Here is a 57,671-nt window from a genome sequence, read left to right as displayed (position 1 = left end):
ACTGCACAAACCGGTTGCGGAGCAATCCCGCCACTCCCGGCGTTGTTGATGCCATAGCTATATCATCCTTTCATTATGCTGACTTCAATATTGAATCTCATGATACTGCTTCCGCACGCACTCAACTACTGCACTTACCTATTTAGTTACGGATTCGAACCGGCGCACCAGATGCCGCGGAGCGGGTAGCCGCGTATGCGACCTCCTGCGTTTTCACTGAATCTGCATAAGGCGATAATATGCCTGAGCCGTCTCCTGTTCTAACAGCATGTAGAAATGCTTCGTGCTCACGAACATACGGATTATTAACATTTTTGTGCTCAATTACGAAGGATTTACCTAGTTCCCTTATGCTATCCCTGGTAATTTCCAGCAAACCTTGATCTGTATATATTTGAAGCCCTACCGGTCCATCCCCTGGCAGAATGCAAGTATTCGATATCGTTGCAACAGCCCCGCTAGCCAGCTTAACCGTAACTGTACCTACATCGGGAACCGTCACTCCATCCTCCACCTCATGCATTACACGATTCGCATAAGCTGCATATACTTCCTCAACATCGCCCATTAAGTAACGCATCAGATCAATAATATGGGAAGTCTGTTCGATGAATTGTCCGCCAGAACCATCCTGCTTCCGCCACCAGCCTACCTTAGGCATACTGCCCATCCAATGTCCAAGCGCCATACCTGTTTTTCTTTGCTCCAGAAGCTCTACTGCGCGTTTGGTGGAATCCATATAACGGAAATGATAACCGACGGATGTAATCAGCTTTTGTGCGTTTATCCTGTGCAAAATCTCCGTAGGAAGCTCGATATCAAGACCCAGCGGTTTTTCAACAAAAAAAGGAATTCCACGCTCGATCAAAGCAAATTCGGTTGCTCCATGAGCCATAGGCGGAACACAAATGTATACAGCATCCAAGGCTTGCGCGTCCAGCATGGTTGCGAGTGAATCGTAGCCTTTGGCCCCATTCCATGACGATGCAGCTTTCTCCGCCTTATCCAAGCTTGTTCCACAAAATGCTGTCACTTCGACATCTTCCATCTTCGAAAGCAGATTACAGTGAAAACGAGTAAATGAGCCGGTACCAACAAAACCAATTTTTAAAGACATCGCATATCTCTCCCTTAATACGAGTTTATAATAGCTTGCTGGCTTTAAAGCTGATAATTACTCCCCGCTTACGGTATACATCCGGCATGTTGCTGTCCATACTGCACCTGGCACGAGCAATTGAAATCCTGTGGCTTCATCCGATTGCAGCACATTAGGTGCATTGATAGCCCATGTTTGCGGCTCAGGGCAAATAAATCGGCTTTGTCCATCATCATTCCATATCGTCCAATGCTTAAACTCTTGGTCCACCTCATACACAAGGCTTATATTCCGTTCAGTATCCATGAGTTCCGCACCATGGAAGCTTTTTCCGTTGCGCTCTACAGCTTTGCTGGTCAAATGCTTCGCATAAGGCTTACCTGTTGGCTGAATGCCATCCAGAAGCAGCTGCTGATCCTGTTCATCAAGCGGCAGCAGAGCTCCTGTGGGTACAAACAACGGCGTAAGCTCCCACTCCTCGCCCACCGACACCTTTAATCGATAATCCTTCTCTTGTCCCTCCGCATGGAAAGGCACCCGAAAAGCGGTATGAAAGCCTACTCCAAGCGGCATGGGCTCCTCACCGTAGTTTTCAATGCGAACCTGCTGCTCCAGCCCTCTTTCGGACAAAATATAAGTTAGCTCGTAGGAAAATTCATGAGGAAAATAAGCATACATTTCTCCATGTTTACCCATATCCATAAAGAGAACAATCCGGGCTGCTCCATCATCGCGAACGCCATATTCTTTGACTTCCCAAGCCCTTTTATGAAGAATGCCATGCATAAAATGCTTTCCATCCGAACTGTTCAATGGGAGCACGTAATCGCGCAAAGGAGTTGAGAATTTTCCTCCCTCTATTCGGTTAGGCGGAAATAAAGGCGGAATCCCATACCGCTGTCCTGCTGTGCGCAGCTGCTCTGAGCTCTCCGGTGTACGTAAAAAGCTTAAGTTCTCTTCCGGTCGGCTCAATTCCACCATATTGCTCCCAATTTCAGGAACGATAACTGCTCGATAGCCTCCAGAGATTAATTCGATCGCAGGTACATCGTAAAAAGATATTTCTTTGGCTGAAGCTTGTTCCATTATTATCCCTCCAACAGGTTATTTGCAGAAACTTATTAGGCAATTGCCAATCCAACCCTTTCCATTATCCAACAAATCAGACTCAAGCGCAAAACCTAGTTCCGTTTATACTAATAGTTTGATAGAACTAAAAACATAGTAAGCCCACCATCTTAGAAAATGGCAGAAATCGCTTTATGGTATGCCAGGTAAACCTATACGACCTGATCCATAGTCAAATGTGCTTCGCATGGAGTTCGACCGACCGCCATGCAACGCCGCAACGCACGCCCGGGATTCGTGCGCGTTGCGGCGTTGCATGGCGGGAGATCGGATTACATTAAACCTACATCTTGGTATACCGTGGATCTCCGTATCGGCATCCTGTAGTTTGCTTGAGAAGTGCGTCATTCGGCTATATGAATTGCACTCTTTAATGCTTCACTCGACTTGTCCGTACACAGTAAAATTCATCATATTCGAATATACCAGTCCGCATTGTAGAAAAAAAACCATCTAAATAGGCTCAACTTCAAAATCAGTGCACCACCTCCACCGACAGCTCGAACAAAATCATGCAAAAATACAGTTATTTTCTATTGAAATTAGCTATCGAGGGAATACCTGCAAAAATACAGCAACTTTCATAGAAAACGGCCGGGTTCAGCCAAGAATGATAAAAAAGATGTACTTTTTACATGAATTCAAGAATACTACCGATAAAAGACCAAAAAGGCTGTATAAACGCAGTTTTTTGGACAGGAATAACTTATTTCGAATTATGTCTTAAGCGCTGACAGTAGTCGTTGTTCTTAAGGTTTTGTCTAGGGCTGAGCTGGATATAGAGCAGGATATAGATCTGAAATCTAATAACTCCGTCAAGCGCTGATTTTAGGTTTTGAGCCTGCAAAAATAACGTTTTTTCTCTTTCTCCATACTTTTCTCAAGAACAAATTGTTACTTTTATATTTCCAGCAATTTAGTAAATGTCTTATTCCGAAATAAAGATGAAATTTTGCGAATATTTAACAAGTCAATACCTAATGGTAAAACCCTACCAAGCATGCTATCATCTTATTATCTTCGACAATTTTCGCTAAAATCATTGCCGTGCCATACAGCTTAGGGGAGTGTCATCTTGTGTCTATCAAAACGAAACTATCTTTGTGGATCTCCTTCATCGTAGCTATTATATTATCTTTAAATATATCTATTTATTACTACTCCTCCCGCACTGAGCTGCAAGCCAATGCAGAGCGTCAAATGGCCGCCATTGCCAAGCAAATTGGAGCCAAAATAGAGGTTTCTCAGAAAGGGAAGCAACTTCTTGAAGATATGGTCGGAGATAAACTTCGGATGGCAGCGATTGCGGCGCAGAACAAATTAGACCCGGATATTAACAAGGTGACCAACGACCAGCTGGTTCAACTTAGCCAAGCCTTGGGGATCGATCATATTACTCTCTGGAAGCAGCTTGACAACGATATACTGGCTCTTAAATCATCCAATCCAAAGGAAGTCAACATCAGCTCCAAAACCTGGGATTACTGGTATACAGCTTTTGGGCAGCTCTTTACTGAAGGGAACGTCTCAATTCCTTATGGTCAAAAACTGCCACATTACTGGTCAGGCCCCATTAACTTTGCTACTACCGATCCTTCCGTTATAAATAAGTGGGGCTACTATTACGATGGAACTACGAATTATATGATTAATCCCTATTTAAATGCTCAAATGCTCCTGCAATTCGAGAAGAGCTTTGGGACAGATGCTTTTTTGCATACCATGCTTCAGGATAACAGCAATATTCTGGAGATTACCGGGTTCGATCCGCAATTTTTTGGCCAAAAACCTATTATTAAAATTAAAAACGGTATCCCTGTCTACAATCTGGATGTTCGCGATGTTATATTCGGACAATACACCTTCCAACATGAAAATGATCTCAATCAAATCAAGCAAGCTACGCAATCCGGCAGCATATTTACAATCAATGAGACTATTAACAACAGACAGGTTATCAAAAGCTTTATTCCTATAAACGGAATCAAGCCCTACGTTATTGGAATCACATTTGACCAAGGGGCTATCACCCATGTACTGGATAAACAACTGCTGCTGCATATCAGTATTTCTGTGGGGCTTATTCTAATTACTATGGTAGCAAGTTACTTCATAGCAGGCTTTATGCTGCGGTCCTTAAATCAAATCATCCGCAAGGTGACGGAAGTGTCCTCAGGTAATTTCGGTACCCAAATGACGGTTCACAGCGATGATGAGCTAGGTCAGCTGGCTTCAAAGATTAACACGATGTCCACTAATTTAAGCACGTATACCCAACAGTTAAAGGATACAGCCATAGAGCTGCAGGAGACCAAAGAGTATCTGGAATCGTTCGTCAACCACACCTCAGATGCCATTCACGTGATGGATTTACAAGGGAATGTGCTACTAACTAACAAAGCGTTCGAGACGATATTCGGTTGGAGCGAGGAGGACACCGTTGGCAAACAAATCGAGCATATCCCCCCAAGCTATGAACATGAGTTCGAACGCATACGTCAATCCATCCTGCTAGGTGAACCCATCGCGGATTACGAAACGGTTCGCAGCACGAAAGACGGAAGATATATCGATGTCAGCACCACCATATCTCCGATCCGTAATGGACAAGGGGACATTGTTGCCATTGCTTCGATCTCAAGAAACATTACTTTGCGTAAACAAACAGAAGAGCTGCTGCGCAAATCAGAAAAGCTTTCCGTTGTCGGCCAGCTCGCGGCCGGTGTTGCCCACGAGATTCGCAACCCGTTAACGACGATAAGAGGTTTCGTCCAGCTGCAAAAAAACAGAGGGCCGCTCGCGACCAGCCATCTCGATATTATGCTGTCGGAGCTGGATCGAATTAATTTTATTGTCAGCGAGTTTTTAGTTTTGTCCAAGCCTCAAGCCAGCTTGTTTGAGCTGGGCGATGTTCAGGCTATCTTACGAGATATTGTTCTTTTGCTGGATTCACAAGCCAATATGAATAATGTACAAATCGAAATGCAAGTAGAGGAGGACATTCCCAATATCTTCTGTGAGCCCAATCAGTTAAAGCAAGTTTTTGTGAATGTGCTTAAGAATGGTATGGAAGCCATGCCGGATGGTGGAAAACTCCTCATTCATATCGAATACAACCCTGAGGGCAGCATTATTGTCCGTATCATCGATCAAGGCCACGGCATCTCAGAGGAAGATCTTCCACGGCTGGGCGAGCCCTTCTTTACAAATAAAGAATCCGGCAATGGCCTGGGACTCATGGTTAGTCAACGTATTATTGCCAATCATAAGGGGAGTCTCCTGATTCAAAGCGAGCTTGGGAAGGGAACCTGCGTGGAGATTCGCTTGCCGCTGTAATGCTGAAGGGGAGCACAATAGAAAAAAGAGGGACAGGTTTCTTGCCTGCTCCTCTTTCTGGATCGATTGGAAGTATTATAAGAAAAGCTTTTATTCGAAGCTCTCTTGAAGAAGATACATTCGTGTCTTATCGGTTGCTTTTCTTGCAATATTAGAAAGGTGAACCTCCGGTTCAAACTTATACTTTAATATTATAAAAAAGTCATTTTATCACGATGAGGTGTTCTGGCAGTGGCTGCTGCTTCATCAGCCGGATAGCCGATAAACAGAGTACCCACTACCTGCTTATTTTCAGGCGAGCCGATAAACTGATGCATACGTTCATCATGAACAAGACCTATTCCACGGGTTCTCCATACGAGCCCAAGCCCCAGCTCTCCTGCAGCGAGCCACATCGAATGAATCGCACAAGCTGTGGCATACTCATTATCCTTGGATGAGGCACTGTCATTCGGAATAACATCCGAGGTAACCACAATAACCAAAGGCGTAGCCGTTAACACCTTCAACGATTCCTTCACCAGATTCGGTTTTGTAGGGAAACGTTCCTCCAAATATTGTAATGCCAGAGCTTCGTAACGAAGCTTCGAATCTCCACGGATGATATAAAAATGCCAAGGCTCACGAAGTCGATCGTTCGGCGCAAGTGTAGCCGCTTCAAGAAGAGCATGAATTTTCTCCTCTTCTACTTCAACCGGCTGAACATTTCTGACAGCTCTGCGCTGCTGCAAAATTTTTATAACAGACATGGGCTATAACTCCTTTTTGTATAAAAGATTTAACGATTCGCTTTGTAGTCCAGACATTTAGTAACCCATCGCTGCACCAGCTCAGGCTCCGAGGCAAAATGAATATGCGTATAGCCCGCTATAAGATTGCCTTGTTCATTGCGGTAGCCTTCCTGCTTAGCTCCACGCATTCCCTTAGTCTCATAGGCATATGGATTCTCGGTATTTGGCAGCGGATGATAAGTGGAGTAGTGAAACTCATGCCCTTTTGCTTTATCTGCTGGCCCCAGCAGGAAGTTTCCTTCCGTGCCGGTGATATCACGATATCCAAGTGCCGCTAATTTGGACTGCATTCGCACAAAGCCAGGGACAATTCCCAGCATGGGGAAGCTCTGACCCTTGGTGTCCTCGATAGCTTCCGTGAGGTACATGAAGCCGCCGCATTCGGCTAGTGTTGGAAGCCCTCGCTGGATTGCGCTGCGGATCGACTCCTTGACGGTTTCATCTGCTGTTAAACGATCAGCAAATTCCTCAGGAAAGCCGCCGCCTAAGTATAGGCCATGAACGCCTTCGGGCAGTGATTCTCCGGCTAATGGAGAGAAAAAGACACATTCAGCGCCGTACGCTTCCAACAATTCAATATTTTCTTGATAATAGAAATTGAAAGCTGAATCTTTCGCTATGGCAATCTTGATTGCCTGACTGCCCCGATGACGGAACAAGCTGGAGCTGCCTGCATCTACATCAGGCAGACTAACGGCTGGGGATTCCGCCAGCTCCCAGATTCGCTGCACATCGATAGTAGCGGTGATAAGCGCAGACAGCCGATCAAAGAACGGCTGCAGCTCTCCGCGTTCCACCGATGGGACAAGACCCAGATGCCGCTCGGGCATCTGGATGTCGTCATTGCGCAGCAGGAATCCCACTACAGGGATTCCACATTCCTGCTCTATGGCGTCGCGGACGATGCGGAAGTGGCTTTCACTTCCGCATCGGTTGGCTATGACGCCAACGATACGTGCGCGGGGTTCCAGTACCTGGAACCCTTTGACAATAGCAGCGGCGCTCCGCGCCATGCTCTGGCAGTTGACCACCAGCAGCACAGGAGCCTCCAGCTGCATGCTGATTTCCGCCGTACTGCCTTCATTGGTTTTCGGATTTTTACCATCATAGAAGCCCATAACGCCTTCAATTATCGAAATATCTGCATCAAGGCTGGCTCTCGTGTACAGCTCTTTTACTATATCGTGAGACAGCATATAGCTGTCGAGATTGCGTGAGATGCGGCCGGTAACCGCAGTATGGTAAGTCGGGTCGATATAATCGGGCCCGCATTTGAAGCCCTGCACCTGATGACCCATACTGCGAAGCGCTGCCATCAGCCCGATGGTCAGCGTAGTTTTACCAACACCGCTGCCTGTTCCGGCGATTACCATTTTTCTTACAGTCATTGGATTCTCCTTATAAGAGCTTAATTAAAGATATATCCTTTACCCTTTATTCAATAAATCGGCTTCTTATTCCCTTAAGTAAACGGAATGACAGCAACGGAAACCGTGACATTGCCGGATTTTTTCTTAACAAGCGCAAGCGTTGAAACACCGGAGTAAAGCTTTGCAGCGGGCTCACTTACCGCGTACGCACCGGTGAATTTATACACGGTTTCTGATGGGTCATCGATAGGCACCTCGTTCAGCTGCTCCGGCGTATAAGTTTCGAACACCCAGCCATACTTTTGTACGACCGCGAGCAGACCCTCCTCGTCCTTTTTCAGGTCGATTGTGCAGAGCGCCTTCACGCTGCTCAGCGAAAACTTCAGCTCCGCCAGCGTTTCCGTAATCACAGCTTCGATCTCCTCGGCGGATGTACCGCGGTTGCAGCCTACGCCAAGGGCAAGCACCTTCGGCCGATACAGCACACCGTTGGCGAGGATCGCTTCCTCATCAGGGGTCAGCACCCGATGTGTGACCACTAGCGCTGCCTTCGGCTGTGAGGCAATCGCCTCGGCTACCGATGCGTAGACATGGATATTCGCAGGCAGCGGCGTATTATAAAGCCACCAGCCGGTTTCGCCTGACTCCTGCACGACGGCAACCTGCTCCTCGTTGACGACGGATGCGCTAACCGGAGTCAGCTTATCCGCCGATTCCCACACCCAGCCGAAGCGGCGTCCGAACAAATCAACGGCAATGGTCCCTTGCACATCAGAAGCCGTTGTAATGACCGCTCGGGCATCAAGGGCAGCTGCCACCTCACGTGTCAGCTCATTGGCACCGCCCAAATGTCCGGACAACACGCTGATTACATGCTCTCCTTTATCGTCGATGACTACGATGCCGGGATCTTTCTTTTTATCCTCCAGTAAAGGAGCAATCATACGGATAACCGCACCCAATGAAATAATGATAATAAGACCTTTATAAGATGGAAATAACGCAGGAAATAACATTCGCACGCTTCCCTCGAACATTTGAATGCCGCGAGCCGCTTCATCTCCACGCTCGAATTTAGACATATAATATAAATCCGAATGAGAGAAGGAGCTTTGCAGCTTTCTTGCCATCTCGACACCGTGCTTGGTAATAGCAATAATCGCATAATCGCCGCGTTGTTCAATAGATGGCATGACGCCTTCGCTCAGCGTAATCATGGTTTCACCCCTCTGCGGAAGCGGTGAGTAAATTCCTTATCATACAGCTTGGAGCGGTATTCCTCGTTGCTGTGAATTTCAGGATCAAGCGCCCAGCCTGCCAAAATCATAGCATGAGAGCGAATGCCGTTCTCCTTCATATCTTTCTCGAGATTTGCAAGCGTTGTACGTATAATAAGCTGATCCGGCCAAGTCGCCCGCTGTACGACAGCAACCGGCGTATTCTCGCTCCATCCAGCATCTGTCAGCTCGGTAACAACCTTCCTCGTCAAGGTTGCACTTAGAAATAACGCAATTGTGCAGTGATGCGCAGCCAGGTCCTTCAGCTTCTCTAGCTCAGGTACCGGTGTCCGGCCTTCCGCACGGGTTAGAATCAGCGTCTGGGTTAATTCCGGAATAGTCAGCTCCGCACCAACAGCCGCTGCCGAGGCGAATACCGAGCTCACACCTGGAATGATTTCGTAGCCGATGCCTTCCTTTTTCAAAAGAGCAATCTGCTCCATGATCGCCCCGAACACAGCAGGATCCCCCGTGTGAACTCTCGCCACCATTTTGCCTTCCTTGACGCGATCCACCATCACCCGGACCATTTCCTCCAGATCCATCCCTGCGCTTTTCAAAATTTCAGCCTCAGGTTTAGCCTTGGCGATCAGCTCCTCATTCACCAACGAATCCGTATACAACACAACGTCAGCCTCCTGCAAAATACGAAGACCTTTTACCGTAATCAAATCAGGATCCCCCGGACCCGCACCTATAATATAAATTTTCATTATTTTCTCACCACCATTAACGTAAGATATTCCAGCTCACGACCCTTAAGCTCCATAATATTGCGCCAAATCTCTTCCTCCGAGGAGGTAACCTTCGTCAGCACCGCTGCTTTGTCCACCAAACCAAGATCACTTAGCACCCGTATCATCAGATCGATTACCTTGGCTACCTTGATGAAAACAATACAATCATGAGACTCAATCGCATGCCGCATCGTGTCATAATCATCCGTTGCAGGGACAATGGCAATCTGCTCATCGCCATCAGCCATCGGGATGCCCAAACGGGATGCAGACGCATTGATCGAGGAGATACCCGGTATGGAAATTATATCCACCTCCGGATGACGCTCCTTCATAAGCCGCATCAAATGAATAAATGTGCTGTATATCATCGGATCGCCTTCGGTTACAAAAGCAACGTTCTTCCCCTGCCGAATATGCTCCCAGACGGAATCCACTGTCTTATTCCACTGCATCTCCAAGGCTTCGCGATCTCTGGTCATCGGGAAGGTCAGTCCGATCATTGTCTTTTCTTCCGTATTTACATAAAGCTCCGTAATAGCGAGCGCGTAGCTCTTGGCTCCCTTTTTTTTGCGAGGGTAGGCAATCACTGGCGATTCCTTCAAAATTCTAAAAGCTTTGACAGTAATCAATTCCGGGTCGCCTGGACCAACGCCCAAACCATATAAAACACCTAAATTACTCACCTGCTTTAGTCTCCTTTTCCCCAGTCGTACTGCTGTCGGGCTTTTTATGCTGTGCCGTTATAATATAAATAGGATTCAAGCCTTCGAATCGGGTCATATCCAAAATAGGTTTGCTGCGCGATATTTGCGCCAAAGTAATGCTTGTAGCAAAGCCTTCCTCAGCGAACGTCCGGTTTGCTTCATATAAATTTTCTATAGTTGCCGCATTCAGCACAATTCTGCCGCCAGGCTGCAATCGACTGCAGCATACGTGAAGCAGCTCTTTCATTTCCCCTCCGCTGCCGCCAATGAACACGGCATTCGGGTCTGGAAAAGCTTCCAGCCCTTGAGGTGCACGCCCCTGAACAGCTGTGATATCCGTACGAAAACGATGCATATTTTCCAAGCAATTTTGTAGGTCGCCTTCATTTTTCTCAATGGCATACACTTCACCCTGACGCGCAATTCTCGCTGCCTCAATAGCAACCGAGCCTGTGCAGGTGCCGATGTCCCATACGATACTATTCGGCCGAAGCCCCAGCTGCGCAATACTCAGCACACGGATTTCTTTTTTCGTGATTAAGCCTTTATCCGGCTTGCGCTGCGCAAACAGCTCGTCATCAATCCCAAGCGGCCAATCTGGCAGCGTGGAGGCTGCATCGGCTTTATGTTTAAGAATGACCACATTTAATGAGGAGAAGGCCCCCGCTGCCATGGCTGCCAGCTCCTGCAATCCGTACCAGCCGGTGCGTTCTTCAGAACCATCCAAATTTTCTGCAACAAAAACCTCATATTCCGTCATCCCAAAAGAAAGCAAATAAGCTGCAATAGCCGCAGGATTATTAGTGTCGTCGGTTAATAAAGCTACCTTCCGTTTCCCATCTATACGCTGAGCCAGCCCCTTGATGCTTCGCCCATGAACACTGATGAGCTCAGCATCCTGCCAGCTTTCACCCATACGTGCAAAAGCCAATTGAATCGAGCTCAAATTAGGGTACACTTCAACCTCAAGCTTGGAGCTCAAATACCCGCCTATTCCATAAAATAACGGATCACCTGAAGCTAACACAACCGTTCTTCGCCCCTGCTCCGCTCCTGCCTTTAGTTGGGATGCGAGCTCTTTCAAGCCGCCCTTCAGCACTACCTTCTCTCCCTGATACTCAGGAAAAAATTCGAGCTGACGCTCCCCGCCTACAAGCACCTCGCTTTGTGCTATCCAATCGAGATACAGCGGCAGCAAGCTGTCTCGGCCGTTATCTCCGATGCCTATGACCTTTGGCTTACTGTTACTTGCCTTGCCACCACCCGGCACGTACTGTTGATTCATCCTGTCCATTCCCCCCAATCCACTACAAACACTTTATCGCTTTATGACCGATCCCGGACACCGATCTCAGACAAATTAACAGGAAAACATGCAGCTATTTCAGCTGTTTTACGCTTCATTATCTGTTTAGCTGGAAAAGCTCCCTCTAATTGCATCAATTTCAGTCATTTCTCTATAAAAGTAGAAAATTACCAGGACGTTTTCCAGCTAATCTTCTATCTATGGGAAATCTATCTGAAATAGCAGGAGGTTTTCCTGTTACTTTTTTTTCTGTTACTTTTATTCCTGTTACTTTTCCGATTCCGAGCAGCACCCAAAAATTCCCATCATAAATCACCTCGCCGACTGTTCCAATCCCTCACCAGCTCAAGCAGGTCTCTTATAACCAGCCCAGGAGTATTTTCCAACGCGCGAGAATCCCAGGTGCGCATTGCGGCATTGCATGGCGGTCAGTCGAACCCCATTCACTTGCAATATTTCGTTGGTCAGGCTTCAATTCGTGCGCTTCCCAACAAGTTGGCCTTCATGGAAATAATTACGGTTTCGATTTCCATGCCGCCTCCGACTTCCCGCAGGCCAGCGTCACAGCAATAGGTACACAGGAGCTCAAAAAAGTCGCTGTAGCCCCATTCCTGCATCCAATCGCCAACCAATGCGGCAGTATTGGCGCCCAGAATGGCGTCTGCTTGCTCTTGGGATGCCCCTGCTTCTGTTGCAACCTGCGCCAGGAAACCGAAGTCTATGGGCGCGCTTTTACTATGCACCATCATAACGCCCTGTGCTACCTTCGAGAATTTCCCCATCATTCCAACCAGAGTAACTTTTCGGATTCCTTGTCTTCTCGCTTGCTGAAGAGCAAAACCAATAAAATCCCCCATCTCGACAAACGCTTCCTCTGATAAATCCGGGTACATGTCCATCCCATACTTCTCAGTACGACCACCTGTAGACAGCACCAAATGACTGCATCCGCAAGTAACCGCGACACGAATAGCTTGGGCGACGCTTGCTTTATAGGCAGAAGTGGAAAAAGGCACCACAGTGCCTCTTGTACCAAGGATCGAAATCCCACCAAGAATTCCAAGTCTTCCATTCAATGTCTTTTTGGCAATTTCCTCACCATCCGGCACGGAAATAACAACCCGAACTCCCCTGTCTAACCCATACTGGTTAAGTACAGCTTCTGTAGCTTGCCGAATCATTTTACGCGGTACAGGGTTAATGGCAGCTTCACCGACTGGCACGGGTAACCCCGGCTTCGTAACTCGGCCTACACCGATTCCCCCATCAAGCTCGATGCCTGGCTCAGAACGCCAGCTGACCTCGGAAATAATTCTCGCTTTATGTGTTGCATCCGGGTCATCGCCGCCATCCTTGATAATTTCTGCTTCTGCGCGCTCCGCTTCATACTCACAGCGAACAATTTCGAAAGTCACAATCTCACCAATCGGTATTCGAATTGTCGCATGCAGCTGGCTCTCCTGCAGGATTAATGCTGTTAGTGCCGCTTGCGTCGCCGCCGTCGCGCAGGAGCCTGTTGTATAACCATGCCGTAACGGCTTCTCTTCTTTGGCTGCGCTATCTTCTGCTTGGTTTGATTTTCTTGGGTTTACAGCCTTATCAGACTTTTTTGATTCGCTTGGTTCGCTTGCATCGTCTAACTTTTTTGATTCGCTTGCATTATCTGACTTACTTGGTTTGCTTACCTCATTTGAAGACTTGTCTGACTCCATTGCTAAGTCCATATTCCCAGCTTTATCCGGATTGTCTGCCTTGCCCGTTTTATCAGCTGTCATAGCAGTTTACCCTAACCGTTCCGCCATTAAGGAAATCGCATTGACCGTTGCAACGGCAACCGGACTGCCACCTTTACGTCCGATATTCGTAATAAACGGAATGTCCAGCTTAGCCAGTTCTTCCTTCGACTCCGCTGCAGATACGAATCCAACGGGAACGCCGATCACCAGGCCAGGCTTAGCAGCGCCTACCTTAACTAAGCGGATTAACTCCAGCAGCGCTGTCGGTGCGTTGCCGATTGCATAAATAGCGCCGTCGGATTCAAGAATCGCTTTGCGTATCGAAATGATAGCTCGCGTCGTATTCAGGCGTTTAGCTTCTTCCATTACATCAGGGTCAGATATATACACCTTAACGTCCCCGCCAAACTTGGCTAAACGCGGCTTGCTAATACCTACCTGTACCATTTGTACGTCTGCTACAATGGGTTTTCCAGCTCGAACCGCTTGAATCCCCGCTTGAATAGCATCTCTATGGAAAACGAGACTGCGCCCCAGATCAAAATCTGCGGATGCATGAATAACCCGCTGAACGACAGGGTACTGCTCCTCTGTGAAAGGATGCTCGCCCAATTCGTCCGTAATCATACGGAAGCTTTCCTCCTCAATCTCTTGCGGTTGAACCGTCAATGGCTTAAACTCCGTACCAAAATCCATATATTACGCCTCCTGTAGAAGTTCGTTTAATTTATTTACTACACTGTCGAAATCGCCAAAGTGCAAACCGTACTCCACTGACGGGCGCCCAATAATGATAGATTCAATCCCCAGCTCAAGTGCCGACTCCAGCTTTTCATCCACCGCGCCGACCTTTCCGCTTTCCTTTGTTATCATCAATGTCACATTGTAATGTGAGTAAAGCGCCTTATTCAGCTCCTTGGAAAAAGGCCCCTGCATTGCTACTATATTTTTTTGCTCAAGTCCGAGCTCTTCACATTTCTCCATATTATCCCTGCGCGGAAGCATCCGCGCAACCAACGTCGTGTCCGGCAGACCGAGCAGTCGCTTGGCAAAAATATGCAGCGTCTTGCTACCCGTTGTCAGCATAACAACGCCTTTACGCGCTGCTGCCTGCTCTGCCGCTTGCTCATAATCATCTACGAATGTAATGAGCGGATGCCCTTCAATCGTCAAACGGTCGCGCTCATAGCGGATGTACGGCACTCCTGCTTCTTGAGCTGCGGCTATTGCATTTTTGGACGCTTCTTCGGCAAATGGATGCGTTGCGTCAACGATGGTACGGATTCCCTTCTCCCGTACCAATGCAGCAATAGCTTCGGCAGCCAGACGTCCGATGAGAACCGGCAAGCCTGCTTCCTCCATCGATTTGGCAGCACTGTCAGTTACTACAGTAGTCAGCAAAGTATAGCCTGCCTGATGAATGCGCAACGCCAACTCGCGGGCATCACTAGTTCCGGCCATAACCAGTATCATGAAAGTCCCTCCTTGCGATTATTTAAGTACAGATGCAGTTTTATCGCTTTTAAACAGCGTATTATTACTTTGATTTATTATTACTGGAGTCATGTGCGTGAACATGCTCATGTTTGTGATCATGATCGTGGTTGTGGTTGTGCTCGTGACTGTGATTATGACCATGCTCGTGACTGTGCTCGTGATCATGACCGTGCTCGTGACTGTGCTCGTGATCATGACCGTGCTCGTGACTATGATCATGCTTGTGATCATGACCGTGCTCGTGCTTGTGGTCGTGATCATGACTGTGGTCGTGATCGTGATCATGACTGTGCTCGTGACTGTGCTCGTGACCGTGGTGGTCGTGACTGTGATCATGACTGTGGTCGTGACTATGATCATGACCATGATCGTGGTGATGGTCATCGTCATGATGATGGTGATGATCGATATGCTCCATCGCTGCCAATCGATATTGGCACATGTCACAGTTCATTTTGGACTCACCCTGGACAGCTTCAAGCGCTCTCTCCTGCAAAATATTTTTCAATGTCGGATGAAAGCCGAAATAATCAGCCAGTGCAAATTCGAGCTCAGGATAACGCTCCGAGTACTGCTCTAACATGTTCTCCATCCTTTTAATTAATACACCTGTGAATAAGAAATAAGGTAAAATAATAACTCTGCGCGCCCCCAGCTTCAAGCATCGCTCTACACCTTCATCCATTAAAGGAGCCGTTACCCCGATAAATGCCGTTTCAACCCATTTTACCTTTAATTTTTCCCAAAATAGTCGGGAGATTTTAAACAAATCACTGTTTGCATCAGCGTCACTGCTGCCCCGGCCAACTACAAGTACAGCTGTTTCCTCAAGACCTTGCTCCTGATTAAGCCCAAGTTCGTTCAAAGGACCTACAGATTCAAGTCTGGAAGTGAGGATATCTAGCACCTGCTGATGGACTCCAATGGGTCTGCCATATGTAAATTCAATAGCCGGGTAACGCAATTTAGCATCGTCTATCGCCGCAGGAATATGGATTTTGGCATGCCCCGCAGAAAATAATGTGATAGGGACAACCGCTATCCTTGACGCTCCTTGTCTGACGCATTTATCTATTCCTTGCATAATAGTTGGAGATTCAAACTCCAGGAAACAAGTCTCCACCATCAAATTCTCAAGTCCTTCAGCCACTGATCTTACAAAAACACGGATTTCCTCGTTCCCCTCCGCATCCTTGCTTCCATGTCCCACAAATAATACCGCGTTCATCCGCAAACTCCTCCCGTGTTACTGCATGCTAGCTTTAATCCCCACAAATCGCATTTTCTATTGTAAAAGCAGGCATATCCTGATGACGGTAGCCTTCAAGTTCCTTCGCTCGTTTAAAAAATTTATGGAATCGTTCGTTGGGATGTCCTTCTTTAATAAACCGATGTACAATACGCTCAATTGTCTCCACCAAACGGTCAGGATCAATTCCTTCCGCTACAGGTTGCGCAGGATGTACATTACGGCCTACGGTTTTGCCCCCCAGGAACAAGTCGAACTTCCCTTTGCGATATACGATGCCGATATCTTCATTCACAGCCCCATAGCACGCCATTCCGCAGCCATTCAACCCGATCCGCAGCTCCTTGGGCACTTTCATGCCACCGAGCTTTTGCTGCAGTGATTCTGCATATGGTATAGCCTCGCCCTTCTCTCCATTGCAAAAATCACAAGCTTTAATTTGCGCCACATCTCCGATTGGAGCCAAGAGAAACCCTTCGCCGCGCAGTCTTGCCGTAATTTCCTCAGGATTTTCCGTAGGTATACGCAAAATCATTTGATGATGCGGGGTATATTCCATCGACCCCTTCTCACCTACAACATCAGCCAATGTAATCATCTGCTTGGCTGTAAACTTCTTGTCGGCTACGCCCGGGCTAACCGCCAGCTCAAAAATCGACTGCTGCCGGAATAATCCGGCCAACGCAGCAGCTCCCCCAGCCGCAGCTTCAACGCTGCTGTCCACGGCTTCGCCCTTGCCGCGCGCCGCAAGTTGCAGCGCCTCCAGCGCCAGCAGCAGCGGCGTTGCAGCTGCTGAACCGCTTCCGCGTCCAGGCACCGCCTCGCGCTCTGCCCCTACCGCTAGCGTACCGCCTGCGCTACCGAGCGTGGCCTCACGCTCCGCAGCAGCCACCGCTACCGCACCGCTTCCGCGTCCAGGCGCTGCCTCGGGCTCAGCGCTTACCGCTAGCGTACCGCCCCCGCCACCAGGCGTGACCTCACGCCCCGCAGCAGCAGCCGCTACCGTACCGCTTCCGCGCTCCGGCGCTTTAACGACCGCCTCTGCCTCATCGGCATCGTCGTCCTCCTCAAAGGCCCAGTCCTCATCGCCGTCATCGACTGGCTCCGAATCCCACTGCTTCAGCGCCCAAGGCTCCGCCTCCTGCTGCAGCCGTTGATGCGGACGGAGCGGCTGTACATCCGCTCCCAAAGTATACTTGCGCTGGTATCCGCGCGGTGTAATCATCAATCCATCATACACTGTGGTAGAAGAGTTCCCGATGATAACCGTAGTGAGCATGCCGATATCATGATCAAGCATATCGCGCAAATTCGTCACCACTACATGCTCCCGCTCCCGGTAGGCGCTTTTCACAATCCCTACAGGTGTTTCCGGCGAACGGTACTTCAGCAAAATTCGCTGCGTCTCTACAATTTGCCGGGTACGCCTGCCGCTGCGCGGATTATACAAAGCAATTACGAAATCGGCCTGACCTGCGGCATCGACGCGTTTCGCAATAAGCTCCCATGGTGTCAAGTGATCGCTCAGACTAATGGTGCAGGCATCGTGCATGACAGGTGCTCCGAGCAATGAAGCAGAGGAGTTGATTGCTGAGATACCCGGAATAATCTCAACTTCAACGCCGCCCTCTCTACGCCAGCCTTGTTCCATCAACACCTCATACACAAGTCCGGCCATCCCGTACACACCTGCGTCACCACTGGAGATTACAGCAACCTTTTTCCCCGCTTCCGCCTGTCTTACCGCCTCTTGAGCACGGCTAACCTCTTCAGTCATCCCTGTACGGACAATCGCCTGATCGGTCAACAGCCCGCGAATCAGGTCCACATAGGTGTTATAGCCAATAATTACCTCGCTCTCCTGGAGCGCTTCACGAGCCCGTTTGGTAATATGCTCAAAGCTTCCCGGCCCGAAGCCGATAATAAGCAATTTTCCCGCCATCCAACACACATCCTTTCCTTAATTATATAATCATCTGGAACTGACAAGTCTTTTAAATTCACACCGGCAGCAAATCTTTATTTCTTTTAGAGGCGGTTCAATAAGTCCCCTTTTCTTCACGAAGTATCTCAGAAAGCTTGCATTCACCTTCGAAGTCCGGTGCTCATGTAGATACTGCCCAAACTCCGCTCTCCTTCTTCAGGTTCTTGCAAATTTCTTAATTTTAGATAAGCCCTCGGCACCTACGGACATCAGCTTGTAACGTTTTCAGAAACGACAAAAAAAGCATTTCCAACATATGTGTTAGAAATGCTTGGGCATCGCAGACCATAAAAAACACCAGACGATAACAGTGCCTTATTTACAAAAGGTAAGCGGATTTCTAACACCTCCCCAAATCCTCGTAGGTCAACAGTGTTTTCAAAGCAGGCAGGTCTCCTGACTTAGAACAGCATCCTCCGACTACCTTCCCGGATTATTGGCCCGATGGGCTCCAGTGGCAACATTATCGGAACATGTACCGACTCATCCGAATCGGTGTTCTTACAGTGGCGGGTCCGTGCCGGATTCTCACCGGCTTCCCTATTAAGCTGTAGAAGAAAAAACTGTCTACATACAGCACCTCTTTTAATAAAATATTGAGTTGTCCAGTGCAATCATATCATTCAAGACAAAGCTTTGTCTATAACACTATGAAGCTATGAGAGGACAACTCGCATTATGTATATTATTTGGCATGATGCAGCTGCTGGCAGCTCAGGCTTTCTGCCGGCGAAGCGAAGGCTCTGTTGAATTCCAGGCATCAGGGTATTGTAGTGAGAGCGGCTCTGTCTTGCTAGTATGATCCATGCGATTCCACTGCTCATATTTTTCAATTGGAATATTAAGCTGCTTCAGAATTAAGCGGATATCTAGACTCGTCTTTGTTCGTTCCATTGGCTTCTCCACTCTCCATCTTTGAATTACTTAATGATAAGAATCTTTTAGACACTATTATAACGAACGCACATAAAAAAAAGTGTCACTTGATGGGATTGGTTTAAACTTAATTGCTATTATTTTTGTCGAAACTATAACCTTTCACAAATACATATTTGTCCATCTCATCAGGAAAAAATCAGCCTAAATCATCATTTTTCCTTATGTACAGCCACTTCTTGCAGTTTGCTCAACAGTTCTATATAGAGTATTATTTTCCAAATCAAGTACCCATATCTCTCAAACATTCGGACCCTTCCGTAGTTTCGTCAAGCTTCCACAGAAGGGATAGTTAATATATCGACATAATTCCCCCATTACGTTTCCATGTTTATTGATTAGAATGCAAAAAGTAATGTATAATTAGTGATAAGATTACCTTATAGGTTAGGAGGTACAACGTGAACTTCGGTAATCGAATCGTCGAGCTTCGTAATGAAAAAAAGCTGACTCAGGAAGAACTAGCGCGCAAATTAGAAATTACCCGTGCCTCTCTTTCCCATTATGAAAATAACCGCAGAGAGCCCGACCATGAAACAACGCAAAAGCTGGCCAACTTCTTCAACGTATCTGTTGATTATTTATTGAGTCGAACCAAGGATCCCAAAGCGTCTGTGTACCTCGAAACCAGTGCTTTCACTGACAGTCTGGAGTTATCCGATCAGGAAATTTTGAAAAGATTCAATTTAACTATTGACGGTAAAGCATTAACTATAGAAGAAGCGCGACGTTTCATTGCATTTATTCGTGCGGAACGATCCATGGGTTAACTATCTTTTTACAAAACCAAACAAGAGGCTGTTCCTGCTAAAGGGATCAGCTTTTTTTCATTTGTCAGTTGCCTAACTTTTTTGAAAAATGATTGAAATTCAAGTCATTTCATGCGAGAATATATTGATACAAAAAGTATCATTATTCGTAAAAAACTAAGATTGTGCGCTCTAGAGATACATAAGGTATCATAATAAACCAATCAGATATTGCTCAAATGGGGGTCATATCAAGCGATGAAAAGGATCGGAAAGAGGGGGATTTTCATTCTCAGTAATAAAGATATCCAAACCTTTGTGAAACGGTTGGCATTTTCGGATGATCACCTATTAGAAGAGTTTACTCTCACACTGGATGGTCGCGAGCTAAGCCATGAGGATGCCAGAAAGTTCATAGCTTTTATTCGTGCAGAACGTTCTTCAAACAGAACCTGATTATTTCCTCATATTTCTGCATTCGCCGCTTATGTTATACGGTATAATGGTGAAGAAACTATCACCCGCCGGAGGAATGTACGAATGAGGAAAATCTCGCTGCTAGTTGCCTCTTTGTTTGCTGCTTATATTGTGTACATTGTACAGTCCCATCTAAATAAAGATTCGGTTCCATTGATTAGTCCACTGATTGAAGCCGAACCCATTGCGGTTAGTGCAGCTACCCAAACGTTAGCTTGGTGGGATCAACAACTGGCGGATACGGTGAGTAAAAACGAATGGCGTGCAGCGGCCGATTTGGTCAGCCGCAAAGCCGCTTATCATAGAAGCGTAAATGAGCTGGAGCAAGCCATTGCTGCTGATCAGCTAAGCAATCAATACTTGGCTCGCGATTCCTCCTCAGCAGCGTCGACTGCTTTCGAGCCAACTGCGGCTGAACTGCAGGCGGTTACGCTAGAGCCTTACGTTAGCGTCCCATCAGCAGCGTCCCCTACGCCTGCCAAATTCGAACCACAATCCGGTGTTTACTTAGGTATGCTCGGGGCAGATAAACGCGTTGCGTTTAATATGAACAACATTGAATCCGTCTATGGGCGCAAGCACGCGATTTACTTATCCTATGTTGGATGGAGGAAGGTTCAAACCAACCCTACCTCCTATTTCCCGGTAAAAACAGCTGAAACGGTAAAAGCATTGGGCGGCGCCTTACAAATAGGTTGGGAGCCTCGATATGGACTGGACGATGTGCAAGACGATGAATATGTGAGAACCTTCGCTCGAGAAGCCAAGGCATCCGGTATTCCAGTATTTCTTCGCTACGCTTCGGAAATGAATGGAGCTTGGGTGCCATGGCACGGTAATCCAAAGAAATACATTGAGAAATTCCGCCTCATCCATAAAATTATGAAAGAAGAAGCGCCGAATGTCGTTATGGTTTGGTCGCCAAATTTCATGCCTATGGACAATATCGATGACTATTATCCTGGTGACGAGTACGTTGATTGGATCGGCTACTCACTCTATGCAGTTGGAGGCCCTGGGGATACAGTGAATGACAAGAGCGGATTCCTTCAATCGTTTCAACCGCTAAGCGGCAAATTTCCCGGCAAACCTATTATGATCTCGGAAGGAGCCGTCTCGCATTATAATTTGACGACCAACCAAAGCTATGAGCGTTGGGCGGAAGGACAGCTTGGGGACCTCTATGGTTATTTAGCCCGGATGTACCCTCGGGTAAAAGCTATCACTTATTTTAACTTCGGCAAGGAACGTGCCATTCGCAGCAAGATGGATGCGGTTTACGATCTTGGAGAGAACCCTTTTGCGGACCTGCTCTACAGGCGATCCATCCAAGACGACCTATTCTTGAGCCACGTTGAAGAGGGTGCGCGTACCAATGAAAATGTGAACTACATTCCATGGTCCCAAGCTTCAAAGCTGCAGGGCAAGCATACGGTGTTTACCCATGTATCGATGCCTCAGAGCAAGCATCCGTTTGCCATCGCCTATTATCAGGACGGAAAGCAACTGGGCATAACGTACGAGCTGCCTTGGGAGATGGAGCTTGATTTTTCCAAGCTTGATCCATCCCAGCCGTTGGCTATCACCGCTTTTAACCGAAGCATGGAAAAGCTTGCGGAAGCGAGCATCCCCTTGCCCAAATAAACAAGCACAAAAAAACCTCTCATCCCGTGGAAAAAGCGGAAGGAGAGGTTTTTTCGATTATTATTTCCATAAACGCTTTTCAAAATAGCATTTGACGCATTCGAAGGCAAGCCATGCTGCAGCATCATTAATCATCCGCTTCGTCTGTTCCTGCTCCTTCTGAACCTTCTGTTCAAACTGGTTTTCAAACGTATCCCGTATATAATTACGTGTCTCCTTAACTAAGGCTACATAGGATGAATAGTCGAATAAATAATCATCTACCCTGTCGTGGCTTTGATTTAAAACCCAGGCCGATTTGCTATCGGGAATATGATAGGTTTCCTTCAATAAATCGTTAACTCCATCCAAAATACGAGTGTACTCAGCATCCGTTACTAAATCCTGTACCGTAGTCGTCATACGATCCGTCTCCTTTTGGATAATCACATCATTGTGAACGCAGCTCCCCCATACTGTCCTTTCACAACATGGTGCTAATGGAATGGATTACCGTTTCTGCCTGGAGCGGCGTTACTCATAGAATAACAAATTTCAATGGTGTACAGTTATATTTGATTGTGTCAAAATAGTACTGTGTTGCGATGTTTTTATATCATTGGGAGAGGATGCGGTTATTTTGCTGTTGGCGCAATTTCAGCTGGATAAAAACCCGTTTTATCTTCAATATAAAAATTACTGCGAGGAGTACATAGGGTTCTATCATTACCATCAAGGCATCGAATTGCTGATCGTTCATCGTGGCCGGGGCCATGCGGTATTAAATCAAAAGATGTATACCCTCGAAGCAGGCAGCATTCTGTGCCTTCAGCCGTTCCAGCTGCATAGGGTACATTTTGAAGTGAGCAAAGATTGTCCTTATGAACGCTCCGTGCTTAAATTTGAGCCTACCGTCTTGGTAGCTTATATAAAAATGTTCCCTGCCGTAAACCGATTTTTCGAGCATTTATGGAAAGGCACTCTTACTAATCAAGTGATTACCGCAGATGAATCCGACGAAGCATTTATTCTGCAAATTCTCAGTCACTTCTTCGACAAACACTTAAGCCAATCCGACACAGAGTATTACGAGGCTGCATCGCTGATGACCATACAAATATTAGACCGAATCCGCAGATTATGGCATGAAAATGCACTTACAGAAAACGCTCCCATCCGTTCTGAACGTCACTCCGAGAAAATCATGCAATGGATTGAAATGAATTATACGGCTCCTTTTGATCTCGATATATTGGCCAAAGAACTGCATTTATCCAAGCATCATGTCTCTCATCTATTCAGTTCCGAAACCGGCAGCAGTATCACCGATTACCTCATGTCGCGTCGGATCCGTCAGGCATGCTGGCTGTTAAACACAGAAACAACCCCAATTGAGCAAGTTGGAGTTAGTGTAGGTATTCCTAATTTTTCGTATTTTTGCAGATTGTTTAAAAAGATTACCGGATTTTCGCCTCTTCAATACCGTTCTCATTCTTTTATGCAGAAATAAGCGCTATTGTAGTAAATGAGGCAGCGCCTCAACAAGCATCCAGCATTCACATGTGTTGGAAGTCTATTCTATGTAATACCTATACCTCATGTCCAGACAGACCGTACAGCCCTATTCAGGGTATGGGACTACTGCTTGGACATGATTAGCGTGCCGTTTAGTGCTTGTTATTTTTAGCTAATTCGCATTCCATTGTGCAGGAGCATAAAGCTTTCTGAACCGAACACCAGGAGCGTTTGGCATAATAAATCGGAACATCCTGTTCCTTGGCTTGTTGTTTAATTACTTTAGTCAAATTGTGATTGATATAGTCGGTCAGCACCAGCACGGCATTGATCCGGTCGGGAATACCTTTACGAACCATCTGGCATTTACGTCCTGACATATGCATAACCTCATCAAAACCTATATTAGCTAATTGCTCTGGCATATTTCCTAAATGATCGGCCCCTACTACCAAAATCGCCGGCATGTACATTCCTCCTAAGGGTTTCGCTATATCGAAACCAGCATCGTAAGCAACTCCATGTTCCGCTTTAACGGAACCAGCATCATAAGCTAGTTATGACTGCTTGCAAATGTTCCTTACACTTTAAATGATAATGGTTATCATTATCATTGTCAAGAACTGCTTTTTATTATGTCCGAAATAATACAAAAAGCACCCTGCTCGTGGACGAGATTTAGACATAATCTCTCCCTACTGTAGAAGGATGCTCTTTTTTCAGTATGATTATTGGTCTGTCGGCTTATACATCAAATAAGGATACAGTAAAACCAAACCAATTAAATAGACTAGAAAGGCAAAATAGGCCGGTAGAAGATGGATGAAATCTGTATAGTTAATATGCCAATGAACACTGAAGCCTGCAATAAAGCCGGGCATGCCGCCGATCAAAAAAGCCCACCACAACCAGCGCCGGCCCTGGTTCACCCCCCATAGCGCCGCAGTTAATATAGATAAAGCACTGGCGAATAACGCTCCGCCGAAGCCAGCCCTATCATGTGCAATCAGAGGAAGCAGCCTTTCATTAATCGCTTGCAGCATTTCAGGTGAGGCGCATAAATAGGCCAGATCCTGCGGGACAAATACCTTCGTTATCCCAACGAGGGCAATAACTATACCTCCGATAGCCAGTGAGAAGCCCAGCACAACAAACATCAGCTGCCCCCATTGTGCTTGCTTCCAAAGCCGGTTATTCAATACATTCGGAGGATCATAGGAGGGCAGCTCCACATTTCTTCGCATTGACAGTATGAACATAGGCAGCAGAATAGCCGCAGCCAGTGCATGAAGCGGATCAAAGTAACCATACCCCAAATATAGAAAAAAACTGCTGAACCCGAACAAACAGGAGGTCATCAGCGCTGTTTTGGCCCAGTGAAGCCCCTTGCGAAGACCATGTCGGGATAACTGAAAGTACATGACACCAATGGATATCATCGTTCCGGCTAAAGTAACCCGATCATGAGACATGAATTGGAGCACGAATGGATTGGCTTCTTCCAGTGCGGAGACAGCCATGCCAAGAAAAGAAACATCGTAAGGAAGGACGACACTCGTTGCCGCTATAATCCAGGCCAGCAAGCCGCCGATTATCATACCGATTCCCAGCAGGCACATCCAACCCCAGTTGAACCAGAAGGATGGACTTTCAGGCGGCTGCGTATTTTTGATCTGCTCATAGATCACAGCTTCATTGATCCGTTTCGGAAGTCCCGGACCTGCATACACCAAGCCGCTGTGCAGCTGGACATAAGTAGCTCCCGCCTGTCTTAGGTCAAGCGCATCCTGCGGCTCATGAATACCTCCGGTTGCAATAACGGGCAGATGTTGACCCCATAATCGGCGTATGAGAGCCACCTTATCCATGCATAGCGGTTTACTCTCTTTTCCAGTCACATACCCTTCTATCGTTTTGCGCATGTCCCCAATGACGATCCCGCACCATCTATCTATGCGGAGCAAGCTCAGCAACATGTGCAGCTCTTCGTTGGGGTAATCGAGCGGGATATACAGAAGCATCGGCTTCGGGTCTGAAAGCGAATCGCCAAGCCTCAAAACCGCTTCTAAATATGTGGCGGTCTGTTCTGCCGCTCCATTCGTACAGCTGTGAAGCTCAATATAAAATGCGGAAGCATATGGCGAAAGCTTCTCCATAAGCAGCCGCTGCTCCTCCAGTGCTTCCTCTGGCAGCAATCCAGGCGCGCTTCTAATGCGAAACATTAGCGGAAGTGTATGTCCCTGATTCTTTCGCATCGCTTGTATAGTGGTGTCAAGCCCTTCATTAACGCTATCATCAGGGTAGAGGATCGCTTCCTTCTCCACATCACGCAGGATTTGTTGGTCTGAAACCGATAGTTGTATAGTAATCGGCCCAATCTCGATAAAACCGAAGCCGAACTGCGCTAATGCTCTATGTGCAGTTCCCCGAGTATCTAAGCCTCCTGATAGCCCTACAGGATATTTTAGCGTTATCCCCGACAGCTTTGTTTCCAAGAGAGGCTCGGTTTCCATATGTCCCAACGTCCGGATCACAAAGCTTCCGCTTGGAAGCCGACTTAGGGCACCCATTGCATTCAACGTGAAATCACGTGCCAGCTTGGATGGCAGTTGAAACAAGACAGGGCGAAATAATGTTTGATAGGACCAATCCGGCATGCTCAACACCTCAAAACGGTAAAATATTATTATAAAAGTTAACGAGTACAAACTTGATTATTCGCTGTACATTAACTTAATGGTATTCCACAGACAGCGTGGTTATCCTTTTTTTCCTGCTAAGGTTTAATCACGGCGGCGCCTTGCAATGGACCCATGAGTAGCTGGAAAACCTCCAGCTATTATAGTGCAAAGTCGGTCCAACGGGTCAAGTAACGGGAAAACCTCATGCTAATTTCATCACCCACGGCATTTTCACTCAATGACGCTGTATATAGATGGAGCTTTTCCTGTTAAGCTCCTTAATAGGGATATGAAACGGAGAATTAACTCCAGAAATTCCAGCTAACCATCACTACCGCTATCTCCCACGCTCGGTCAAACATAGTTTTCTACTCGAAACTATCGAGGAGATACATTCGTGTCTTAGCGGTGGTTTTTCTTGCAATATTAGAAAGGTGAGCCTCCGGTTCGAACTTATACTTTCTGGCTAATGTTATAAAATAAATCGCCAGGAAATTGACGGTCCTTTTATGTTTAAACCTCCTACGTGGGTGTGCTGGGGAGGAAACGGGTGTGGGTATCCGCGCGACCACTCTTGAAATTGTGTTCATTGGATTGGTAGGCTTGTAGCGGTAGGAACACGTATCTTTCCAACGTGCGCGGCTCCCGAGCGCGCGTTGTGGCGTTGCATGTGATCAGTCGAACCCCATAGGGCGGACACTCACGTTTCTCCACCCCATACCGATTCCCCCTCTTGTTCTACGCGGTGCGGCCTGCACCTTTTTTCTTACCTAATCGTTCTTCCATCCGGTATTCACAGCCCTACCCATCGTAGTATTCCATATGTACCTTCAAAGCTAAAGCTTTGGCGTGCCTTCATCCCCTTTAGTACAGCCAATCACTCGCTAGACGGAAGTGAGGTGCGCTATTTCATTGTTTTCACGTTATTATTCAAGCTAAAGGGAACTAGGATCTCTTATTTGTTGTAAATATGGCATTTCAGTCTATTAAAAGTCGGAATAACACATCGTAGTTCCGCTACTTCATGAAATGGGATGGGTTTTCAACCCATAGAGGATCGACGTTCCGTTAGTCAGCGGATTTCATGTTAGATGAACCCAAAGACATAGAAAATTTAAGGGGTAAGCTACGCTCACCCCAAAACATGCAAATTATTCAAAAAGACCATGCCCCCAAGGGCACGGCCTTCAACATGTGTTATTAAAGCGGAAGCATCTCAGGTCAAAAGAGCACGTAAACAATCAAACAAAATCGAGTTTCCCTCAAATCTCTACCTCTTCACCCCGCAACAGCGGACCTGTTCCATTGGAGCTTTCTACTTGCTAATAGACAGAGGGCAAAAACAAACAGAAGAATGGCTGCAATCCCACCCATATAAACAATCGCGCTGTTTCCTTGATTCGCTACTCCTATGGCAATAAACGCCCATACAGGTACTAGAACATAAGCAGGATCCGTGTAGAACCAGCCCACAGCAAGAGTAAGAATCGATGCCAAAAGTATTAAGAACACCGTCCACACCGTACCGGACATGCCGAACCCGTCCCATTGCGCCGCATAGAGAGCAGCTGCAGCATTAACTATGGCTGCAACAGAAATCCAGCCCAAATATATGCTGAATGGAACTTGTAGCAACCATAGAACCAACGGCTCCGACGACCATCCGAACGGTCTTGTACATAAATAGACGGCTATTAAGGAGACCACCAGGCCCAGCATCACAAATACAGAGGTAGTGATATATAAATAATGCCACACCAGAATCCAACTCACATTGAACAAACAGCTAACCGCAAACCACGGTCCGATACTTTTCACCTCTGCACGTTCCCTTAGCTTAGGCATCCATTGAACGATGACAAAACCGATTAGCAGAGCATAAATCAGCCCCCAAATCGAAAAGGCATAAGGCGCTGGTGTAATCTGTACGGGATACATAGCCGATATTTGCCCAGTAGTTAATCCGTTGATAGGCAACGCATCCGCAAGCCAATTCACCACAAGCACTCCGAGAAGTGAAAGCGTGTTCAATATGCGCAGCAAAGACTGTTTCATTAACAAAACCTCCCGTCCAAATATTGAATTAGTCCGTTAACATATGCAGTTGTTAGCAGTATATGCTTGTCCATATCGCACTATACTTGTCCTTGTAAATAATTCCTCACAAGGTACTATAACCCCATTCAGATGATAGCCAACCTATTGCGCGAATATATTCGTGTCATGGACTTAAATTAATTTAAATGCAAAACAACCGCACACTTGAGCCAACTAGTGGCTGCATGAGAGCGGTTGTTTGCAACAGAAGATTATGAGCACAAGATGATATGACGCGAAAAGTTCCCTTTCTTAACGACACACCGATCAGTTAGTGTGAATCCGGCTTGCATAATGGCCGAATCGATGGTATCCGTAGCGATGATCACCACTCTGCGCGCTAATCGACGCGCGCTTTGGAGCATTTCCAGCTGCTCCTCTTGGGAAAGCTTAGAGCAAAGATTATACGGCAGATCAACAATTGCCGCATCATAGCTGCCAGTCAACGCTCGGATATCTCCGATCGCCACTGTATCCGCGAAGCCGTAATGCAGTAGATTCGCCCGCGCGCCGCGCACTGCCAGCGGGTTAATGTCTCGACCGACTATATCGATGCCCATCGATAGAGCCTCAATCAGCACGGTCCCGATGCCGCAGCAGGGATCGATTGCCTTCACGCCCGCCGGCTGCGGCACGGCGATATTCGCCACTGCGCGAGCCACACGTGTGCTTAGCGCGGTGGAATAATGCTGCGGCTTCGCATTATGCCGCAGCCATACGGCTTCGCTGCTGCGGCAGTCGCCGAACAGCCAGCGCCCTTCCGCGTAAGCCACGCCGAGCAGGCGCTGCGGCTTACGCATATCGGCCTTGCCGCGAATGCGCGCGCCAAGCTGCCGCTCAATCGACCGCTGCTCCTCGTAGGCAGCAGCGCCCTCAGCTTCGACATAAGTAACCTTGAATGTCGAAGTCCCCAGCTCCAGCGCTTCTGCTTGATGCGCTATTTCTTCGAGGCTGCCGCCACTGTACATCACAGCAAGCCGCTGCTTGATGAAGGGACTGCGGCTCGGATCAATGGACCGGTCCGATTGAATATAACCGGCTCGGGGCTCGGCTCCAAACAGGGTGCGCAGCTCCAGGCTGCACAGCTCTCTCTCATCCTCATGGCATATAAAGGTGTATACATTCACTCGATGGCTCCATCCTTACTTTCAAAAACATAGTCCCCTCCAGTTTAACATTATTGAGGACTGTTTAAAAAGGAAGCCAATGCTCCTTGCCGTCCGAGCTTAGCTCGTAGGCATGGTCGATGGACGCTTCTTGTATATATTCATAATTTCCATGCTGCAGCGGAACATCGCTCCACTTCTGCGCTGCTCCTGACAGAGGAAGCCTGCCTAGCAAACGACTAAGAAGGGTGACGGCTTCGGCACGGGTTACAGCTTCAGTCGAATTTCGGCCCAGCATTTTCTCCACCTCATCCTTGCGGATGTTTAAACGATCTACGATAATGGCTATTTCCGCATGAGAGACGCTTCTATCCGGTACGAAAGCATCATTCTCGTAGCCTTGCATCAACCCCATTCTAGTCACCTTGTCTATCGCTGCTTTTCCCCAATACCCGGACTCGACATCCGTATATACTTTTGCTGCTGCTTGATCTTCCTTATCGAATACTCGAGACAATAGGGTTGCTATCTCTGCACGTGAGACGCTTTTATCCGGTCTGAACGTGCCATCGGGAAATCCCGATATGTAGGCTTTGTGCTGCAACACAGCTGGGGCAGAAGGGACTGGCGTGACGGATGCGGAAGCTGCGGACGAGCTGGAAGTACCGGCTCCATTAGTCGCTGTAACCGTGAACGTGTAGGCCGTTCCATTGTTTAGCCCTGTAATCGCAATCGGGCTATCTGTCCCGCTTGCTGTCAAGCCGCCTGGACTGGATGTTACGATATAGCCAGTAATGGCACTGCCTCCGTTGCTAGTCGGCGGTGTAAAACTTACGACGGCTGAGCCGTCACCCGCTGCTGCGCTTACTTCTGTTGGCGCCCCAGGTGCAATAATCAAAGGAGAGCCTGATGACTTGGATGAAGACTTGGACGGAAACCTTGGTGTTACGGATGCTGAAGCAGAGGATGGTGCGGATGTCCCTGCCCCATTGGTTGCTGTTACCGTGAACGTGTAGGATACTCCATTATTCAGCCCGTTAATCGTGATAGGACTGACGTTGCCGCTTGCCGACAAGCCATCCGGATTCGATGTAACGGTATATTTGGTTATTTCACTGCTTCCGTTATTGAGAGGCGGTATAAAGCTTACTGTTGCCGATTGGTTGCCTGCAGCTGCGCTTACCCCTGTCGGCGAATCCGGCACTATTGCCGCAGGACCTCCTGGCGACACAGCGCCTGAAGGCGTTGACGGGATCGATGTGCCTATTCCATTCGTCGCTGTCACCGTGAATGTATACGCAGTTCCATAGGTTAATCCCGTAACTGTAATCGGACTTCTAGCTCCACTAGCCGTCAAGCCTTCTGGATTGGATGTAACCGTATAACCCGTAATGGCGCTGCCCCCATCATTAGCAGGAGGTGTAAAGCTTACCATTGCCGATTGGTTGCTTGCCGCTGCGCTTATCCCCGTCGGCGGATCCGGCACGGTTGCTGTTGAGTCTGGAGTTACGGAACCAGAAGGTGCTGATGGCACAGAGGTTCCGGCTTCGTTCGATGCCGTCACTGTGAACGTATATGCCATCCCGTAGGTAAGCCCTGTTACCGTAATCGGGCTAGCTGTCCCGCTTGCCACGAAGCCACCCGGACTGGATGTGACCGTATAGCCTGTAATGGTGCCACCTCCATTATTAGCAGGAGGTGTAAAACTTACCGTCGCTAAGCCTTTGCCTGCAGCCGCGGTAACTCCAGTCGGCGGGTCCGGCTTGGTCACGACCGGATCTGTGCTGCCTGTAACCCATTTGGCCATATAATTGGCTGGGATGCCGCCTGCTACGGTGAATTGTCCACCTACGTAAATACCTGTCGCGGATTTGGTCACAGCGTATGCGAATCCTGCCTCCACATCCGTACCAAGGCCGCCTATACTTTCCCACGCAGCGGTTGATCCGTTCCATTTGGCAACACTTTTCACACGAAGCGGTCCCGCATTCATAAAGACTCCTCCGGCATATACATCCTTGCCGGATACTGCAAGGTCCCAAACCGTGTCGCTTAGACCGGTCCCCAGACCTTGCCAGGTCGATCCATCCCATTTGGCAATATGGCTTAAGGGCACATCTCCTGCTCCAGGAAAATTACCGCCGACGTATACATCAGTTCCGGATATCTTGATCGTTTCCACGCGAACGTTGGGTCCATCATTGAATCCGGAGCCAACGTTATGCCAGCTTGAGCCATCCCATCTGGCAATGTACTTGGCCGGGCTGCCGCCTGCAGTAGTGAAGAATCCACCTACATATACATCGGTTCCGGATACCGCGATCGCACGAACCTCGCCATTGAGGCCGCTGCCCAAGCTTTGCCAAGCTGATCCATTCCATTTGGCGATATAGTTAGCCGTACTTCCTCCCGCTGCAGTGAAGGTTCCGCCCGCGTATACATCGGTTCCGGATACCGCGATAGCTTCAACGGTTCCAGCGGTACTGCTGCCCTGACTGAGGTACAGGCCACTGCCAAGGCTTTGCCAGACTGATCCATTCCATTTGGCAATATGGCTTGCCGGGCCTCCTCCCGCATTCACGAACAATCCTCCGGCGTATACGTCGCTTCCGGATACGGCAACAGCATGAACCGCTCCATCTACACCGCTGCCCAGACTGCTCCAGGCAGTGCCATCCCACTTGGCAATAAACTTCGTCTGCATGTCCCCATTTGGAACGAAATGTCCACCTATATAGATGCTGCTGCCGGAAACCGCTATATCGTCAACTCTTCCTTCGACACCTGTACCAAGGCCTTCCCAGTAGTTGGAAGCATGCACATGATCGGATGCCCACGGAACGCTGTATTGCAGAAGCATGATGATTAAAATCATGATGCTCGAATTTCGGAATAAACCTGTTTTTTTCCAACTTCGAATCTGGACATACTTGGCATCCATTTGATTTTCATTCCTCTCATACAATTAAAATAGAAAAATGATCGAAACCTTTCTTTGTTAAATTTTGGTACAAATCGTATACTTTAGACCTCAATATAAGATACGTAATGTATCGTGTCAAGGGTGGCTTTATACCTAATCTGGAAGATAACAGGTCAGGGAAAGTGGCGTATTTGTTGGAATTTCCCGAATGGTGGAGGGGGGAGTAACGGTGCTCTTGATTTACCTTCGACTTGCAGGAAGACGGGGTACTATAGATGGGACATCATAGTCCATAATTTCAAGGTTTGATCCTGCTCATGCTATAATCAATCCTACAGTCCTAACACTTTCGTTCATTAAAGGGGGTTCGCCAAAAGTGGCATTCGGAATTTCTAGAAAAGAGCTGCAGCAGTGGAAAGACGCCGTGACACGGGGAGAGCTTGCTTTTATTACCCATTATTGGATCGATCCGCGTTTTCCAGACATGAAAACCGTAACCAAAGTGGGATGCTCTAATCTGCATATTTTATCGGAGTGGTGTGCCGCTAATGGACTCAACCCTGCATATATCCATCAGCGTCCTCCGTTCCCCCACTTTGATCTTATGGGCTTAAAGCAAATAGAAATTTTACAAAAGGAACAGCTTTGGACCCACCTGGAACGGTTCGGGCTTGCTGCTATTGCTCCTCATTCGGAACGACCATTGCTTTGATGGCTTCAAAGGAAATAGGCGTATAATCCCAATGCTCCACACAAACGTTGATGTATTGACTGCCTTCATATTTCTGCCCGTGAATGTGACCATGAATATTAACATAAGGCATATGCTTGTTCATATACATAGGCTCGTGAGACAGGAAGAAGAAGCCTCCATATACAATTGCATGCTCGCTCACTTCATCAAACCCTGCCTCAAGCCACCAACGTCTCGTTCTACCCCTGTCATGATTGCCCATAATTAAGCTTTTATAGCCGTTAAGCCTCGACACAATGCTGGCGGTCTTTTCCTTGTTCAAAAAGGAGAAATCGCCCAGATGATATACTTTATCCTCTTGGCGCACGATGGCATTCCATTTCTCAATCATCGTTTCGGTCATCTCTTCTGCGCTGGAGAATGGTCTCGATTCAAAATCAATAATAGAAGCATGACCAAAATGATGATCTGAAATCAAAAAAACGTTCGACATAGGCAGCTCTCCTTTACTTTACGTGGGTTGGCCACATTTGACGATTGTAGGACATATCCCAGAACATATATTCATAACGAGTCGTGTTCTGAAAAATTTCCTCCAGCTTGGCTAGCTCAGCTTCGGATTTTCCTTCTGCTAATCGATCCATCAGACCTATGCACCAACGGGCCAAGGAACCGAATTCGTCCGAGCTGTACATGCTGATCCATTCTCCATAAAATTCATGCCCGGAGGAGCCTGGTATTTGATTCAGCTCTTTGCCGATCTCCCAATAGCTCCACATGCATGGAAGCAACGCTGCAGTCAGGTCGGCGAGCGAACCATTCTGTGCAACATGGAGCATATAGTGGGAATAAGCCAATGTAATAGGAGAAGGCTTAGCCTGCTCCAGCTCTTCCTTCGAAATATCGAATTTAGCGGCATAGGCGCGGTGAAGGGACATTTCTTCATTCAGTGTGGAGTCCAAAAGCGCGGCAAATTTCCCCATCGTTTCGAGGTCATCCGCTTTTATCGCCCCTAATGCAAACAGCTTAGCATAATCAATTAAATACAAATAGTCTTGGATCATGTAAAAACGGAATTTTTCCTTATCCAAAGTCCCTTTACCCAGCTCCTGTACAAAAGGATGCTCGTAGGTTTGACGCCATTCCAGGTGGAACTTCTCCAATAAATGCTCGGTAAATTTCATGCTGCTTCCTCCAAATTCATTTTCATTTTTTTACTGGTAAACGTAGCTGTGCAGCTGATTATTTGCTCGTATGACCCCACTCATAAATAAACTTCAGAATGACCTTGGTGAAATTCACCAGCTGCTCAATAGAAACCTGCTCATTGACTGCATGCGCATTTCGTAAATCCCCAGGCCCATATATGGCCGCTGGGATGCCTGCATCTCCGAACCAGCCTCCGTCCGTTACAGTGGGAGATACATCGACAGTCGCTTGTTCACGAATTATGCTTTCATGAGAGCTCATTAATGCAAGCACAGCGGGATGATTCGAGTCTACCTCCAACGAAGGGAAGATTTCACCACGGTCCTCAATCATCGAAGAGCCTCCCCATTCAAACTGCGGCGGATTTTCTCTTAGCCATATATCACCTTGGGCCACCTGCAGAAGATGCGCTTCAATTTCCTTCGCGACCTGCTCATAGGTTTCATTCGGGTAAAAATGGACGGTAATCCACAGCCGGCATTCATCGGCAATAAAAGCAGCATGCCTTCCTCCCTCGATGACAGCAGGATTGATCGTATTGGTTCCTGGGGCATACCCCTGGTAGCTCTTCATGACCGCCCAGTGCCTTTCCAATTCCTGAAGCCCCTGAATGATTTTCATCATTTTCTCAATCGCACTTGCACCCAACAGCTTGCCTCCCGGATGAATCATGCTTTTTCTGGTGGCATCATGGAAAGTTTGCTTGCTTTTGACAGTAATCCAACCGGTTATAACGCCGCCCTGACCTTGAATATGCAAGTCACTCGTATCGACCACGACTGCAAAATCCGCGCTATAGCCGCGTTTGCAGCACTCCAGCGTTCCCGCTTCGCCTACTTCCTCACCAATTACGGATTGAAATGTGAGGTCACCCGGCAGCTCGATACCGGCTTCATGCAGCAGTTGAATAGCGAACAACGCACCAGCGAGACCGCCTTTCATATCCGAAGCGCCGCGCCCGATGATAACCCCATCTCTTACTAGCGGCGTGAACGGCTCCTTTTCCCAAGGCTCATCCTCATTAACCTCCGCTACATCCACATGGCCGTTAATAATAAGACTTTTATAAGCATCCCCTGCCTGCCCCTTTAAGACACCAACGACATTAGGATCTCCCGGATACACATCCCATTTATCTATAGCAAAGCCCTTCTCTTGTAAAAAAGAAGCGATAAACTGCTGGGCTTCCTCCGTATTTCGTGCAGGCGGTGCCGGTGTACGGAATTGAATCAAACGCTCTAGCAGACCGATCAGCTCATCTTGACGAGCATCCACTTGACGGATCAATAGGTCCAGCTTCTCATTCATAGCATGTTCTCCTCTCTCAATGTTTCTCTATACAAAAGCGATTACTCTGAGCATTCGTTGAATGCTTACGTTAGTACACGTCAACGGCAAATAAACCGCTTCCGAATGAAAGCGGCTAACTGCACAGACATTCCCTGTGCAAGCCAAGCCACTTCCCTTCGCCGGCATTATCCGGATCAGGTGTTAAAGGGTTAAGACTTTAGGTCGTCTCTCTCAGCTTAAACAGCACCCCTAGTGTTCAGTAAATATTCAATTGCGGTTATTCAAATAGTACCATATGATGCCTTGCTAACTCAAACTCCAGTCGTCTCTAACATTTACTTAATTCCCGAATGAATGAAGCTGTTCATAAACTGGCGCTGGAACAACAGAAATCCGACCATTAGCGGGGCAATAACCAGCAGTGTAGCTGCACTAACCTCCGTCCACTGGGCGCCAATCTCATAGGACTGGGCGAATATCGCGAGTCCCACGGTCAAAGGCCTGTTTTCAACAGAGTTCGTAACGATAAGAGGCCACAAAAAGTTGTTCCAATGAGTACTGACCGAGATAAGTCCAAACGCAATATAGGAGGGGCGGGACAATGGAAAATAAATTTTCCAAAGAATTTGCCACTTGGAGTAGCCCTCTATCATGGCGGCTTCGTCCAGCTCCGGCGGGATTGTCATGAACATTTGACGCAGCAGGAAAATGCCAAAGGCTGAGGCGAAATAAGGTATCATAATGCCAAGCTTCGTATCGAGCAGTGACAATTCCTTCAGCACCGTGTAATTCGGAAAAATGAGCACATCCGCCGGCACCATAATTTGCACGAGAAACAGCAGAAACACCAAGCTTTTGGCATAAAATTTAACCCGGGCAAAAGCAAAAGCAGCCATTGTAGCGGTAAGCATTTGCATACCAAAGATACAGACTACGATAATGATGGTATTGATGTAGTATTGGGCGAATGGCGCAGCAGACCACACGGTGGCAAAATTTTGGAGTGTGAACTCCAGCGAGAACGATGGCGAAAGCGCGATCTGCTTGGGGCGGAATGCCGTCACGGTCATCCAAAGCAGCGGCACAAGCCATAATGCAGCGAATATATATAGGAGCCAGCGGCTAATGTTCAATTTCGATAGCAGCATAGGAATCGCCTTTCTTAATGATAATGAATTTTTTTATCCAAACCGAAGAAATTCAAAGCGGCGAACAGCAGCAGAACCGCTATCATCACCACAGTCAAGGTAGAGGCTACGCCCTGATCCCAGAAGCTGAAGGCCGTTTCATAAATATAATAAAGCAGCAGATTACTCGCATTGTTCGGCCCGCCTTTGGTCATAATCATCAAATGATCAACCAGCTTGAACGAGTTGGTCAATGCCACAATAGTTACAAACAAGGTAGTAGGCATCAGCAGCGGAAACGTAATTTTGCGAAAAACCGTCCAGCGGCCTACGCCGTCCACATGAGCCGATTCGTATAAATCAGGAGAAATGTTTTGCAGCCCTGCCAAGTAAAATATCATGAAATAGCCGGCTTCCTTCCATATCACCATAAAGACCATGGCCCACATAACCATCTGAGGTGATCCGAGCCAGTTGATATCGCCTGCACTGAAGCTTTTCATCACTCTGCTCAGCAATCCATACTGGGGTGTATAAATAAACAGCCAAATATTTGCAACAGCAATCATAGGTATCATAGTAGGGTAGAAAAAGGCAGTACGTACCATGCCAGTCCCCCTAAGTGCTTTGTTGGCGAAAATCGCCATCAGTATAGCAAGTGCTATCGAGGTTGGCACCGTTCCGAGCGCAAACCAGAAATTGTTGTACATGACCTTCCAAAAGATCGCGTCATCCATCAGGTTGGAGTAATTGTCCAAGCCTATGAACAGCGGCACCTGGGTTGCCAAATCAGCTTGGTAGAGACTTAAGCGGATCGTCTTGGCAATCGGGTAAAAGGTGAACAGAAATAAAAAAATTAACGAAGGCAGCAGCAGCAGCCATGCAAAAATGTTCGTTTTCCAAAGATTTATTTTTGTGACGCCCAAGGGGGAGCCTCCTTCTTACATGAATGTCTTAATCCCACTATCAAAAGTATCGATCCAGTTAAGAAAAAAAGAGGAGCACATCCCGGACTGGTGTTACAAATGGCATCTAGTCCAACCTCAGCCACACCTATCCGCCGTGCTCCCCCAATTCATCGAAAACTAATTATTTATTAAATGGAGCCAAAGCTTTATCCGCTTCTTCCTGCGCTTTTTGCAAAGCCTCGGCAGGAGTCAATGTGCCTGTCAGTACAGCCTGTACCTGGTCATTCAATGTCTTCATAACTTTACCGTTATTATGGGTGGACAGCTCAGCCGATGCGTACTGAAGCTGATCGCGGGCTACAAGAGCTGCCGGGAAATCAGCGGCATATTTCTTCATGCGGTCGGTTTCATAAGCCGATTTCTTCACAGCTACATAACCTGTATCGATACTCCATTGCGCTGCGCGTTCCGTTTCAGTCATGAACTTCACAAACTTCCAAGCCGCTTCCTGCTTCTTCTTGTCAATATCCTTGAAGATATAGAAGTTGCCTCCGCCTGTCGGGCTGCCAAAGTTTTTATTTTGGGGAAGGAAGCCTACGCCAAAGTCGAATTTGGCATTCTTCTTAACATTAGACAGGTTTCCGGTCGTATGGTACATCATCGCTGTTTTGCCTTCCAGGAAGTCGGACGGCACGGTTCCCCAATCCGTAACTCCCTCAGGCATCGATTTGTCCTTCTTGGACAAGTCGCTCCAATATTGCATGCCCTCTACATTTTCAGGTGTGTTGAACATGACCTTTTTGCCATCCTCAGTCATCAGGTTTTTACCGTTTTGCAGAGCAAAGGTTTGCAGCATCCAGTATCCGTAGCCCGTTACAGGGATCTCCAGCCCCCAAGTGCCGTTCTTGGTCAGTTTCTTGGCGTAATCCTTCATTTCTGCCCAGGTTTGCGGCGCCTTTTCCGGGTCCAGTCCCGCTTCCTTAAACAGTGCTTTGTTATAATAAAGAACGATAGTACTTCGTTGGAAAGGAATGCTGTATGTATTGCCCCCGGTTTGAGAGTTGGACATAAACGCCGGGTAAAAATCAGAAAGGTACTTATCTCCGCCCTCTTTAGCGATAAAATCATTTAAAGGAATAATGGCATTCATATCCAGCAAGCTGAACAGCTCTGTCGATTGCAGTACAGCCACATCAGGGGGCTGCTTGCTTTGTACTCCAGCTTGCGTCTTCACAGCGGTATCTGCGTAGCTGCCTGTGTAAACAGGCTTAACGGTAATATTAGGATTCTGCGCCGTAAAATCTTTGGCCATAAGCTCAATAGTAGATGTCAAAGGGCCTCCAACTGCGATTGGGTAATAGAAGGTCAGCTCGATTTTCTCTTCTGCTTTGGTTTCAGCAGGAGCTGCTGCCGGTGCTGCCGTGTTAGGGACGGAAGCGGTTTTGCCGCAAGCAGCAAGTGTGGTGCAGCATAATGCGATACTAATCATTTTGGATGTAAGGGAACGCATGGAATTCTCTCCTTTAAAAGTAGTTTGGTATGCAGTCTTGCTCCACTGCTTGCAATTCCACTCTAACAGATAAATGTAAAGCGGCGATTACAGCAGTGTGAAGCAAGTTTAAATAAATCGTCAGTTTGCTTGGTACATCAGTACGAAATCATTCAGCGAAGTCCATACATAATCCGGTTTAATGGGAGATTGCTTCATATCGTGCTCAGAGGTGACTCCTGTAAGCACTAAAGCTGTACGAAGACCGTTGTTGGCACCGAACAAAATGTCGGTCTCCAGCCTGTCGCCTACCATCAAACAACGCTCGCCAGGCAGCCCGCTTCTCTCCAGCACCTTCGTACCGTAGTACTTCGATGGCTTGCCGATAACCGCAGTCGCAGTAACACAGCTCGCTGTTTCAATCGCTTTAACCATCGACCATGTGTCAGGGATGAGATCGCCGACGACGGGGCAATTCGGGTCAGGATTAGCTGCTATCAGAGCCGCTCCATTGCGCACGGCCTTCATCGCTTGATGCAGCTTGTCGTAGTGGAAGCTCATGTCCATGCCAACAAGCACATGGGTAGCTGCCAGCGGATCCGTCGTATGCTGAAGCTCTTGCTCCTCGAGTTCGTGGACTAGCGCCAGCTCTCCGACCACGAACACAACAGGCTCTTGGTGGCTTTCACGCAAGTAAAGCGCCGAGGTGAATGCCGCCGTAATGATCTCCTCCAGATGCACCTCCAGGCCAAGCTTCTGCAGACGAGTCTGGCATTCTCTTCTCGTTCGTGTTGTTGTATTGGTGAGGAACAGGATCTTCTTGTCTGCTTGACGCAATACCTCAAGAGTTTCCAGAACACCCGGAAGCAGTTGTTCTTCCAGCAGAACCGTTCCGTCCAAGTCAAAAAAATAGCCCTCAAAATCGATCACATCCGGCAATGTCTGTGCCCCTCCTGTAAACAAGAATATTCGGCTTACCTGTCCTTAACGGACCGTATCGTTCGACTCTATGCTACAAAAACATCTAGCTGCAAAACTTGTACCAACCGAATAACAGCACAAAAAACCCTCTATCCATCAAACGGATGCACTCGCCTAAACAGGCTGTCCGTCTGCTGCATAAAAGGGTTTTCTCCTCATCTCGTACCCTTGTTATCCAATTGTTACTTACTCCCTTACTATAACAACCGAATGTTATCTTACGATCAACTACGCGTGAATATTTTGTAAATGTTCCAGAAGTAACCTGTTAAGCTTCATTAATTGGATTCGTTAAAGTTCATAATGATCCCGCCTAAAAAAAACTGCCTGGCTCTCAATGTACATACAGAGAGCCAGGCAATTTTTTATTAGAGCATACAGCTGCTAATTAATAAAGTTTACTTTGCTTAAAAACCGTTTCAACAATACGGCAGATTGTGCACGAGTCGCGTGGCTGCCTGATTCCAAGGTATCAGCCGTCATTCCGTTCATCAGTCCTGACTGAATCGCTGCAGCTATCTCGGTTTTCGCCCAAACGATTTTGCCTGCATCCTTGAACGGTGCCAGGATATCCCCAAGCTTATTTTGGGCTTGGATCATACCTGCATCAACACCCGCATAAGTCATTGCGCGAATGATCATTGCCGCCTGTTCCTCACGCGTGATTTCCTTATTCGGACGGAATGTACCGTCTTCATAGCCGCTTATAATGCCTGCGGACACAGCTGTTGCTACCGCTTCAGCATACCAGTCAGCATCTTTTACATCGCTGAAGCTTGCTTTAATAGCCGCAGGGTCCATTGCTAAGGAACGGACCAGAAGGGCTGCAAATTCTGCCCGAGTGATAGAGCGGTCTGCTTCGAAGCGGCTGTCACTGACTCCATCAACGACAAGCTTATTCGCTAACAGCTCAATATCTTCCTTGGCCCAGTGATTCGCCAGATCAGCGAAGGTTTTGTTATTTTCAACTACCGTATACACACTGTTTCCATTACGCTTCATTATAGCTGTTGTAATCCCGTCCTTTGTAAAGAAGAGGGATGGTACGAATCTAAGCTCATTCGAGCCAGGTATAATCCGTACGCCCGTCGCTTTCTTAGGATCAATCGCCTTATTTACAGCAATTTCTCTAGATACATACGTAGCGCCTAAAGTAATACGTACCGTTTGCCCAGCTTTGTTAATCGCCTCCACTTCAAAATGCACGGCATCAGCAGCTTGCTTGCCTCCCATTGCTGCTATAGCATCTTGAACTGCGGCTGCTTCGCTTCCGCTCAGCTTTTGAAGTATGAATTGGATGGACAAATCATCCACACTCACTCCCAGCTGCTGCGCCAAAGTCTCAAGCTTCAATATAGATAACGGCATCGTATAGGTCGCGTTATCACTTGTAACAACCAGCAGCTTGCCTGCATCCTTGCTGGCTTCGGCAAGACTCGCTGCAGGAACCATCAGCTTATCCCCGGTTAATTTCACCTGTACTTTGGAATAGTTGTTTAATGATTCCTTAAGCTTGGAAAGATCAACCGTACCATCTTTGGCTTCAATTAAATCTGTCGATTGATTGGTAGCGCCTGGTTGGTTAACATCCGTACCCGTTGAACTCGAACCGCCGCCCCTGCTGTGATTCCCACTATTTCCTGCAGTAGGTGCCGCACTTGCTTGGTCCGAGTTCGCACTTTCGCCACTCGCATTCCCTGCTGTCACGACATAGTAATAAGTCGTTCCATTCGTTAAGCCTGTGTCTGTGTATGTCGGATTGCTCACACTACTTGCTACTACAGTATATGGACCACCGCTCGTTGTACCGCGTTTCACAGCATAATAGGTTGCTTCCGTTACACTGCTCCAGCCCAACGTTACTTGAGTGTTTCCTGCTGTTGCCGTCAGTCCCGTTGGAGCTGCTGGAATCGTGATCACTGCTGCTGGTGTTGCACTCACCTGCGTTGCATCGGCGCTTTGCCCAGCTGCATTCCCTGCTGTCACCACATAGTAATAAGTCGTCCCATTCGTTAAGCCTGTGTCTGTGTATGTCGGATTGCTCACACTGCTTACTACTACAGTATATGGGCCACCGCTCGTTGTACTGCGTTTCACAGTATAATAGGTTGCTTCTGTTACACTGCTCCAACTCAACGTCACTTGAGTGTTGCCTGCTGTTGCCGTCAATCCCGTTGGAGCTGCTGGAATCGCTCCTGCCACTTGCAATGTGACAGGCTGAGTGTAAATATCGTAAGTGTTGTTCGCTTCCATTGAGGAAGTATATCGTAGCAACAGATGCGCAATTCCAGCCTTCTTCGCAGTGATGCTGCTGCCGTTCAGTTCGATTACATCTTGTCCATCCAATACAATAACATCTGGATCGATAGTTTTTTCTTTTCCCTCATAAGACTTAACAACTGCTTTTAAGGAGAGGCTCTCATCTTTAGCCAGATCATACTGATCCTTCTCCGGCTTAATGGAAGCAGCCCAATCAGAAGCCCACAAAGCATAATCGGTTGTAATACCGAAGACGCCAAGCTTCATATAGGTCATAAAATCATTTTTATTATTAAAAGTCCATGGAGAAATAATAATTCCTCTGTGTTTAGCCGCCTCCGTGAAATTTTTGCCTAAACCGCTATAGCTGGTGTTATACGAGGCATTCAAGCTTTGGAGAAGCTTTATGGTCTCCCGCAATGACTTATTAACATTCGTTTCACTCGCATAACCTCCAGTCAGTAAGCCTAATGGCATTTCAGGCATCAGCTCTGCCATTCGCTTTAGCTGGTTCATATCAAACGACATTGTATCCACAAGCGCTTCGGCATTCATATCCTTGATGAGTTTGACATATGCGTCTACTGCGGCAGGTGTAGAGGTCTTGATTTCTGCCATAACCATTGCGCCTTTTTCTCTGGCCAGGTCGATTTGCTCATCCAAAGTAGGAATCTTTACATCAGGGAATCCCTTTGGAAAAGGCTTGTTAGCATTGAGCTTTTTTAATTCTTCCATTGTGTAATCTTCTATGTTGCCGGTTCCGTTCGTTGTTCTTTCCAAGGAACCATCATGAAGAATAGCGATACGTCCGTCTTTGGTAAGGTACATATCATTCTCGATAAATTCAGCACCCGCCTCCAAGCCCATTCTGTTGCTTTCTATCGTGTTCTCAGGAGATTCAGATGGCATCCCCCTGTGTGCAATAATATAAGGTTTGCGGATAAGCGTAGTATTATTGGAATACACCTTCAAGGCACTCAACGCCGTGGCTGGTGTGTCCGTAACAATTCCGTTCACGCCTGTTGTAATCAGTTGGTGCATGTTGATGTTTTTATCCGCTTGACTGGACACATCCTTCGTCCATACCATAATCATACGTGCCTGCAAATAAGAAACATTGTCTCTAGTAGAAACACTCTGCGGTAAAATTGCGATTCTTGCAAGGCTCGCCGCCGTTTTTCTGCGGACCTCCAGCAGTTTATCCTTGGACAGATCTGATGCCGCACTAAAATCCACAATACCGCGGATAACCGGGTACGCTGTTCTCGCACGCTTGATTAACTCTCCATTATCCGAAACAACTGCGGCATCCTCCCAATTGTTTGATTTCAAATACTCCACTAACTGGTCTACCGTTGACTCGTCCTTCACGTAAAAAGTTGGGATGATGCGCCCTTCAATCGAACCGAGCAGCGATTCCAGACTTCCGATTTCCGTTTTCCCTGTAGAATCGGTCACTTTTAATCCCGGAGCTACATGTAGGATGACAGTTGAAGGAAGTGAAGAACCGCTCAGTTTTGCTAAATCTCCAGCGCTTTGCAGCTCAGTCACAATCGAAGCTGCCGCAGCAATGCGTGTATCCGGTTCCGCTACCGTAACGAAACGGCCGTTCGGTATTGGAGGCAACGCATCCTGCTGCAGCGTGACACGGATATTGTCCACTTTCATTTTACTTCCGTTGGATTGCAATCCGATTTCGCCCTTCGTGTAGGCTGTGGCTGCATCCGTATCAACGATGATACGGTTGTTGATCGATTCCTGAACCCGATTTCCGTGGACCTTCACGGTATAATGATACATTTTAGCTGGATCAATAGCTTCTGTATTCGAACCACGATCTATGACGTTCCAGGCATTGGCAGGAGTTCGCTCTGCAAACTCGATTCCGTTAACCGCCGTTGCGTCCTGCCTAACAGCCATTTGGTAATACGGGAAATCATGATTCTGAATCCGGTACATGATAGAGTGCCATCTTGCAGTATCATTGGCTGCCAAATGAGTCACATCGGCTTCAATCTTATAATTGCCGAAGCTGCCCAAGTACGAAGGAAGCAGCACCCGGGAAGGATTATCGGGAGATGCACTGGCATTTATCTCGAACGCGCCTGATTTCACAACAGCCGCGGAGGCGGTTGTTCCTTCTTTTCTTGTCCAGCCTGCTGGCAGTGTACCTGCCGCAAGATTATCAAAGTTCTCCTCATACAGCACATACTCTGCATCTCCAGCGTCTTTAGCAACAACCATTATCGACACTGTTGCACGATCCTTTGTTCCGGTGATGGTATAGATGCCTTTTTTCTTGACGACTATTTGTCCGCCAGTAATCACGATGTCTGAGCTTGTCGAGGTCCAGGCCACTTGGTCGCCGGTAACCGTCCCCGTGGACAAGTCGTTAAATTCAGCTTTCAGTGTGATCGTATTAGGATTGATTGCTTGGTCTGTGACAGTCAATATATATCCCTCATCATGCTTAAGCGATACTGCCTTAACCCCTGACAAGGATGGTGTCACGGTAATTTCTTTTGACGTGTCTGCATTTGCGTACACAGCCTTGATCGTTACTTTACCTGGCTTAAGCGGATAAAGCTTATTATTGCTGATCTTGATTATGCTCTCGTCCATCGAATACAGCTTTACTCGATCCGCTGGCGGAGCCTCGGTAATCCCATCAGAGAAGTACACGCTGCTTGTTACGCTCGTCTCTCCGCTTAATGCTTCGAGAGTAGCAGGCATTGTCACATCCAGCCGGTCAGCGGTAATTCTTGTTACCTTCAAATTATCAAATGAAGCTTTGCTCTGATCCACTTGAAAGCCAACCTTACCTCTTTCAAGCAAATTGGCATTGAAATTTTGATCCATAAGCTTGGTGTAGGTTGGAGATGACTTCGCTTTAATGTACTCTTTGACATTATTATCGAATACTCTGACCTTCAACGAGTAATCCGTGTTCATAGTTAGCTGCTGCCACGTTCCACTCACAGGTGTCGGACTAGCCCAATTGTTGTCAGCCATCCGATAAGCAAGCTCATAAGTACCATTCCGGCGGACGGCCATTTGATTGTACGGATTTTTTCCGTTAGAAGCCCCCCGGAACATAATGGAAGCCCATCTCGCATCATTCAATACACCTTCGAATCTCAAATCGGCTTCGATCACATAGTTGTCCCACTGCACAGGAGCTGTAATTCGGCTCTGCTTATTAGCAGCATTCCCGCTAAAGGACATCCGACCATTACCATAAGTATCCTTAACAACGGTAAAAGGATCACTTCCCGCATTCACATCGGATATCCAGTTAGGAGGCAGCGTACCTGCTGCGTAGCCGTCGAAGTTATCCTCCAGAAGTACAGGATTTACAGAACCGCTAACCGGATTGCTGTCAACCAGAGTAAGGCTTCCATAACCTGATGTATCATTCCAGAACGACATGGAGTTGTAGGCGCTCCAGTAGCTTGTTCTCTGCTCGGCGGCATCTGCTCCATACCGGTCTGTCGCACTAATTTCGAGCCCCAGCTGCTTCTTAAGCTGCGGGTTGAAATTCAACATATCCCAGGGTACCGCTATTTCGGACGCCCAGCCCGTAGCTGTCTTGCTAATGGCTCTAAGAATCTTCTTCTCGTCCTTGCCGCTATGATTGTTTAGTGCAGCGCCAAAATGGAATTCCGGCGTAGTTGTATTCGGCTGGTACACAAAACCTATTTGCATATCATCTTTAGCAAAAGGTCCTGATTGATGCTGCGTAGGATCGAAAAATAGGTTGATGTTATCTTGTTCAAACCAATTGCCTGAAGCGCCGGAGATCAGATTATCATCATCCGCTTTTACACCGATATACAAGTATTGGTTATCCCACAGCAGGCCGAATTTGGAATCCTTGAAGGTTCCTTGTCCAACCTTGGCAGTTAACGGCTGGTCAATCTTCCAGAGGGATTCATCCAGCTTGCCGTCAATTATGGGTGCCGTTAATGTTTTGTTGACTTCCAGCGATTTCCTCCCCGCATCGGCCGCGTGAGCTTGTGGCAGGTAGGCTGCCGGTTGAAACAAACTGCTGATCAAAGCGGCTATGGTTGTCATTTGTAAAAGCTTTGCGATCCTTTTTTTCATGGTTGTCCATTCATTCCTTCCATAGGGTTATGTATGATTCATGAAACATGCTTATTTATTAATCCCGGATATATAAAATCCCCCATCCCCCCTCAAGTTCGGTAGCAAGAAAACACAAAAAACCCTTCTATCCATCAAACGGAAATCTCGCGCCCAACAGGGCTATTCCATCTGCTGCATAAAAGGGTTTTCTCCTCGACTCGTACCCTCGTCTATTCATTTGTCACCTACTACTGTTACTTTATCAGCGTTTTGTTATCGGAACATCAACCACATATGAAAAAATTGTAAAATTATTCTCTCCTTCATCGCGACCTACGTCCAGAGCCGCTTGCTTCCCATGGATACAGCGCTGGCCCCTGCCTGCAACGCGATTTCAATTTCAGATGGCTCCTGAATTAATCCCCCTGCTATAATAGGCAGTGAAATGGTATCCTTAAGTCTTGTAATAACACTCGGAATAAGTCCCGGCATAATCTCAACCGCATCCGGCTCGCTCTGCTCAATATTATGGATTCCATGCTCCAATGCTGAAGTGTCTATCAGAAATAACCTCTGAATGGCCAAAAGCCCATTTTTTTTAGCATGCTTTATAAAATGGCTCTTGGTTGAAATAATACCTGTAGGGCGTACCCGCTCGGCAATATACTTCATAACAATCGGATCTCCGCCCAGTCCCGTTATAAAATCTACGTGCAAGAACACATTCTTGCCTGCCCGAAGCGCTCGGCTTACATAATCCTCCACTGTAAACAAATCACCGATCAGCAAAAATACGACCGGCCAGTCACCACGGCATGCCGCCTGCAAATCCTCTGGCTTCCGCACGGCAGGAATGATTTTTCTAGTTCCCCAATAATTATGCAAATTCTGCTTCATAGTCCTGTTCCACTCCTCTTAATAATTTCATTTCATTGCCTGCGCTTTATTAACTTAACAGACAATTGTTATTGGAATGTTAACCTGACTTATAAAATAATAATTTATGTACAACCCCCGAAAATGCCAAACAGCCTTGTACTTAGTTGCTCAAGGCCAGGGTGTAATACTATTATTCAACAGCTTCATTCTTTTTTGAAGGGAGGATCAAGCGCGCCAACGTCTAAGTATGAAAAATGATGAGGAGGGAACACAGATGGGTAAGAGCATGATAAGAGCGCTCGTTATTGTATTGGCCCTAGCGATAAGCGCTTACGCATTGATTCAGTACGGGTTGTTCGACCCTCAAAAAGCCGGACTCGTTTCGATCAAGCTAAGGAACCCGGATTTTCACTTGAATCCGTGGATCTATGCCCTTTATACCCACATTGTGACGGCTGTACTGGCGCTGGTTATCGGTCCGTTCCAACTTTTTTTGAAACCAAGGAGCACCAAGCGGCTTATTCGCCACCGATTGCTTGGCTTCGTCTATGTTGGGTCCATTACAATCAGCGGGCTCGTCAATCTTTATTTGTCCCTGCAAGCTACAGGCGGATGGGTTTCAGCGCTCGGCTTTTTGCTGCTGGATATCGTGTGGGTTGGAGCCACGTGGATCAGCGTATTCAAGATTTTAGGCAATAATGTTCAAGCCCACAAGGAATGGATGCTGCGCAGCTATGCACTAACCTTTGCAGCCGTCACACTAAGGATATGGCTGCCCTTGCTGATCGTCATTTATCATGGCAACTTTATTCAAGCCTATCAAGTCGTGGCTTGGCTATGCTGGATTCCGAACCTGCTCTTCATCGAAGCGTTGATTCGTCTGCGCCCCAAACGTAGCGGCCGGTTGTCCGGTTAGCATTGTAAAAAATCATTTATACAAGAAAATTATCTGTTCTCATACTACACTCTTGTTGTAGATTAGATTACGCAATTATGCAAATACGATGAAGCCAAGGAGGCTATGCCATGTCCGAGAATCACGAAACTTCAGGAGCTTCCCTCGACAGCAACCGCCTCCGTCTTCAAGCTGACTGCGAGAGCTGCTTCGGCTTATGCTGTGCTGCGCTGCCCTTCGCAGCTTCGATAGACTTCGCCATCGACAAAGACGCCGGGCAGCCCTGCCACAACCTGCAATCGGACTTCCGCTGCGGTGTTCACAACAACCTCAGGCAGCTGGGCTTTCGAGGCTGCACGGTTTATGACTGCTTCGGCGCTGGACAAAAGGTCTCCCAAGATACTTTCGGTGGCCACGACTGGCAGCAAGTCCCGGAATCCGCGGGGCAAATGTTTAATGTATTTCCAATCATGCGGCAGCTGCACGAGCTCCTCTGGTATTTGACCGAGGCGCTGACGCTGCAAGCTGCAAGCTCGATTCATAATGAGCTCAGATTGGCACTCGAAGAGACGGAACGCCTCACTCATCTCAATGCCGGCTCAATCCTGGAGCTTAATGTGGCAGCACATCGGGCAGATGTCAATGCTCTGCTCCTACGAGCCAGCGTGCTTGCGCGAGCCGAAGTGCTTCGTTCGGTGAAGGGCTCCTCAAGCCGTCGGAAGACCTTCACCCGCGGGGCGGACCTTATCGGTGCGAAGCTGAGAGGGGCGGACCTGAGAGGTGCCAACTTGAGAGGGGCCTACCTCATTGCCGCTGATCTCAGAGACGCCGACCTGAGAGGGGCTGACCTCATCGGTGCTGATTTCCGAGACGCTGATCTCAGGGGTGCGGACCTCACCGATAGTATTTTTCTCACCCAAGCCCAGCTCAACGCAGCGAAAGGGGATGTCCACACAAAGCTGCCGCCGCCATTGGCTCCCCCAGAGCACTGGTCACTTTCGGAGCATAAGGCGAGCATTTGATGACTATGGCAAGTCACTCAGATGCTGGTATCGGTTTGTTCGTGCTCAAATACATCTAAGCATTTACTTTATTCCTCTATAACGGTTTCACTCTTGAATCCTGTTAGCATATGGGAAATAACTCTCATTGTAGCCTCTAGTGATTGCTGGTAATCCGGCATTTGTGCAATCCAGAGCGCTGATTCGTTCAATGAGCCTGAAAGACAATGGGTCATTGCATCAACGGACACAGGCTTCAAGCATCCTTGCTGCTCCATCATTTGAAGCTGTCCCCGAAGCAGCCGCATCGAGTTGTGCTCGTCCATCATTCGCCAAGTCTCCCATCCCAAGACTGCCGGACCGTCTATGAGCATGACTCGCTTGTTCTGAGGTTCAACTGCTGCTGCAACAAATGCGCGGCAGCCCAAAAGCAATTGCTCCCAAACGTCATCACTTTTTGCCGCCTCTGTTTCAATCCGTTCCGCAACTTCTTTTTGAACCGATTCCAGCACAACGTGGAAGAGACCTTTTTTATTTCTGAAATGATGATATATGCTCCCGCGTGTTAATTCAGCCTCATTAGCGATATCCTCCAAAGTTGAATCCGCATAACCGTGTTTGGTGAAATAGCTTCTGGCGACATCAATAATCTTATTAATCGTTTCAGTAGTTTCTTCTTTATTTCTTTTCATAACCGGCTATAATCCCCTATCCTTGCTCCCTTACTTCTTACTACACAGAGCCTCAAAGTTTTTCCAATATTGCTAACGCCTCTTCATCCATGCTTTTGGCCAGTGATCTTAAAGAATGTCTAATCATCCATGAGGTATGCTTCCCGCCACCATCCAACCGCTCACGCAGCCAATTAACCGAAATATCCTTATGGTCCTTCGTTAAATCATTCAAATGATTGGCAACCGATTTTCTCACATAAAAAGAAGGATCATCCCATAAAGGCTCAAGCAATGCGAGATTATGTGCAGGGTCTTCATGAATGACCTTTATCCTCTTAGCCCATGGCAGCCGTGGACGGGTTCCCTCACTTACTAAACGCCGAACATGAAGGTTAGGATCATGAGTCCATCTGCTTAGTAGCTTGATACTGTCGTCCGGATGAACAGCCAGATAAGGGCGTATCGCATATTCCGATGTATGTCGCTTAGTTATTTCACGTAGCGCATGCATAGAAAGTAAAATGCTGTAATCCGTATTTCTCCACAAAATGGGCAACAGGCATCAGAAAATAACCGTTGGTGAACATCCCTTCCTCTGTTTCATTTTCCGGACCAAGAATGTTTAACAGAATGGCCAAAGAATCCGGATAATCGGGAGGCAAAGCTTTTATTAATTCATCAGCAATGATAGCTACTCTTCCCTTTAATTCATGAGGCCCTACCTGCTCGGCAATGGAGTCCACAAAAGATTGGGCGGGAAATTCCGGATAATGAGGTCTGATCAACTCGGAAAGATGATGAGCTAATTCTACCGCAAAATAATGCTTCAAAGCTACGGTTTCACTCATGCATCACCGACGCCTTTATCGCTTGACCATATCTTCTCGACATATTGAGCGCTTTCCGCTTCTGAAGGAGGGATGATTTGGATGACATCAATCAACACACCGTTAGGATCTGAAATGATAAAATGTCGTTGGCCGAATTCTTCATCCCGAATATCAAGCTCTATCGGAAGCTTCTCCTCCTGAATAAGCCTTTTATACTCCTCATCCACATTTTCCACTTCCAAATTGAGTATTAACCCCTGCACCTTTGTTCGATATACAGTCGGTATGGTGGGGTGTGAAGCATCCAAAAGAGCCAGTTCATAAGTTACTTTACCTCTGGACAGCTTCAGACTTACGTACCAATCTGCTTCATATACGGTCTCAAATCCAAAATAAGCCGTGTAAAACTTTGCACTCAGTGCGACCTTCTCCGTTAAAATAACCGGGTAAAAACTGTTTAATTGCATTAGGGAACATCTCCTTTGGAAGTAATTCACTTTCGCATTTTAACATACATACAGAATGTATGTAAATATAGTTTGCGAAAAACACCTTTTGCCGTCCTTGGTGTACAATTATAGGTTTGTACGCTACACTTGACCCAAAACAACCTGCCAGAGCTGAATCCACGGAAGTAATGGCATTGCGGAAGTTATTTTTCCTTTATCAGTCTGAAAGCCCAAAAAACAGAGGGATAACGGAAGCGCTCGTTCCGTTATCCCTCTGTTTGTATGCATAAATGCCCAATTAGACCAACATAACGGAATTTCCACTTCCGCTATCTCCTTAATTTAGTGTCGGCTGATGGAATAACGGAACTCTTGGTTCCGTACAAAATCCTCCAGGGCTCGTGGCCAGCGGCCTGTTCTTCAATAATCTCACTCGAAGCTTGAGTAGACGAGGTACCACTGATTCAATTAGACTTCTTTTTATTTTGCTGCATCCCCCACAGAGTAAACAGAATTCCGGCTACCGTCACCAGAGATGCGACCCAAGGCACAGCATGGAGTCCTCCACCAATGTTCATGTCGATCACTACACCCCCAAGATACGCACCCAATGCATTTCCGAGGTTAAAGGCTGCGATGTTTAATGTCGATGCCAAAGTAGGAGCTTCCTTAGCCGTGTTCAACATATGGAGTTGTAGCCCTGGTACGGTACCGAATGCTGCTATACCTAAAATAAACACTGTGATTAAGGCCATAATTTTGTTCTGATCCGTTAGACTGAAGAGCGCCAGAATGATCGCCAGCGAAACAAGTATCCATGTAAGCGAGGGCAGCAGCCTCTTGTCTGCTAATTTCCCGCCATATATATTGCCGATAGTAATCCCAATTCCAAATAACACAAGGATGTAGGAAACAGAACCTGGCGAGAAGCCCGTAATATCAACCAAAATCGGCGTAATGTAAGTGAAGGCTGTGAATACACCCCCGAAACCAAACACCGTCATTAACAGTGCAACATGAACGGTCGGGCGCTTTAACACACCAAGCTCCTGCCGCAGACTCGACTGAGCCGCTTTGACCTTTGGAACGAGCAGCATAACGCCAAGCAAGGCTATGAGCCCTACAACTGAAATGACCCAGAACGTTGACCGCCAGCCAAACGACTGACCCAGGAAGGTTCCTATGGGAACACCCAGGATGTTCGCCAATGTCAGACCAGTAAACATAATGGCAATAGCGCCGGCGCGTTTTTCTTTGGGAACCAATTCTGCCGCAACGACAGAACCGACACCAAAAAAGGAACCGTGCGTCAAAGCAGCCACGATCCGAGCTACCATCAATATTTCGTAGTTCGGTGCGAGTGCGGCCAGTACATTGCCTGTGATAAAAATGAGCATCAACAGGATTAAGAGTGCTTTGCGCTGCATCCTGTGTGTGGCTATCGTAATAAATGGAGCCCCAACCGCAACTCCCAGCGCATAGCCAGTAATGAGCAGGCCAGCCGATGGAATGGAAACATGTAGGTTCGAGGCGACATCCGGGAGCAAGCCCATAATAATAAATTCAGTCATCCCAATGGCAAACGCACCCAGAGTCAGTGCATATAAAGCCAGAGTTGAACCTTTACTTGAGGTTATTGAGGAATGATTGGCCATACTTTTTGAATTCAAGAAGGTTCCCTCCAGTTATTCGCATTTGGATACTTCAATTATTCTAAGCTCAAATTATATATAAAACAAATTATGAAATAGTTATTGATACATAAATATATTTATCGATTGGGCTCAGGGATATACAAAAAAGACCAACCACTGTCAAATGGCTGATCATTCCTTATTTTCTCTTAGGATCCTTGTTATCTCATTCATTCCAAACAGATGCTTATGCTTCATTTTGTATGCAATAAACAGCTCATTTTTCACCGTTAAATCCGTATAAATCAGCTTCGCTCGCACCATCGCCGATGATTCCAATATATAGGTAGGAAGCAGGCTTAAACCTGCGCCGTTCTCAATCGCTTTTAAAATCATATGTAGATTAGGAATCACATGAATTGGCTTGATAAGAGGACGTTTCTTAAAGTGCTCTCTCCAAAATCTTCTGATGATGGGCAATTCTAATCCGTAGCTCAACCAATTTTGAGAAGATAGCCACTGTTCCCTTAACTTCATGTTATCTGTATCCATAATTTCCATTTGTTCAGGAGCAACAACAACAAATTCTTCAATAAATAAACTCTCATACTCAATTCCGGGAACGAGAAACTTTTTGGATGTAATAATAATATCTACTTTATCATCCTTTAATAGCTCTAACAAATGATCGGCGGTTCCAAAGTAGGAAACCGTACAGGTTGTGTACTTATGAAGCTGCGGTAATATTTTCTCACTGAACAACTCGTGCGCCGTACCAATACGGACCACTTTAAAAGTAGGTAAGGATGCCGCTTTGAAACTCATCGTTGTTTCCTCAAGTGATTCTATAAGCGGAGCCAGCTGCGAATAGAGCTCTTTGCCCCTTTCTGTCGGCATCATCTTTCTAGCTGCCCTTGTAAATAGCGGCTCACCAACCTCCGCTTCTAATGAAGCTAGATGCTGACTCATTGCCGGCTGTGTCATCATACGTGTTTTGGCCGCTTCGGAAACCGAGTTATGTTTATAAATAGTAATAAAGGTTCTGTACCATTCAAAATCAACCATATGAATTACCCCTCAGCCTTTTGTGTCATACGGCATCTTTAGCTAAAATGAGCAAGCTTTGCATGGCAACTCTCATGCTGGCTTAGGCATAACCCTGCTGAAAATCAGGTTGACCAAAATCACAAGGCCAACGCCAATGAGGGTTGCAATCAGCCGATCGAACAAAACACCAAGCTCAATCGATTGACCGGCGTTCATAATCAGCATAATGAGAGGAGTCATGGATGCGGAGTATGCGAAATAATTTCGAACCTTGAGCAGCGGTCTCACAGCCGCGAGAAGCCCTATGCTCATGATCATCCCCCAAGCCGGCAGACTAACTACAAGGAATAGACTGGCCGCGATCACTCCGAGTACGGTGCCGAGTGCTCGTTGCGTTGTTTTGATCGGAAATGGCTCCACTTTCCGTTCAATCAGGATCGCAACAGTAAGTACGATCCAATACAAATGGTGGCCGGGCCAGAACCATCGAAATCCCTCAGCTATGCACAGACATAATGCAAGCCTGAGTGTATATTGCCAACCGGATAGGCGCGTCAGCGACTTCCTCCAGCGAGTGATTTTTTGTGATATTGTGAAAGTCGAAGCTTCATCCTCCGATGAATCGATACTACGTCTCGTCCGTACTAACGCCCCCAGCATCAAACTCAGACATGAGCTCCAAATAGCCCCCGCTACGATCAAATAAAATAATTGTGCCAGATTCGGTGCCGTACCCATCACGTTGATGGTGATGGCCAGAAACAGGATAAAGCGTGTTGTTGCTACAACAAAGGCACGACTATATCCCCCAATTATCGCTGCAAGGCTGGCTAGCACGACTACAGCAATGTCGGACATCCAACCATAACCGAGTAAAAGGATAGCTGCAACAGCAGCTAAGATGACCGGTATCAGTGCTGAAGTCAATTCTTTGGCCTGATTTTTGGTGCTCGATCCAGCTTTCACTCCACTGACTGCCAACCCACCAACTGATGCGGCCAAACCAAGTGGAAGGTGACCGATTGCGGCGAAGATCAAAATAGGCCCGGCCATAGCCATTCCTGAGGAAATGAGTTCCACAAGCTCCACCTTAGCTGCAGTAGACCATTGAAGCACTTGTGCCAAATACGTTTTTCCATCCACCTAGAACACCTCTTCTTCACGTAGTTATCCAAGAGGCTCTGCCATTTTACAAATACCCTTCATACGAAATAGCTCGAATGCTTTGTTTCAGTATAGCATGTTCTTAAATGAAACATTTTCCTCTTTTATATGTATAAGAAATAGGAGGTGATAGCGAATTGCAAAAGATGTCTTTATTGCTGGTTTGTCTAATAGCCATATTCACAGGTTGCTCTAAAAGCACAGATAATACGCATACCGAGGTACGCCCTGTTGTTACGACGGAACTAACGAAACAAGATGGTTTAGACCACTGGAAATTACGGATGGTGCCGAAAGTAAATACGCTGGGACAACAGGGATATGATATTGAATTTCAAAATTCCGGGGATGCTTCAGTCAAAGATGTAACGGTGTATTATAGAATAGATACCAAGGAAAAGCTATCGGGAAGTACGGTAAAAGCTGATTCTAAAACTGTAGTTTCCAAATTGGATCCTAATGAAAAAATATCGTTATCTGATTTAACCTTGCCAGTCAACACGCCCATTTCTGTAGAAGTGGATTGGCTTGAAGGTAACCATATAAGCAAGGGAACAGGTATCTTTAAGATAATAGAATCCAAGTAGACAAAGACGCGGCTCATTTAATGGAGCCGTCTTTTTATAATATCAGACTTATAAGTTTTCAGCAGAGCTGAACAAGTCTGATATTGCAAGAAAAGCTACAACTTAGTCACGAATGTATCTTCCTCGAAAGGGCTTCGATCAGAAGCTTTTCTTACAATAACAGACTTTATAAGTTTTCAGCGGAGCTGAAGAAGTCTGTTATTGCAAGAAAAGCTACCGCTTAGACACGAATGTATCTTCCTCGAAAGGGCTTCGATCAGAAGATTTTCTTATAATAACAGACTTTATAAGTTTTCAGCGGAGCTGAAGAAGTCTGTTATTGCAAGAAAAGCTACCGCTTAGACACGAATGTATCTTCCTCGAAAGGGCTTCGATCAGAAGATTTTCTTATATTCCAGACCTGGATAAGCGCATAAAAGACAATCACCGTTTTAGTTGTACACAAGTGGATAAAAAATGCTATTTCACCTGTGGATAAACACTCCTGTGGATATGTTAGTAAATATTCCAGATATATGCAAAGTTTGGTGTGAACAGCTGTTAATACTGTGTATAACCATGTGGATAAAACTTTTCGACTTTCTGCATAACAAGCCTTCCTTTTCCACCTGTCACGAACAGGAGCTTTCCATTTTAACATGAAAAAATAACTAAATCTATAAACAATTCATCAAGCCGGAATAATTAAAAGTCTGTTGGTACAGGATAAAACTGGTTAATAATCAATAAGGAGATGATTTCATTGAAAAACGATAATGATGCTCATTACGCCGAAGCTGCCAATACAGCCGCAGGGATTCCTGAATCCACTGAACAAGAGGAGCATGCGCCTACAGATATGATCAGCGAGACTGTTAGTGAAATTGTCGATAACGTTCAATATGCTTTTCAGGAAGATGAAGACTAAGGGAGGTATTTCATATGTCCAAGGAAAATAATGGCCTGAATAAATCCAGCGAAAGCCGCTCCGAGGAAATTCAAGAATTGTCACCCAAGGATGAGGCAACTCGATCCATGCAAATGGTGTATGGGCAAGCTTCTGCAAGTGATCCGGACAGTTTGACGGATGATTTTGAAGATGATTACCCATTCCATAATGATACTTTGGACGAAGGGGACCAATTTCAGGAAGACAGCCTGGTTGCTGAGGAAGGCACCCCTGTTGATCCAGCCGCACCGCCAACCGAGATTTTCCATGGGACCGATCTACTGAATGGATACAATGGCGAAGATTAACTCACCATCAGATGGTTCGGTTAATTGCGCAGATTTCGCCTGCCAACACAAAAGCAGCCTAATGTCAAAATCGACAATAAGGCTGTCCCAAAAGGGTATCAGTGAATGAATCCGTCCCAAATTATGTACAAAGACGCCTCCAAAACCACCATGTAAGCGGAAATGGAAGCGTCTTTTTTGTAGGGAAATTCCCCTCAGAGTGGGGGGGCGAAAATCTAAAAAATGAGTCCGGCCTCTTTTTGGATGTTACTTAAGTGATGGGGCGGCTGCTTTCAATCTAGAGGAGACCAGGATTTGTCCGGGCCGCTGCGGATGGAAAGAAAATAGATGGAAATTGTAACGCTAATCCAGCGTGGATATCGTCTGAAATCAATCTAACTGGAAAAACTAACTCTAATAGAGGTGAAATGGTGGATATCAGCCAAAATACGTAGAATTAGCATGAGGAATTCCAGCTATAAGACTTGGAACGCTATTTTCGGAGTAACTAACTTGACATTTTCCTGATAATTGCACGGAGTGCGCCAGACTGCCAAGCAATGCCGTAACGAACCACGAACCCGATACCCGCGATGAGTACGCGCTGGAAAGTGACCTCATCTTATTCATCACTAAGACAAAAAAGCCTTCAACTATTAAAGTGGAATTGAGGGCTCTTTTGCTACCATCTATTCAGGATAAAATGGTGGAGGGGCTGTCCTCAAAATGACTTTTGGGACAGCCCCATTACCTTTCTATGCACTCACAGGGACCTTCAACAGCGCTTTTCTTACAGAACGCGTTCCATATGCGCTGCACCAGGGACGATGAAGGTCGGAAGGCATAAACACTGCGTACTGGCCGGGATACAAGAGCAGCTCTATCTCTTGTTCCACGGAGTCAAAAAACGTGTGATCCTCTACAAGAGG

47 protein-coding genes, 1 pseudogene and 2 riboswitches (2 of these 50 only partly in view) are annotated in these 57,671 nt (G+C 46.9%); of the genes and pseudogenes, 11 read left to right on the top strand and 37 right to left on the bottom strand.

Annotation, left to right across the window (positions count from 1 at the left end; translation table 11 throughout):
• The 3 genes from NV381_RS09210 to NV381_RS09200 form a co-directional block, all read right to left on the bottom strand.
• Nucleotides 1–55: the beginning of an MFS transporter gene (locus tag NV381_RS09210; RefSeq protein WP_258212981.1), read on the bottom strand. It extends 1,187 nt beyond the left edge of the window; 55 of the gene's 1,242 nt are visible here — the first part of the coding sequence; its start codon is at nucleotides 53–55; its stop codon lies beyond the left edge, outside the window.
• A gap of 87 nt (nucleotides 56–142) precedes the next feature.
• Nucleotides 143–1,117 (bottom strand): Gfo/Idh/MocA family protein, encoded by a 975-nt coding sequence (locus NV381_RS09205; protein WP_258212980.1) that lies wholly within the window; start codon nucleotides 1,115–1,117, stop codon nucleotides 143–145.
• Between the two features lie 57 nt (nucleotides 1,118–1,174).
• On the bottom strand, nucleotides 1,175–2,185 hold the full coding sequence (locus NV381_RS09200) for an aldose 1-epimerase (RefSeq protein WP_258212979.1): 1,011 nt from the start codon (nucleotides 2,183–2,185) through the stop codon (nucleotides 1,175–1,177).
• Nucleotides 2,186–3,304: 1,119 nt separating this feature from the next.
• On the opposite strand from NV381_RS09200, the gene NV381_RS09195 reads away from it, so the two are divergent.
• Nucleotides 3,305–5,563, top strand: coding sequence for a PAS domain S-box protein (locus NV381_RS09195; protein ID WP_258212978.1), 2,259 nt, complete (start codon nucleotides 3,305–3,307; stop codon nucleotides 5,561–5,563).
• A 191-nt stretch (nucleotides 5,564–5,754) separates the two neighbouring features.
• Here the strand turns inward: NV381_RS09195 and NV381_RS09190 are convergent, their stop codons facing one another.
• The 12 genes from NV381_RS09190 to NV381_RS09135 form a co-directional block, all read right to left on the bottom strand.
• On the bottom strand, nucleotides 5,755–6,312 hold the full coding sequence (locus NV381_RS09190; RefSeq protein ID WP_258212977.1) for a nitroreductase family protein: 558 nt from the start codon (nucleotides 6,310–6,312) through the stop codon (nucleotides 5,755–5,757).
• Between the two features lie 29 nt (nucleotides 6,313–6,341).
• Nucleotides 6,342–7,742: a cobyrinate a,c-diamide synthase gene (locus NV381_RS09185; RefSeq protein ID WP_258212976.1), complete on the bottom strand. Its 1,401-nt coding sequence runs from the start codon at nucleotides 7,740–7,742 to the stop codon at nucleotides 6,342–6,344.
• A 74-nt stretch (nucleotides 7,743–7,816) separates the two neighbouring features.
• Nucleotides 7,817–8,941 carry a cobalt-precorrin 5A hydrolase gene (locus NV381_RS09180; RefSeq protein WP_258212975.1) on the bottom strand — a complete coding sequence of 375 codons (1,125 nt, stop codon included), beginning with the start codon at nucleotides 8,939–8,941 and terminating at the stop codon, nucleotides 7,817–7,819.
• Nucleotides 8,938–9,714, bottom strand: a complete 777-nt coding sequence (gene cobM / locus NV381_RS09175; protein WP_258212974.1) for a precorrin-4 C(11)-methyltransferase — start codon at nucleotides 9,712–9,714, stop codon at nucleotides 8,938–8,940. The genes NV381_RS09180 and cobM overlap by 4 nt, the downstream gene beginning before the upstream one ends.
• On the bottom strand, nucleotides 9,714–10,424 hold the full coding sequence (cobI, locus tag NV381_RS09170) for a precorrin-2 C(20)-methyltransferase (RefSeq protein ID WP_258212973.1): 711 nt from the start codon (nucleotides 10,422–10,424) through the stop codon (nucleotides 9,714–9,716). The genes cobM and cobI overlap by 1 nt, the downstream gene beginning before the upstream one ends.
• Complete coding sequence (gene cbiE, locus NV381_RS09165) at nucleotides 10,417–11,730, bottom strand: precorrin-6y C5,15-methyltransferase (decarboxylating) subunit CbiE (RefSeq protein ID WP_258212972.1); 1,314 nt, start codon at nucleotides 11,728–11,730, stop codon at nucleotides 10,417–10,419. The genes cobI and cbiE overlap by 8 nt, the downstream gene beginning before the upstream one ends.
• 485 nt (nucleotides 11,731–12,215) lie before the next feature.
• Complete coding sequence (locus NV381_RS09160) at nucleotides 12,216–13,526, bottom strand: cobalt-precorrin-5B (C(1))-methyltransferase (protein WP_258212971.1); 1,311 nt, start codon at nucleotides 13,524–13,526, stop codon at nucleotides 12,216–12,218.
• Nucleotides 13,527–13,532: 6 nt separating this feature from the next.
• Complete coding sequence (locus NV381_RS09155) at nucleotides 13,533–14,183, bottom strand: precorrin-8X methylmutase (RefSeq protein WP_258212970.1); 651 nt, start codon at nucleotides 14,181–14,183, stop codon at nucleotides 13,533–13,535.
• Nucleotides 14,184–14,186: 3 nt separating this feature from the next.
• Entirely contained in the window at nucleotides 14,187–14,960 is a 774-nt protein-coding gene (gene cobK, locus NV381_RS09150; RefSeq protein ID WP_258212969.1) for a precorrin-6A reductase, read from the bottom strand.
• A 64-nt stretch (nucleotides 14,961–15,024) separates the two neighbouring features.
• A complete protein-coding gene (locus tag NV381_RS09145) occupies nucleotides 15,025–16,212 on the bottom strand; it encodes a sirohydrochlorin chelatase (RefSeq protein WP_258212968.1) in 1,188 nt (395 codons plus the stop codon).
• A gap of 34 nt (nucleotides 16,213–16,246) precedes the next feature.
• Nucleotides 16,247–18,175 carry a precorrin-3B C(17)-methyltransferase gene (cobJ, locus tag NV381_RS09140; RefSeq protein ID WP_258212967.1) on the bottom strand — a complete coding sequence of 643 codons (1,929 nt, stop codon included), beginning with the start codon at nucleotides 18,173–18,175 and terminating at the stop codon, nucleotides 16,247–16,249.
• 410 nt (nucleotides 18,176–18,585) lie between these two features.
• A riboswitch (cobalamin riboswitch) is annotated at nucleotides 18,586–18,816 on the bottom strand.
• Between the two features lie 115 nt (nucleotides 18,817–18,931).
• Complete coding sequence (locus NV381_RS09135; protein WP_258212966.1) at nucleotides 18,932–19,111, bottom strand: hypothetical protein; 180 nt, start codon at nucleotides 19,109–19,111, stop codon at nucleotides 18,932–18,934.
• 443 nt (nucleotides 19,112–19,554) lie between these two features.
• Between NV381_RS09135 and NV381_RS09130 the strand changes: the two genes are divergently transcribed.
• From NV381_RS09130 to NV381_RS09120, 3 genes are all read left to right on the top strand, one after another.
• Nucleotides 19,555–19,923 carry a helix-turn-helix domain-containing protein gene (locus tag NV381_RS09130; protein WP_258212965.1) on the top strand — a complete coding sequence of 123 codons (369 nt, stop codon included), beginning with the start codon at nucleotides 19,555–19,557 and terminating at the stop codon, nucleotides 19,921–19,923.
• A gap of 237 nt (nucleotides 19,924–20,160) precedes the next feature.
• Nucleotides 20,161–20,358: a hypothetical protein gene (locus tag NV381_RS09125; RefSeq protein ID WP_258212964.1), complete on the top strand. Its 198-nt coding sequence runs from the start codon at nucleotides 20,161–20,163 to the stop codon at nucleotides 20,356–20,358.
• Between the two features lie 84 nt (nucleotides 20,359–20,442).
• Nucleotides 20,443–22,023, top strand: a complete 1,581-nt coding sequence (locus tag NV381_RS09120) for a glycoside hydrolase family 26 protein (RefSeq protein ID WP_258212963.1) — start codon at nucleotides 20,443–20,445, stop codon at nucleotides 22,021–22,023.
• A gap of 60 nt (nucleotides 22,024–22,083) precedes the next feature.
• On the opposite strand, the gene NV381_RS09115 is transcribed toward NV381_RS09120, so the two are convergent.
• Complete coding sequence (locus tag NV381_RS09115) at nucleotides 22,084–22,425, bottom strand: hypothetical protein (RefSeq protein ID WP_258212962.1); 342 nt, start codon at nucleotides 22,423–22,425, stop codon at nucleotides 22,084–22,086.
• Between the two features lie 217 nt (nucleotides 22,426–22,642).
• Here NV381_RS09115 and NV381_RS09110 point away from each other — a divergent pair, with 217 nt between their 5' ends.
• Nucleotides 22,643–23,512, top strand: a complete 870-nt coding sequence (locus tag NV381_RS09110) for an AraC family transcriptional regulator (RefSeq protein ID WP_258212961.1) — start codon at nucleotides 22,643–22,645, stop codon at nucleotides 23,510–23,512.
• A 157-nt stretch (nucleotides 23,513–23,669) separates the two neighbouring features.
• Here NV381_RS09110 and NV381_RS09105 read toward each other — a convergent pair whose 3' ends face one another.
• The 5 genes from NV381_RS09105 to NV381_RS09085 all read right to left on the bottom strand — a co-directional run bounded on the left by NV381_RS09105 (nucleotide 23,670) and on the right by NV381_RS09085 (nucleotide 32,342).
• Nucleotides 23,670–23,984, bottom strand: coding sequence for a DUF2325 domain-containing protein (locus tag NV381_RS09105; RefSeq protein ID WP_258212960.1), 315 nt, complete (start codon nucleotides 23,982–23,984; stop codon nucleotides 23,670–23,672).
• Between the two features lie 261 nt (nucleotides 23,985–24,245).
• Nucleotides 24,246–26,174 (bottom strand): hypothetical protein, encoded by a 1,929-nt coding sequence (locus NV381_RS09100; RefSeq protein WP_258212959.1) that lies wholly within the window; start codon nucleotides 26,172–26,174, stop codon nucleotides 24,246–24,248.
• A 1,302-nt stretch (nucleotides 26,175–27,476) separates the two neighbouring features.
• On the bottom strand, nucleotides 27,477–28,253 hold the full coding sequence (locus tag NV381_RS09095) for a hypothetical protein (protein ID WP_258212958.1): 777 nt from the start codon (nucleotides 28,251–28,253) through the stop codon (nucleotides 27,477–27,479).
• Nucleotides 28,254–28,507: 254 nt separating this feature from the next.
• Nucleotides 28,508–29,422: a TRM11 family SAM-dependent methyltransferase gene (locus NV381_RS09090; RefSeq protein WP_258212957.1), complete on the bottom strand. Its 915-nt coding sequence runs from the start codon at nucleotides 29,420–29,422 to the stop codon at nucleotides 28,508–28,510.
• Between the two features lie 64 nt (nucleotides 29,423–29,486).
• Nucleotides 29,487–32,342: a fibronectin type III domain-containing protein gene (locus NV381_RS09085; protein WP_258212956.1), complete on the bottom strand. Its 2,856-nt coding sequence runs from the start codon at nucleotides 32,340–32,342 to the stop codon at nucleotides 29,487–29,489.
• A 358-nt stretch (nucleotides 32,343–32,700) separates the two neighbouring features.
• Here NV381_RS09085 and NV381_RS09080 point away from each other — a divergent pair, with 358 nt between their 5' ends.
• Nucleotides 32,701–33,036 (top strand): hypothetical protein, encoded by a 336-nt coding sequence (locus NV381_RS09080; protein ID WP_258212955.1) that lies wholly within the window; start codon nucleotides 32,701–32,703, stop codon nucleotides 33,034–33,036.
• On the opposite strand, the gene NV381_RS09075 is transcribed toward NV381_RS09080, so the two are convergent.
• The 9 genes from NV381_RS09075 to NV381_RS09035 all read right to left on the bottom strand — a co-directional run bounded on the left by NV381_RS09075 (nucleotide 33,002) and on the right by NV381_RS09035 (nucleotide 47,264).
• On the bottom strand, nucleotides 33,002–33,511 hold the full coding sequence (locus NV381_RS09075) for a phosphoesterase (RefSeq protein ID WP_258212954.1): 510 nt from the start codon (nucleotides 33,509–33,511) through the stop codon (nucleotides 33,002–33,004). The two genes, NV381_RS09080 and NV381_RS09075, sit on opposite strands and share 35 nt — an antisense overlap.
• A gap of 13 nt (nucleotides 33,512–33,524) precedes the next feature.
• The gene (gene tenA / locus NV381_RS09070; protein WP_258212953.1) at nucleotides 33,525–34,202 is read right to left on the bottom strand and encodes a thiaminase II; all 678 of its coding nucleotides are present in this window, start codon (nucleotides 34,200–34,202) and stop codon (nucleotides 33,525–33,527) included.
• 58 nt (nucleotides 34,203–34,260) lie between these two features.
• On the bottom strand, nucleotides 34,261–35,535 hold the full coding sequence (locus NV381_RS09065) for an acetylornithine deacetylase (RefSeq protein WP_258212952.1): 1,275 nt from the start codon (nucleotides 35,533–35,535) through the stop codon (nucleotides 34,261–34,263).
• Nucleotides 35,536–35,671: 136 nt separating this feature from the next.
• Nucleotides 35,672–35,778, bottom strand: a riboswitch (TPP riboswitch).
• Between the two features lie 74 nt (nucleotides 35,779–35,852).
• Nucleotides 35,853–36,665 (bottom strand): carbohydrate ABC transporter permease, encoded by an 813-nt coding sequence (locus tag NV381_RS09060; RefSeq protein ID WP_258212951.1) that lies wholly within the window; start codon nucleotides 36,663–36,665, stop codon nucleotides 35,853–35,855.
• 14 nt (nucleotides 36,666–36,679) lie between these two features.
• The gene (locus NV381_RS09055) at nucleotides 36,680–37,570 is read right to left on the bottom strand and encodes a carbohydrate ABC transporter permease (RefSeq protein WP_258212950.1); all 891 of its coding nucleotides are present in this window, start codon (nucleotides 37,568–37,570) and stop codon (nucleotides 36,680–36,682) included.
• 163 nt (nucleotides 37,571–37,733) lie between these two features.
• Nucleotides 37,734–39,062: an ABC transporter substrate-binding protein gene (locus tag NV381_RS09050; RefSeq protein ID WP_258212949.1), complete on the bottom strand. Its 1,329-nt coding sequence runs from the start codon at nucleotides 39,060–39,062 to the stop codon at nucleotides 37,734–37,736.
• 120 nt (nucleotides 39,063–39,182) lie between these two features.
• A complete protein-coding gene (locus NV381_RS09045) occupies nucleotides 39,183–39,971 on the bottom strand; it encodes an HAD-IIA family hydrolase (protein ID WP_308861731.1) in 789 nt (262 codons plus the stop codon).
• 435 nt (nucleotides 39,972–40,406) lie between these two features.
• A complete protein-coding gene (locus NV381_RS09040; RefSeq protein ID WP_258212947.1) occupies nucleotides 40,407–46,385 on the bottom strand; it encodes a glycerophosphodiester phosphodiesterase family protein in 5,979 nt (1,992 codons plus the stop codon).
• 315 nt (nucleotides 46,386–46,700) lie between these two features.
• Nucleotides 46,701–47,264, bottom strand: a complete 564-nt coding sequence (locus NV381_RS09035; protein WP_258212946.1) for a glycerol-3-phosphate responsive antiterminator — start codon at nucleotides 47,262–47,264, stop codon at nucleotides 46,701–46,703.
• Nucleotides 47,265–47,520: 256 nt separating this feature from the next.
• On the opposite strand from NV381_RS09035, the gene NV381_RS09030 reads away from it, so the two are divergent.
• A complete protein-coding gene (locus NV381_RS09030) occupies nucleotides 47,521–48,162 on the top strand; it encodes a DUF2306 domain-containing protein (RefSeq protein WP_258212945.1) in 642 nt (213 codons plus the stop codon).
• A gap of 110 nt (nucleotides 48,163–48,272) precedes the next feature.
• Nucleotides 48,273–49,163, top strand: coding sequence for a pentapeptide repeat-containing protein (locus tag NV381_RS09025; protein WP_258212944.1), 891 nt, complete (start codon nucleotides 48,273–48,275; stop codon nucleotides 49,161–49,163).
• Between the two features lie 68 nt (nucleotides 49,164–49,231).
• Here the strand turns inward: NV381_RS09025 and NV381_RS09020 are convergent, their stop codons facing one another.
• The 6 genes and pseudogenes from NV381_RS09020 to NV381_RS08995 form a co-directional block, all read right to left on the bottom strand.
• Nucleotides 49,232–49,834: a TetR/AcrR family transcriptional regulator gene (locus NV381_RS09020; RefSeq protein ID WP_258212943.1), complete on the bottom strand. Its 603-nt coding sequence runs from the start codon at nucleotides 49,832–49,834 to the stop codon at nucleotides 49,232–49,234.
• Between the two features lie 52 nt (nucleotides 49,835–49,886).
• A pseudogene (locus NV381_RS09015) lies at nucleotides 49,887–50,664 on the bottom strand (DNA alkylation repair protein).
• Nucleotides 50,661–51,113, bottom strand: a complete 453-nt coding sequence (locus NV381_RS09010) for a VOC family protein (protein ID WP_258212942.1) — start codon at nucleotides 51,111–51,113, stop codon at nucleotides 50,661–50,663. Before NV381_RS09010 ends, NV381_RS09015 begins: the two are co-directional and overlap by 4 nt.
• A gap of 446 nt (nucleotides 51,114–51,559) precedes the next feature.
• Nucleotides 51,560–52,750, bottom strand: a complete 1,191-nt coding sequence (locus tag NV381_RS09005; RefSeq protein ID WP_419182255.1) for an MFS transporter — start codon at nucleotides 52,748–52,750, stop codon at nucleotides 51,560–51,562.
• A gap of 171 nt (nucleotides 52,751–52,921) precedes the next feature.
• Nucleotides 52,922–53,794, bottom strand: a complete 873-nt coding sequence (locus NV381_RS09000; RefSeq protein ID WP_258212940.1) for a LysR family transcriptional regulator — start codon at nucleotides 53,792–53,794, stop codon at nucleotides 52,922–52,924.
• Nucleotides 53,795–53,866: 72 nt separating this feature from the next.
• Nucleotides 53,867–54,919, bottom strand: a complete 1,053-nt coding sequence (locus NV381_RS08995) for an FUSC family protein (protein WP_258212939.1) — start codon at nucleotides 54,917–54,919, stop codon at nucleotides 53,867–53,869.
• 158 nt (nucleotides 54,920–55,077) lie between these two features.
• On the opposite strand from NV381_RS08995, the gene NV381_RS08990 reads away from it, so the two are divergent.
• The 3 genes from NV381_RS08990 (at nucleotide 55,078) to NV381_RS08980 (ending at nucleotide 56,763) form a co-directional block, all read left to right on the top strand.
• On the top strand, nucleotides 55,078–55,527 hold the full coding sequence (locus NV381_RS08990; protein WP_258212938.1) for a hypothetical protein: 450 nt from the start codon (nucleotides 55,078–55,080) through the stop codon (nucleotides 55,525–55,527).
• Between the two features lie 742 nt (nucleotides 55,528–56,269).
• Nucleotides 56,270–56,434, top strand: coding sequence for a hypothetical protein (locus tag NV381_RS08985; protein ID WP_258212937.1), 165 nt, complete (start codon nucleotides 56,270–56,272; stop codon nucleotides 56,432–56,434).
• A gap of 14 nt (nucleotides 56,435–56,448) precedes the next feature.
• The gene (locus NV381_RS08980; RefSeq protein ID WP_258212936.1) at nucleotides 56,449–56,763 is read left to right on the top strand and encodes a hypothetical protein; all 315 of its coding nucleotides are present in this window, start codon (nucleotides 56,449–56,451) and stop codon (nucleotides 56,761–56,763) included.
• 734 nt (nucleotides 56,764–57,497) lie between these two features.
• Here NV381_RS08980 and NV381_RS08975 read toward each other — a convergent pair.
• Nucleotides 57,498–57,671 carry the final stretch of a YhcH/YjgK/YiaL family protein gene (locus NV381_RS08975; protein WP_258212935.1) on the bottom strand. 294 nt of this gene lie beyond the right edge of the window, so 174 of the gene's 468 nt are visible here — the last part of the coding sequence; its start codon lies off the right edge, out of view; it ends in the stop codon at nucleotides 57,498–57,500.

The organism is Paenibacillus radicis (ex Xue et al. 2023), assembly GCF_024722015.1.
GTDB lineage: Bacteria > Bacillota > Bacilli > Paenibacillales > NBRC-103111 > Paenibacillus_S.
Note: the sequence above shows the minus strand (reverse complement) of the source record. Positions and strands in the feature narration are given on the sequence as shown.

Excerpts from the sequence above, each read along its gene's own strand:
- NV381_RS09205 (WP_258212980.1), bottom strand. The coding sequence starts at position 1,117 with ATGTCTTTAAAAATTGGTTTTGTTGGTACCGGCTCATTTACTCGTTTT.
- NV381_RS09200 (WP_258212979.1), bottom strand. The coding sequence starts at position 2,185 with ATGGAACAAGCTTCAGCCAAAGAAATATCTTTTTACGATGTACCTGCG.
- NV381_RS09190 (WP_258212977.1), bottom strand. The coding sequence starts at position 6,312 with ATGTCTGTTATAAAAATTTTGCAGCAGCGCAGAGCTGTCAGAAATGTT.
- NV381_RS09185 (WP_258212976.1), bottom strand. The coding sequence starts at position 7,742 with ATGACTGTAAGAAAAATGGTAATCGCCGGAACAGGCAGCGGTGTTGGT.
- NV381_RS09180 (WP_258212975.1), bottom strand. The coding sequence starts at position 8,941 with ATGATTACGCTGAGCGAAGGCGTCATGCCATCTATTGAACAACGCGGC.
- cobM (WP_258212974.1), bottom strand. The coding sequence starts at position 9,714 with ATGAAAATTTATATTATAGGTGCGGGTCCGGGGGATCCTGATTTGATT.
- cbiE (WP_258212972.1), bottom strand. The coding sequence starts at position 11,730 with ATGAATCAACAGTACGTGCCGGGTGGTGGCAAGGCAAGTAACAGTAAG.
- NV381_RS09160 (WP_258212971.1), bottom strand. The coding sequence starts at position 13,526 with ATGACAGCTGATAAAACGGGCAAGGCAGACAATCCGGATAAAGCTGGG.
- NV381_RS09155 (WP_258212970.1), bottom strand. The coding sequence starts at position 14,183 with ATGGATTTTGGTACGGAGTTTAAGCCATTGACGGTTCAACCGCAAGAG.
- cobK (WP_258212969.1), bottom strand. The coding sequence starts at position 14,960 with ATGATACTGGTTATGGCCGGAACTAGTGATGCCCGCGAGTTGGCGTTG.
- NV381_RS09145 (WP_258212968.1), bottom strand. The coding sequence starts at position 16,212 with ATGAACGCGGTATTATTTGTGGGACATGGAAGCAAGGATGCGGAGGGG.
- cobJ (WP_258212967.1), bottom strand. The coding sequence starts at position 18,175 with ATGGCGGGAAAATTGCTTATTATCGGCTTCGGGCCGGGAAGCTTTGAG.
- NV381_RS09135 (WP_258212966.1), bottom strand. The coding sequence starts at position 19,111 with ATGGAACGAACAAAGACGAGTCTAGATATCCGCTTAATTCTGAAGCAG.
- NV381_RS09125 (WP_258212964.1), top strand. The coding sequence starts at position 20,161 with ATGAAAAGGATCGGAAAGAGGGGGATTTTCATTCTCAGTAATAAAGAT.
- NV381_RS09120 (WP_258212963.1), top strand. The coding sequence starts at position 20,443 with ATGAGGAAAATCTCGCTGCTAGTTGCCTCTTTGTTTGCTGCTTATATT.
- NV381_RS09115 (WP_258212962.1), bottom strand. The coding sequence starts at position 22,425 with ATGACGACTACGGTACAGGATTTAGTAACGGATGCTGAGTACACTCGT.
- NV381_RS09105 (WP_258212960.1), bottom strand. The coding sequence starts at position 23,984 with ATGCCGGCGATTTTGGTAGTAGGGGCCGATCATTTAGGAAATATGCCA.
- NV381_RS09100 (WP_258212959.1), bottom strand. The coding sequence starts at position 26,174 with ATGCCGGATTGGTCCTATCAAACATTATTTCGCCCTGTCTTGTTTCAA.
- NV381_RS09095 (WP_258212958.1), bottom strand. The coding sequence starts at position 28,253 with ATGAAACAGTCTTTGCTGCGCATATTGAACACGCTTTCACTTCTCGGA.
- NV381_RS09085 (WP_258212956.1), bottom strand. The coding sequence starts at position 32,342 with ATGGATGCCAAGTATGTCCAGATTCGAAGTTGGAAAAAAACAGGTTTA.
- NV381_RS09075 (WP_258212954.1), bottom strand. The coding sequence starts at position 33,511 with ATGTCGAACGTTTTTTTGATTTCAGATCATCATTTTGGTCATGCTTCT.
- tenA (WP_258212953.1), bottom strand. The coding sequence starts at position 34,202 with ATGAAATTTACCGAGCATTTATTGGAGAAGTTCCACCTGGAATGGCGT.
- NV381_RS09065 (WP_258212952.1), bottom strand. The coding sequence starts at position 35,535 with ATGAATGAGAAGCTGGACCTATTGATCCGTCAAGTGGATGCTCGTCAA.
- NV381_RS09060 (WP_258212951.1), bottom strand. The coding sequence starts at position 36,665 with ATGCTGCTATCGAAATTGAACATTAGCCGCTGGCTCCTATATATATTC.
- NV381_RS09050 (WP_258212949.1), bottom strand. The coding sequence starts at position 39,062 with ATGCGTTCCCTTACATCCAAAATGATTAGTATCGCATTATGCTGCACC.
- NV381_RS09040 (WP_258212947.1), bottom strand. The coding sequence starts at position 46,385 with ATGAAAAAAAGGATCGCAAAGCTTTTACAAATGACAACCATAGCCGCT.
- NV381_RS09035 (WP_258212946.1), bottom strand. The coding sequence starts at position 47,264 with ATGAAGCAGAATTTGCATAATTATTGGGGAACTAGAAAAATCATTCCT.
- NV381_RS09030 (WP_258212945.1), top strand. The coding sequence starts at position 47,521 with ATGGGTAAGAGCATGATAAGAGCGCTCGTTATTGTATTGGCCCTAGCG.
- NV381_RS09025 (WP_258212944.1), top strand. The coding sequence starts at position 48,273 with ATGTCCGAGAATCACGAAACTTCAGGAGCTTCCCTCGACAGCAACCGC.
- NV381_RS09020 (WP_258212943.1), bottom strand. The coding sequence starts at position 49,834 with ATGAAAAGAAATAAAGAAGAAACTACTGAAACGATTAATAAGATTATT.
- NV381_RS09010 (WP_258212942.1), bottom strand. The coding sequence starts at position 51,113 with ATGCAATTAAACAGTTTTTACCCGGTTATTTTAACGGAGAAGGTCGCA.
- NV381_RS09005 (WP_419182255.1), bottom strand. The coding sequence starts at position 52,750 with ATGGCCAATCATTCCTCAATAACCTCAAGTAAAGGTTCAACTCTGGCT.
- NV381_RS09000 (WP_258212940.1), bottom strand. The coding sequence starts at position 53,794 with ATGGTTGATTTTGAATGGTACAGAACCTTTATTACTATTTATAAACAT.
- NV381_RS08980 (WP_258212936.1), top strand. The coding sequence starts at position 56,449 with ATGTCCAAGGAAAATAATGGCCTGAATAAATCCAGCGAAAGCCGCTCC.